The following is a 55,884-nucleotide window of genomic DNA, read 5'->3' as shown; positions in this document are numbered from 1 at the left end:
CGTGGCCGAGCGGTTCGACGCGATCCTGCACATGGCGTCCCCGGCCAGCCCGACCGACTTCGAGAAGCTTCCGGTGGAGATCCTCCGGGTCGGCTCGGTGGCCACGCTGGCCCTGCTGGAGCGGGCCACCGCCGACGGCGCGCGGTTCCTGATGGCCTCCACCTCCGAGGCGTACGGGGACCCGAAGGAGCACCCGCAGCGCGAGACCTACTGGGGCAACGTCAACCCGATCGGCATCCGGAGCGTCTACGACGAGGCGAAGCGCTTCTCCGAGGCGGCCGCCATGGCCTACCACCGCAGCCGGGGCACGGACACCGCGATCGTGCGGATCTTCAACACGTACGGCCCGCGGATGCGTCCGGACGACGGCCGGGCCATCCCGACCTTCATCTCCCAGGCGCTGCGCGGCGAGCCGATCACGGTGCACGGCACCGGCGACCAGACCCGGTCCATCTGTTACGTCGACGACCTGGTGCGGGGCATCCTGCTGCTGCTCGACTCGACGCAGACCGGCCCGATCAACTGCGGCACCGAGCACGAGATGTCCATGCGGCAACTGGCTGAGACGATCGTGTCACTCACCGGAAGCAGTTCCGAGGTGAGCTACATCACGCGGGCCTCGGACGACCCGGAGAAGCGCCGCCCCGACCTGACGCTCGCCCGCGAGCTGCTGGGATACGAGCCGACCGTGACGCCCGAAGACGGCCTCGGACGCACGATCGCGTACTTCCGCGAGCGGCTAGGGTACTGAGCCCGGCTGTCCGCCGGCTGTAAGCCGTGCGCGCCTGAGGGCGGTGGTGGACCGACCGACCTACCCTCGGTTACATGTCAGCGACCTCGTCTGCCGGCGCTCCCCTCCCTCGCCCCCTGCACCGGGGCGCGGGCCGCGCCCAGGTTCCCGGCTCCGGCCGGGGCGCCACCGCGCGCGCCCGCAACACCGAAACCCGCTGGTACCCGTCGTACGACGAGGCACCCCGCTCGGGTGGGCCCGGCGGACCGGGCGGGCCGGGCGGCCCCGGTGGGCCGGGTGGCGGCTCCGGCGGGCCCGGCCGCCGGCCCCGTCCGCGCTGGGGGCGCATCGGCCTGGTGGCCGGCGTGGCGGTGCTGGTGCTGGCGTTGCTCGGCGGCGTCGGCGCCTGGTTCTACGCCCGCAACCTCAACGACGACCTGGCCCGTACCGACCCGTTCTCGGAGATCACCGGGGGCCGGCCGGCCAAGCCTGTCGACGGCGCGTTCAACATCCTGCTCGTGGGCAGTGACTCGCGGGACCCGGACGCACCGGTCGACGGCGCCGGCAAGTGGCGCGCGGACACGCTGATCGTCATGCACATCCCGGCCGACCACAAGAGCGCCTACCTGGTCTCCGTGCCGCGTGACCTGTACGTGCCGATCCCGGAGAAGGCGAGCGCCTCCTGCGACTCCGGGTCACGCAACAAGATCAACGCGGCGTTCGCGTTCGGCGGGCTGCCGCTCGCGGTGAAGACCGTCGAGTGCTTCACCGACGTACGGATCGACCACGTCATGGCCATCGACTTCGCCGGCTTCAAGGACGTCACCGACGCGCTGGGCGGGGTCGACCTCAAGGTGGAACGGACCGTCACCTCGATCCACAAGCCGTACCGGACGTTCACCAAGGGCGTGAACCACATGACCGGCGCCGAGGCGCTGGACTGGGTCCGGCAGCGCAAGCAGTTCCCGGACGGCGACTTCGCCCGGATGCGCCACCAGCAGGAGTTCCTGAAGGCGCTGATGGACAAGGCGGCGAGCACCGGCACGCTGACCAACCCGAAGAAGCTGAACGACTTCCTCAAGGCGGTCACCGCCGCCGTCACGGTCGACCAGGGATTCTCGTTGACCGACATGGCGGTTCAGTTCCGCAGCCTGCGCGGCGAGAACCTGACGTTCGTCACCAGCCCGAACCTGGGCGGGCAGACCGTCGACGGCCAGTCGGTGGTGGTCTCCGACCGGGAGAAGGCGCTGGCGATGTACCAGGCGATCGTCGGGGACAAGATGGCCGACTGGGTGAAGGCCAACCAGAAGGGTTCGGCCGACAGCGCAGGCGGCTGACGGCACCGGAGGGCGACCACCGACCGGGTTCTCGCCCTCGCCCGTTCGGACACATCTCGGGGACATCGGCCGGGATTGACGGGATTACCCGTCTCAGGAGGTCGCGAGAACGGGAACAGGTACGTAAAGTGGTGCCGCCCCCGATCACCGAGCTGGAGCACGAATGTCGGTCCAGACCAGTCGTCGCCCGCACTCACCGGCACCCGGTTCATCCGGGCGGGTTCCTCCGGTCATCCCCACGCAGCCCGGCCCCGGTGGCCGCGGCCCGGGCGGTGGCGGGAAGAAGAAGCGCACCAAGCGCAAGGACCCGCTCTGGGCGAAGCTCACGCTCGCGTTCGGCGCCGTCCTGATGGTGACCAGCGGCGTGGCGATCGTCGGCAGCAAGGCCGTGATCGGCCAGGCGACAAGCAACATCGCGCAGCGGAACCTGCTCGGCGACGCGGGCAAGACGGACGCCGAGGGCGGCGCGAGTCTGGAGGGCCCGATCGACATGCTGCTGCTCGGCGTGGACGCCCGGGCCCGCTGGTCCGCCGACGACGTCCGCTCGGACTCGATCATCATCCTGCACATCCCGGCCAGCCACGACCAGGCCTACCTGATCTCGATCCCCCGGGACACCGAGGCGCACATCCCGGCGTCCGAGAAGGCCGGCTGGAAGGGCGGCACCGACAAGATCAACGCCGCCTTCCAGGTCGGCGCCCGCAACGGCGGCGGCTGGGAGGGCGGCGCCCAGATGATGGCCCGGACCATCAAGGGGATGACCGGGATCAGCTTCGACGGCGCCGCGATCATCAACTTCGGCGGCTTCAAGAACGTCATCGACGCGATCGGCACGGTGCGGATCTGCGTGACCGAAGAGGTCTCCTCGCTGCACATGTCGATGGTCGACGGCAAGCCGATGTGGAACGCGGACGCCAAGAAGACCGGCAAGACGATGCGGCCCGTGACCTACAAGAAGGGCTGCCAGGAGATGGAGGGCTGGCAGGCGCTGGACTACTCCCGGCAGCGCAAGACCCTCCGCAACGGCGACTACGACCGTCAGCAGAACCAGCAGCAGCTGATCAAGGCGATGGCGAAGAAGGCGTCCCAGAACGGAACGCTGAGCAACCCGCTCAAGCTGAACGCGCTGATCAAGGCCGCCGGAAAGGCCTTCGTCCTGGACACCGGCGGCACCTCGATCGACGACTTCATCTTCACCATGAAGGGCGTGACCGGCAACGACCTCGTCACGCTCCGCACCAACGGTGGCACCTTCAACGGCAACGGGAACAACCGCGAGGCCCTCAACGAGCTCAGCATGGACATGTTCCAGGCGGTCAAGGACGACAAGCTCGCCGAGTTCGTGGTCAACAACCCGAGCGTCCTCTCCACCCGGAAATGACGGAAGCCGGCCGCGGCCGGCCGATCCCCCCGTAGCCTGACGTGAGCGGGTCTCATGTCGACGCCACGGGGGGATCGTCACGTCCAGGCCAGCACGGAACCGACGCGGGCGGGGTCGACCGGCCCGCTGGCCCCGGCTCCTGCTCGGCGCCGGGCTCGCCCTGGTCCTGCTCGCCGCGCTCGGCGTCGCCGGGCTGCACTGGCTCACCCACCGGTACGACCGCACGGTGGCCAAGGAGCAGTTGCTCGACCCGAGCGCCCGGAAGAAGCGGACGCAACTGGACGAGCCGCTCAACTACCTGCTGATCGGCTCCGACCACCGACCCGGTGCGAACCCGGACGACCAGCGCTCGGACACCATCCTGATCGTGCACGTGCCGGCCGGGATGCGGCAGGCGTACCTGATCTCCGTGCCCCGCGACCTGCTGGTGGCCATCCCGGCGGCGCCCGGTTTCCCCGGCGGTCAGGACAAGGTCAACGCCGCGTACGAGCACGGCGGCGGTGGCTCCGGCGGCGCCCGGCTGCTCAGCGCCACCCTCACCCGGCTCACCGGCGTCCGCTTCGACGGCGCCGCGCTCGTCGACTTCTCCGGCTTCACCCGGGTGATCGACCAGCTCGGCGGCATCCGCATGTGCGTGGACACGCCGGTGCGCTCGATCCACACGAAGACCCAGTTCGACAGCGGTTGCCAGCAGATGGACGGGGCCCGGACGCTGGACTACGTGCGGCAGCGCTACGACCTGCCGAACGGCGACTACGACCGGCAGCGGCACCAGCAGCAGATGCTGCGGGCGGTGCTGGACCGGGCCGGCGAGACGCACCTGCGCGGCGACCCGGTGAAGCTGGACCGGGTGCTGCGCGCGGTCGGCGGGGCGCTGACCGTCGACACCAACGGCGTACCCCTGGACGAACTTGTCTTCGCGCTGCGCGCGCTGCCGGCGGACGCCCTGCGCGGCGTGCGGCTGCCCTCCTACCCGCAGACCATCGACGGCGTGTCGTACGTGGTGCTGGACACCGGCGGCGGCGACCTCTTCACCGCGGTGCGGGACGCCCGGATGCCGGCGTGGGCCGGCGCGAACCCCCGCTGGGTCAACCGGCTCTGAGCCGCGCGGGCGACTAGGCTTTCCCCGTGTTCGGAGCCCAACTTCCCAGCGTGCCCGCGTCGGCCGTGCCCGACGACGTCTACCTGCTCGACGTCCGCGAGGACGACGAGTGGGCCGCCGGCCACGCGCCGGCCGCCCACCACCTGCCGATGACCGAGCTGCCGGCCCGGCTCGCCGAGGTGCCCGACGACCGCGAGGTGGCGGTGATCTGCCGCTCCGGTGGCCGCTCCGGGCAGGTGGTCGGCTACCTGCTGCGCAACGGGTGGGACCAGGTCCGCAACGTCGAGGGCGGAATGGGCGACTGGGCCGCCGCCGGCCGGCCCGTGGTCACCGACGACGGGCAGCCGGGCCGGGTCGTCTGAGGCACGTCCCGGCCATGACCGATCCCCTGGTCTTCGCCCACCGCGGCTCGTCGTACGACCTGCCGGAGCACACCCTGGCGGCCTACCTGCGCGCGCTGGACGAGGGCGCGGACGGGCTGGAGTGCGACGTCCGGCTGACCCGCGACGGGCACCTGGTCTGCGTGCACGACCGCCGGCTGGACCGGACCAGCAACGGTCACGGCCTGGTCAGCGCGCGGACGCTCGCCGAGCTGGAGGCGCTCGACTTCGGCTCCTGGCACCCGGCCGCCGGGGCCGCCCGACTCGACGAGTCGCACACCCGGCTGCTCACGCTGGAGCGGCTGCTCGACGCGGTGCTGGCCGCCGGGCGGCCGGTCCGGTTGCTGATCGAGACGAAGCATCCGTCGCGCTACCGGGGCGACGTCGAGCGCCGGCTGGTCGGCCTGCTGCGCCGGTACGGCCTCGCCGCGCCCGGCCCAAACGACCCGGTCCGGGTGACCGTGATGTCCTTCTCGCCGCTTGCCGTACGCCGGATCCACGAACTGGCGCCGGCGCTGCCCACGGTGCTGCTGCTGGAGGTGCTGCCGCGCCTGCTGCGACTGGGCCGGCTGCCCTTCGGCTGCCGGATCGCCGGCCCCGGGGTGGAGCTGGTCCGGGCCCGACCAGGGCTGGTGCCCGCGCTGCGGGCCGCCGGGCACTCGGTCTACGTCTGGACCGTGAACGAACCCGCGGACGTGGAACTCGTGCTGGCCGCCGGGGTGGACGGGGTGATCACCGACCGGCCCGCCCGCATGTTGAGCCGGTTGGGCCGGTGAGTCCCGTCGATCCGCCCGGTGGGCGGTCGACCGGCCGGGGGTGTCACCGGGGCGGACGGCGCGGCACACTCGGGACATGCCGGAGCGAACCGACTACCCCGCCCTCATCGCCGGCCACACCAGCGTGATCAAGATGATCAACTCCGGTGAGTCCGGCCTCTCCGTGCTCAACCGCCTGCTCCGCGAGGTCGAGCCGACGGTCGGCGCGGCGGGCCTGGTCTTCGTCGAGTTCACCCCGGCCGGCGGGCGGGTGATCGCGGCGACCGGCAGCGCCGAGTTCGTCATCGGCCGGCCGTTGCCGGCCACCGACCCGGCCACCGTCTGCCTCCTGGCCGGCCCTCCGGTGCGCGAGGTCCGGGTGGACGCGATCCCGGGCGCGCTGGCCGACGAGGTCGCCGGTCGCGGCCTGCGCCGGATGATCGTGGCGCGCGCCGAGATCGCCGGGCTCACCGTCGGCAGCCTGCACGCCCTCTATCCGGCCGGCGAGCCGCTGGACGCCTCGCAGCGCGCCGTCGTCGGCTACGTGGCCGCCTGCATCGCGCACATGTACGGCGACCAGACCGGCCTGCCGGTGCACGGCGACGGCCCGGTCGTGGCGGCGCTCGCCGACGGGCTGGCGGTGGTGGACCGCGACCACCGGGTCCGGCTCTGGAACCCGGCCGCCGCCCAGGTGACCGGCTGTGCGGCGGCCGAGGCGCTGAGCCGGCCGCTGCCGTTTCCGCTGCCCCCGTCCGGGCAGGTGCTGGATCACCGGCTCCCGGACGGCCGCTGGCTGCGGATCACCTCCGGCGAGCTGCCCGGCCCGAACGCGCTGCGGGTGGTGACCTTCCGCGACATCACCGACCAGCAGCGCCGCGATCACGACCGGGATCTCTTCGTGGCGGTGACCAGCCACGAGCTGCGCACCCCGGTCACCGTGATCAAGGGGTACGCGGACACGCTCACCGACCACTGGGAGTCGCTCAGCGACGGCGACCGGCGGCAGGCCGCCCGGATCATCGGCCAGCGCGCCAACGAACTGGCCCGGCTGGTCGACCGGCTGCTCACCGCCGCCACCGAGAGCCGCCCCGGCGGGGAACCGGCCGCCCCGTTCGACCTGGTGGACGCGCTGCGGGCGGCGGTGGTGGACCTGCCGGCCGACCTGCGGCACCGGATCGTGCTCGACCTGCCGACCGACCTGCCGAAGGCGCTCGGCGACCGGCACAGCCTGGCCACCGTGCTCACCGAGCTGGGCACCAACGCCGGGAAGTACTCGCTTCCGGACACGCCGATCGAGATCGGCGCCGACGCGAACGAGCGCACCGTCTCGTTCCGGGTCGCCGACCGGGGCATCGGCATCCGGCCGGAACACGTGGAACGGGCCTTCGACCGGTTCTGGCAGGGCGAGTCCGGCGACCGCCGGCGCTACCCGGGCGCCGGGCTGGGTCTCTATCTCGTCCGGCAGATCGTTGAACAGCAGAACGGGTGGGTATCCCTCCGACCGAGGACCGGCGGGGGTACGGTCGCGGAGGTGCGGCTGCCCCGGGGGTGAACCGGGTCTCCACGGGTGGAAGGGACGACGTGTCGACGCGACCGGCCGAACGTTCGTGGTGCGTGGTGGTGCCCCACCACGTGACCGGCGCGCGCGTGGCGCGGCACCGGCTGGCCGACGAGCTGACCGGCCTCGTACCCCCGGCCCTGCTGGCCGACCTGGTGGCGGTCCTCGCCGAACTGGTCGGCAACGCGGTCCGACATGCCGAGTCGCTGCCCGGCGGCGTGGTCCGGGTGGCCTGGCGGCTGCGCGCCACCGACCAGGGGCCGAGCGTCCAGCTCCGGGTCACCGACGGCGGCGCCGGTGCCGGCCCGCGGCTCCGGGTCGCCTCCCCGGACGCGGTCGACGGGCGTGGCCTGCACATCGTGGCCGGGCTCTCCAGCCGGTGGGGCGTCGAGCGGGACGGTCTGGGCCAGAGCGTCTGGGCGGAGTTCGACCCGGCCCGGTCGCACCGGCCCGACCTGGTCGCCGCCGGCTGACCGGACGGACAGGCGGGTCCTGGCCCCGGGGACCCCGCCCGGCCTCTAGGCTGTCTCGCCGTGAGCAAGCGTCGAAAGAACCAGCGGGCCGAAGCCACCCCGAAGCGGGAGAAGGTGCGCGACGTCTTCGTGCCCCGCCCGTTCGAGGGCCTCGTCGACGAGCCGGAGTGGATCGCCCTGCGTGAGCTGGTGCCGGCCGCGTCCGCGCCGCTGCGGCTGACCCCGGAACTGGTCGAGGAGTACGGCGACCGGCCGGTCGTCCTGGCCACCGTCCTGCCGATGGCCGCCCCGGCGGTGGCGAAGCCGGACGGGCAGGTCCTCGTCGGCCTGCAACGGCACCAGCAGTCCGGCGACGTCTCCCGGGACCTGGCCGACGCGCTGCTCTGCGCGCTGCGCACCGAGCCGGGCAAGCAGGTGAGCGTGCCGCCGCTGCCCGGCCCCGGCCCTCGCCTCCAGGACATCCTGGTCGACGGTCCGCTGGAGATCAGCATGCACGACGGGTTCGACTTCTGGCTCGACCCGGGCGCGGCCGACGACCCGACCGTGCAGGCGTCCCTGGAGCGGGCCAACGCGGCGATCTACCCGACGGTGAAGCTGGACGCGGCCCGGGCGGCGTACTGGTGCCAGGTGCCGGAGAAGGCCCACGTGCGCTGGGTGCTGCCGGACGACGAGGACGCCGCGCTGGACGCCCTGTCCCGGCTCGGCGCGGCCGGGACGCTGACCCTCGGCGACGACACGAAGTTCGCCGGCATGTTCCGGGCGCACGGCCGCCTGACGCCGGTGTGGGACCTGCCGGAGGACACTCCGGCCGCCGAGTGGGAGGGCCCGGTCGCCGAGTTCGCCAAGCGCTACGCCGAGGCGCTGGGGGATCGGGAGCCGCTGGACGCGGCGGGCCGGCGCGCCCGCCAGGGACTGCTCGGCCGTCAGCTCACCCTGCGCTGAGCACCCTTGGGTAAGGAGGGGCCCCCTGTTAACGCCTGCGCGTGAGAGGGGGCCCCTTCTCTACCGGAGGCGTTAAGAAGGGGCCCCGCCTTTCTCGCGGACCAGGGGGCAGGACATGCAGCGGGGGCCGCCGCGGCCGGAGCCCAGCTCCGAGCCGGCGATGGCGATCACCTCGATGCCGGCCCGCTCCAACTGCGCGTTGGTCTCCACGTTGCGCTCGTAGCCCACGCAGAGACGCGGCGCGAGGGCGAGCGTGTTGTTGCCGTCGTCCCACTGCTCGCGCTCGGCGGTGACCGGGTCCAGGCCGGTGTCGATCACCCGGAGCTGGTCGAGGTCCATCGCGTCGGCGGCGGCCCGCAGGAACGGGGCCGGGCCGTCGACCCGCGGCTCGCCGTCCGCGCCGGCCACGACGGTGTACGCGGACAGCTCGCTGGCGATGTTCGGATACATCAGCACGGCGTCCACGTCGACCATCGTGCAGACGGTGTCCAGGTGCATGGTGGCGCGTTCCTGGGCGATCGGCACCACCAGGATGGTGTGCGCCAGCCCGGCGGCGAAGACCTGCCGGGCCAGCCGCTCGGCGCCGGCCGGGGTGGTGCGCTCGCCGACGCCGACGGCGAGCACGCCCGGCGCGAGCAGCAGCACGTCGCCGCCCTCCAGGTGCTCCAGCTCCGGGTGGTAGACGAACTCGGTGCCGACGAAGCGCGGGTGGTAGCGGTAGATCGCGTCGGTCAGCGTGGTCTCCCGCCGCCGCGCCGGCATGGCCAGGCTGGTGACGCCGACCCGGTCGCCGATCCACACCGACGAGTCGCGGGTGAAGAGCAGATTGGGCAGCGGGTCGATGACGAAGTCGTGCCGGTCCATCAGCGTCCAGACCAGACCGCCCGGCCGCTCTGCGCCGATCCGCAGCTCCTCGTGCGCGAGACCGGCGATGAACACGTCCGCCAGGGCGGCCGGATCGAGGTACGCGAGGTGGTCGGCGACCCGGGCGCGCAGGGTGTCGCCGAGGCGGCGGGACCGCAGCACCTGCTCGGTCAGCTCGGTCCGGGCGTCCGGCACGGCGAGCGTCTCGGCCAGCAGGTCGGCCAGGTAGAGCACCTCGACGCCGCGCGAGCGGAGGGCCGCCGCGAACGCGTCGTGCTCCTCCTGCGCGCGTCCCACCCATGGGATAGCGTCGAAGAGCAGGGAGTCGTTGTTGCGTGGGGTGAGGCGGGCGAGTTCCGGTCCCGGGCGGTGCAGCAGCACCGTGCCGAGTCGGGCCACTTCGCTGTCCACGTAGTGCGTCACCCCCGCAGCCTAGGGCAGGCTTCCGCACCATCCGGAAAAGAAGTGTGAATGAATATGGCATTCATCCACACTCATTCCGGCGGTCCAACTTGCCGAGACCCCGGGTGTGCAACGTAGGGTAGTGGAGACATAACTTCGAGAGACCTTTTGCCGGAGGTCGCGATGACTGTCTTTCCCGCTCGTCGGGCCGTACCGAGCCGGGCACTGCCGCCCCGCGCGGCGCATCCCCGGGTCGAGGCCACGTCGGTGCTCGAACCGGCCCGACCGTCTCCCCTGGAGTGGGCCCGCCGTCGGCGGGCCGACCGGGGCGCCCGCCGGTTGGAGGCCGCCGGGGCCCGCGCCCTCGGGCAGCTCGACCACCTCGGTCCCGCCTGGCACGTCATCGAGTGGCCCCGGACGGACCCGGCCGACGCGCTGTTCGACCACGCCGAGGACGATCGCGCCGGGTTCCTCGCGATCGGGCCGAGCGGGCTCTTCGCGGTCACCATCGCCGACCACGGCCGGGCCCGGGTGCTGGTCGCCGGCGACGTCGTGCAGATCAACGGCAAGCGTCCGCCCTACGTGGCCGAGGCACGCCGCGACGCCAAGCGGGCCAGCAAGGCGCTCTCCGACGCGGTCGGCCTGCCGATCCCGGTGACGCCGGTGCTGACCTTCGTCGGCTCCGGCGTCATCAGCGTCTACGGCCTGCCGAAGGACTGCCTCATGGCCACCCACCGGGAGCTGGACCGGCTGCTCGTGGCCGCCGGCAACCGGATCACCCCGGCCACCGCCGAGAAGCTGTCCCGGGTCGCCCAGGCGCCGTCGACGTGGCTGAACGGCACTTACCGTCCATCCGCCGACTACCGGTGGTATGACGAGGGCCGAACGGCCGCTGACAAGCGGGCCGCCCGGCGGTAACGTCTCCGACGACGCCACGCGGTCCACGACACCGCCCCCGACCGGTTCGTCGGTCCGCGTCGTCGCTGGCCGCCCGACCCCCCGGGGCTCCCGCCGCACCGACGCACGTCCCCGGCCACCGGGCCGCCCGACCCTCGGGCGGCGGCGGAGACCGGGAAACGCAGCGCGGCCGGAAGGTCGCCGTGCCGACCGGCTAGCGTGGACGGACCGTCGGTGTACATAGGAGGCGCGGTGGCCCACGTCGAGCTCTCACTCTCGGAAGTGTTCGCGTCCCCGACCCAGACACCCACCGAGCAGGAGACCGACAACTTCACGCAGTGGTCCGGGACGGTCTCCCGGGCCGCCGAGCCGTGCCTGCTGATCGACGCCGACACCACAGTGGTGGCCATCTCCTCGTCCGGCTGCGACCTGCTCTGCCTCGGCGCGCCGGAGGACGTGATCGGCCTGCCGCTGCTCGAGGGCGGCCTGCGCCTGGTCGACTTCACCGCCAGCCCGAGCGAGCTGACCGAGCAGGAGACCGACAAGATCCCCCCGCTGCTCGCGCTGCTCTCCGGCCGGCTCGCCCGAGGGCTGCTCCGGGTGCAGGGGCCCGGCTCCGACGCCGGCACCACGGTGGACGCGATCTCCACCCCGGTGCTCACCGGGTCCGCTGTCGCCGGCTCGCTGACCTTCTTCTCCGTGCTCTGAGGCGGCCCGGGCATCGGGTCGAGCACCCGGCTTCACCCGAACGGATGGGCCTCCTACGATGGGCTCGGCCCCCGGGCCATGACGACGCCCGTCGATGTCGAGGACTGCATCGTGCCCCGCACCCCGCCCCGGACGGCGACGCTGCTCGCGCTGCTCCTGCTCACCGCCTGCGGCCAGCCGCCCGAGCTGCGTGAGCCGCCCGCCGGCACCGGCGGCCCGCGTCCCACGGCGTCGGTCGCGCCGTCCGGCGCGACCCCGACCGCGCCGGCCACCCCGAGCGCGCCGGCCGTCCCGTCCGCGCCCACCGCCCCGGCACCCGACCCGGCCGCCACGCCCTGCCGGGGCGCCCCGTCCGGGAGCCGGATCGTCACCCTGCTGCGCGGCTCCGCCGGCGTGCTCCCCCGGAACGTGCGGGTGACGCTCCGGACCGGGCCGCTCTGCGCCGAGGGCTGGCACTACACCGTGCTGGCGGTCGCCGGACACGAGGAACTCCAGGTGGTCACCCGGGGCCGCACGCCCACCCTGGTCACCGCCGGCACGGACGTCTGCGGCGTCGAGGTGCGGGCCACCGCGCCGGCGGGCATCCGCACCCTGGCCTGCGACGGCATCCCGGGTGCGTAGGCTGGTCGCCATGCCGGGAACACCGCCCACCCGCTTCGTCTACCTCGGCCCCGAGGGCACCTTCGCCGAACAGGCGCTCCGGACCGTGCCGGCCGCCGAACGCGGCGACCGCACACCGGCCCGCAGCGTGGGCGAGGCGCTCGACGCCGTACGGGCCGGGGAGGCCGACGCCGCCCTGGTGCCGCTGGAGAACTCCATCGGTGGCGCGGTCGGGGTGACGCTCGACGAACTGGCCGAGGGCGACCCGCTGGTGATCACGCGGGAGGTGGTCCTGCCGGTGGAGTTCGTGCTCGCCGGCCGGTCCGGTATCTCGCCGGCCTCGGTGCGCAGCGTCGCGGCCCACCCGCAGGCGTCCACCCAGTGCCGCGGCTGGCTCCGCGACCACCTGCCCGACGCCACAGTGGTCGACGTGCTCTCCAACGGCGCCGCCGCGGCCGGCGCGGCGAACGGCGAGTACGACGCCGCCGTCTGCGCCCCGATCGGCGCCACCCGGCACCGGCTGACCGTCTTCGCCGACAAGATCGCCGATCACCCCGACGCGGTGACCCGGTTCGCGCTGGTGTCCCGCCCCGGGCCGCCCCCGCCGCCGACCGGCGACGACCTCACCTCGCTGGCGGTCTACATCGCGCACGACCGGGTGGGTGCGCTGCTGTCCGTGCTCATGGAACTGGCCGTACGCGGGGTGAACCTGACCCGGATCGAGTCCCGCCCGACCGGCGAGGCGCTCGGACGGTACGTGTTCTTCCTGGACTGCACCGGGCACGTCGCCGACGTACGCCTCGGCGAGGCGCTGCGCGGCCTGCGCCGGGTCTGCGCCGACGTGCGCTTCCTCGGGTCGTACCCCCGGCACCGCTGGAGCCCGGCGGCGAGCGACCGGCCGACGCCCGCGCCGGCCGGTCTCTCCGACGCCGACTGGGCGGACGCGGCGGCCTGGCTGGCCCGGCTGCGCGCCGGCGAGCTGAGCTGACCGGGCCGGGTGTGCCCCCCCAGGGACGCACCCGGCCCGGGCGGTCACTGGAGCAGGCCGCCGAGCAGGCCACCCTGCTGTTGCTGCTGGGCGCCGCTGCCGGCCACCGGCGGCTCCTCGGAGGGCTGCACCACGACGAAGCCCTGACCGGCGAAGCTCATCGTGAACGCCTCGCCGGTGCTGCGGCCGAGCAGCGTGCCGAGGCCGAGCTGCTCGGCCCGGTGGTAGCCGGTCTGCAGGTTGGCCGACCAGCAGACCGCGGCCTGCGGGTCGACGTACGTCGGCGCGTCCACGTTCAGCACCACCGGGGTGCCCTTGGTGGTGACGGCGATCCGGCCGTGCCCGGTGAAGACGCAGTTGAACAGGCCGGCGGAGGACGCCATGCCCATGCCGCTGACCATCTTGATGTCGTACTGGAGGCTGGAGTCGAAGGCGAGCACGCTGGAGCCGTTGATGGACAGGGCGTCGCCGGGCTCCAAGTCGATGATGTGCACGTCCTTGGCGGCCTCGGCGAGGAAGACGTCGCCCCGGCCGGAGAGCTTCATCAGCGGCACGCCCTCGCCGGTGAGCCGCTGCTTGATGAACTTGCCGATGCCGCCGGAGCCGAGGGCCTGGAACTGAACCTGGCCCTGGTAGGCGACCATCGACCCGACACGGGCCATCGCCTCGCCGTTCAGCTCGATCTTCAGCATCTTGGAGTTCTGCAGCCGCATGCCCGGCTGCTGGGACTCCTTCTCGAGGTTCGCCGCGGAGAACAGCTCGCTGCGCATGGGTTTCCTCCTGCATCGGGATGTGCCTGCACCGGAGGTTAGGGGACGGGCGCAACCGCAGGGATCGGCCGAGCGGGGGGCCGGCCGGGACCCGGTCAGCCCCAGCCGAGGGCGTGCAGGCGCTCGTCGTCGATGCCGAAGTGGTGGGCGATCTCGTGCACCACGGTCACCGCGACCTCGTCGACGACGTCGTCGTCGGTGTCGCAGATCGCCAGGATCGGGTTCCGGTAGATCAGGATGCGGTCGGGCAGCACGCCGGCGTAGTCCCAGCCCCGCGTGGTGAGCGCGTGCCCCTCGTAGAGTCCGAGCAGGTTCTCGCCGGGCGGCGGATCGTCCTCGACCAGGATGACCACGTTGCTCATCAGCCCGAGCAGTTCCTCGGGCACCTCGTCGAGCGCCTCGCCGACCAGTTCCTCGAACCGGTCCCGGCTCATCTCCACGGCCACGCCGCCCGGTCACTCCCTCACGATCGGCACGCGGCACGGCGAGGGCGCCCGCAGGGCACCCCCGCCGTGTCGGACGTGGTCAGGCCAGGCGGGCGGTAAGCGTGATCTCCGCGCCCGGGGAGAGCAGCCGGGAGATCGGGCAGCCCTCCTTGGCCGCCTCGGCCAGCTTGGTGAAGCCGGCCTCGTCGAGACCGGGGGCCTGGCCGACGGTCTCCAGGTCGATGCGGGTCACCGTCATGCCGGCGTCGGTCTTGTCGAAGTGCACCTTGGCGGTCGTCTCCACCGACGTGCCGGTGACGCCCGAGTCGGCGAGCTGCTTGGAGAGGGCCATCGAGAAGCAGCTCGCGTGCGCGGCGCCGATCAGCTCCTCGGGGTTCGTGCCCTCACCCTCCTCGAAGCGCGACTTGAAGGAGTAGTTGCCGGACAGGCCGCCCTTGCCGGTGCGGACGGTGCCCGAGCCCTCGGCGAGGTCGCCCTGCCAACGAGCGGAAGCGGTACGGATAGGCATGGCACCGACGCTAACCGAAAGCGGGCCGCCCCGCACCGCCCGGCCGGATCGCGCTCCCGGTGACCGGGTGCCGGTTGTGCCATGATTCGACGCAGGCCCGTCGACGCCGAAGGGTGGCCGATGTCGCAGGATCTCCCGATTCCCAGGCAGGACAACCGCTCCGACGGCACCACGGTGGTGGAGTGGGGCGACACCGACGCCGAGGCGACCCCGTCCGGGCGGGTGGGCCGGTCGCTGGCCGGACTGGGCCGCGACCACCGCCTGCCGCCGGTGCTCGCCGGGCTCGGCGCGGTCGCCGTGCTCGCCTCGCTGATCGGCGAGTGGCTGGTGATCACCGTGCCGAACGAGGGCGAGGACGGGAACACCACGTTCCGGTTGCCCAGCGGCGTCGCCGAGATCGGCGGCTTCGGCGCCGCGTACCTCGTGGGTCTGCTCGGCCTGTCGGTCGCCGTGGCGCTGGCGTTGCGCGGCGCCCCGGCGGTGCGTCAGCACGCCCGGATCGCCGGGCTGGGCCTCGCGGCGACCCTGCTCGGCGTGCTGGTCGCGGCCGCTGCCTCCCTCCAGCAGCTCGCCCGGCGCGTCCTGTTCTTCCCGACCGAGCAGCGCCTCCAGGTGGAGCACGGCCGTGGCCTGGTCACCGCGTTCGTCGCCGTCGCGCTGCTGGCGGCCACGCTGCACCTGGCCGGGCGGGTCGGGGACCGCGCCACCGACGACCGGGCGGACGCCGACGCGGCGCCGGACGACGGGGAACCGGACGACCGGCGCGCCCGACGTCGGCGGAGCCGGGACGACGAGATGCCGGCGGGCCCGGCCGACCTCACGGTGGAGCCGACGGTGCCGTTCGCCGGCCCGGAACGCTCCCGCTGAGCGGGCCGGCTCCCGTTCGCCGGCCACCGGATCGCCGCCTCGGATTCGTGGCCGATTCGCCGGAATGCCATGGTCGGCCCCGGTCGCGCGAGATACGGTTGCCTGCCCACCGTCCGGTGGCCGCGGCATCGAGGACCTGGTCGGCCGGCGTGACGGTGGCGGGCGAAGGAGGAACCATGACCCGCCCGGGCCTGCCCAAGCTGATCGCCACCGACCTCGACGGCACGCTCGTCCGCAGCGACGACACCGTCTCCGCGTACACCCACGGGGTGCTGGACCGGGTGCGGGCGGCCGGGATCCCGGTCGTCGGCGCGACCGGGCGCGGACCACGACTGGCCGAGCTGAGCCGCAACGACATCCGCGCCGCCGACTTCCTGGTGATGGCCGGTGGCGGGTGGGTGGTCGACCAGAGCGACCCGGCCGGCCCGCTGGTGCTGCGCGACGAGCGCCTGCGCGGTGAGGTGCTCGCCGGCATCCTCGCCGACCTGGAGGCCGCCGTCGGCCCGCTCACCGTCATGGTGGAGGCGTCCGGCGAGCACGATGCGCCGCTCTGGGGCGACTACCACCCGAGCTGGCCCTACCCGGACCGGTTCGAGGCGCGCAGCCGGGCCGACTGTCTCTCCTGCGACGTGGTCAAGGCGTTCGCCCGGACCGAGGACCACCACGTCGACGAGCTGCTCGCCGCCGCCCGCCGGATCGTGTCGCCGGAGGTGGCCACGCTCACCCAGGCCGGGCTCGGCTTCGTCGAGATCTGCCCGCCCGGGGTCGACAAGGCCACCGGGCTGAGTGTGGTCGCCGAACGGCTCGGCGTGGACCCCGCCGACGTGCTGGTCTTCGGCGACCAGCCGAACGACCTGCCGATGTTCGGCTGGGCCGGCTGGTCCCGGGTGGCGGTGGCGAACGCCCACCCGGAGCTGCGCGCCGCCGCCGACGAGATCACCCTGCGCAACGACGACGACGGCGTCGCCGTCTACCTGGACCGACTACTCTCCCGGTGATGGGAGAGCCACCTCGACTCGTCGCTACCGACATCGACGGCACGCTGCTGGCCGACGACCGGAGGCTCAGCCCGCGTACCGCGGGGGTGCTGGCCCGGATCACCGCCGGGGGCACGCCGGTCGTGCTGGTCACCGGCCGTCCGATCCGCTGGCTCCAGCTCGTGTACGACCAGCTCGACGCCCCGCTGCCGGCGATCTGCGCCAACGGGGCGGTGGTGTACGACCCGATCGCCGACGAGGTGCTGCGCGCCGACCCGCTCGCCCCGGAGCTGCTGGGCGAGGTGGCCCGCCGGCTGCGGGCCGAGGTGCCCGGGGTGAGCTTCGCCGTGGAGATCGTGGACAGCCGGCAGATGCGGCACGAGGCGCACTATCCGCTGCGCTGGGACGCCGACGCGGACGCCATCCGGGCCGTCGAGTCGCCGGAGGAACTGCTCGCCGCGCCTGCGGTGAAACTGCTGGTCCGGGCCGGTGAGCAGGATCCGGACGTGTTCGTCCGGGTGGTGGCCGGCGCGCTGGAGGGGCTGGCCGAGGCGACCCACTCGTCGTACAGCGGGCTGATCGAGATCTCCGCCGCCGGCGTGACCAAGGCGGCCGGTCTGGCCTGGTTCGCCGCCCGGCTGGGCATCGACGAACGGGACGTGCTCGCCTTCGGTGACATGCCGAACGACGTGCCGATGCTGACCTGGGCCGGTCGGGCGGTGGCGGTGGCCAACGCCCACCCGGCGGTGCGGGAGATCGCGGACGAGGTCACCGCGGCGAACACCGAGGACGGCGTGGCCGCGTACCTGGAGAAGGTCTTCGGGCTGGACTGACGGTGCGGGCCGGGGCACGTCGCGCGCCCCGGCCCGCGCGGGTCACAGGTACTGACCGGGGGCGTGGCCCTCGGTGCCGCCCGGTATCCCCGGCATGCCCGGGACCATCCCGGCCGGGCCGCTGGGGAGCGCCTGGCGGCCGGAGCGCATCTGCTCCAGCTGGACGCGGGCGGCCATCTGCTGGGCGACCAACGCCGCCTGGATGCCGTGGAACAGCCCCTCCAGCCAGCCGACCAGCTGGGCGTGGGCGATGCGCAGCTCGCCCTCGCTGGGCGCCTGCTGCTCGGTGAACGGCAGCGAGATCCGCTCCAGCTCCTCGCGCAGCTCGGGGGCGAGCCCCTCCTTCAGCTCGACGATCGAGCGCTCGTGGATCTCGCGCATCCGGTGCCGGCTGGCGTCGTCCAGCGGGGCGGCCTTCACCTCCTCCAGCAGCTGCTTGATCATGCTGCCGATCCGCATCACCTTGGCCGGCTGCTCGACCAGGCGGGTCGGGTCCTCGGCCGCGCCCTCCTCGGTCTGCACCGTGCCGACCGGTCGGCCGTCCGGCCCGACCACCACCACGGTGCCCGGGATGCCATCGTTGCCCTGTTCGCCGTCGTGTCCGCCGGAGTGTGCTTCGGTCATGGCACCCATCTTTACCCACCCCGACCACGCACACGCGCCCAGGACCGGACCGGCTACCGTCCCCGCATGCCCAGCGACCCCCGCGACGTGCTGACCCGACCGGCGCCGCCGCCGGACGCCACAGTCGCCTACGGCGACCACCCGGACCAGTGCGCCGACCTGCGCCGCCCGTCCGGCGAGGGACCCGCCCGGCCGCTGGTCGTGGTGGTGCACGGCGGATTCTGGCGGGCGGAGTACGACCGCGCCCACACCGGCCCGATGGCGGCCGCGCTGGCCGCGCTCGGTCATCCGGTGGCCCAGCTCGAATACCGCCGGACCGGTCCGCCGGGCCACGGCCGGCCGGACCCGCTCACCGACGTGCTCGCCGGGGTCGCGGCCCTGCCGGGGCTGGCCGCCGCCGCGCTGCCCGGCCGGGTGGCGCCGGTCCCGCCGGTGCTGGTCGGTCACTCGGCCGGCGGGCAGCTGGCGCTGTACGCCGCCGCGCACGCCCCGGACTCCGTCGCCGGGGTGCTCGCGCTGGCGCCGGTCGCGGACCTCGCCGAGGCGTACCGGCTGGACCTGGACGGCGGGGCGGTGGCCGCGCTGCTCGGTGGTGGCCCGGCCGACGTACCGGACCGGTACGCGGACGCGGATCCATCGGCATTGGTGCCGGTTCGGGTACGCACGGTAGTCGTGCACGGCACCCTCGACCAGCAGGTTCCGGTGTCCACGAGCCGCTCCTGGGTGGCCGCCGACCGCGCCGCCGGAGGCGGTGCCACGCTGGTTGAGCTGCCGGAATGCGAGCACTTCGGGCTGATCGCGCCGGATTCGGCCGCCTGGCCCCGGGTTGTCGAGGCGTTGCGGTCCCTTCACGATGATCTTCAGGGCATTGACGCAGCGTCGCCGACCAGGTAGAACGCCGAAGGGGTGTGCACCATGGCCACCCCGGCGGGAAGGAAGTTCGGTGGCACAGATGAACCGCAGGCGGGCCCTGCAACTGCTGGCCGCGCTCGGCACCACCGGACTCGTGGCCGGTTGCGGCTCCGGGGACGACACCGAGGAGGCCGCGTCCGGCAGCCCGATCAAGATCGGGTTGATCGTGCCCGGCAGCGGCCCGAACAAGGCCATCGGCGACGAGATCACCAACGGCTTCCAGCTCTTCCTCAGCACCCACGGTCAGCAGCTCGGCGGGCACCCGGTCACGGTGGTGCAGGCCGAGGAGGGCGACAGCGCCGCGACCGGCAAGGCCGCCGTCGACCGGCTGCTGAAGGAGGGCGTGCTCGCGCTCACCGGCGTGGTCAGTCCGGCCGTCATGACCGGCATCCGGAACGTCGTGGAGGAGGCCCGGGTGCCCCTGATCGGCTCCAACGCCTCGCCCGCGACGCTCCAGGGCGTCGTCTACATCTGGCGCACCTCGTACGTGCTGGACGAGCCGGGCTTCGCGCTCGGCGAACACCTGCGCCAGACCCTCGACCCGTCCAGCCGGATCGCCATCTTCGGCGCCCAGGGGCAGGGCAGCCAGGACGTCGTCGCCGGGCTGCGTCGCGGCTACGAGAAGGGCCGCCGGCTCACCGAGGACCCGATCTACACCCCCGACTACGCCAACCCCGGCAAGAGCGCCTACGCCGGGCCGATCCGCAAGGCGCTGGCCCGCAAACCGGACGCGGTCTTCTGCCACTACAGCGGCTCGCAGGCGGTGCAGTTCATCAAGCAGCTCTACGACGAGGGCTACCGGGGCCCGATCTACGCGCCCGGATTCCTCACCGAGGGCACCGTCCTCGAGCAGCTCGACGACGGCGAGAAGGGCCGGGACCGGAGGCTGATCGAGGAGTACGGCATCGAGACCGCGCTGAACTACTCGGCCGACCTGAACAACACGCCGAACCGGGTCTTCGCCTCCGCCTACCGCAAGACGTTCAACACCTCGCCGACCACGTACGCGATGGCCTCGTACGACGCCGCGCAGGTGCTGGACAAGGCGATCCGGCTGGTCGGCGGCGACCCGTCCCCGACGCAGCTCAACCTGGCGCTCGGCAAGATCGGCCAGATCGACAGCCCGCGCGGGCCCTGGCAGTTCAACCAGCCGCGTACCCCGCAGCAGAAGTGGTACCTGCGCAAGGTGCAGCTGGACGGCCGGATGCTCTCCAACGTGGTGACCAACGAGCTGGCCACGCTCGGCTGACGCGACGAGGGGCGGCCTCCCCGCCGGGAGACCGCCCCTCGGGCACGTCCGACGTCAGTGCCGCAGCTCGGCGATGCAGCACTTCACGCTGCCGCCGCCCTTCTTCAGCTCGGCCAGCTCCACCGGCACCGGTTGGTAACCGGCCGCCTTCAGGGTGCCGGCCAGCCGGGTGGCCTCGCTGTTCAGCACCACGTTGAGCCCGTCGCTGACCAGGTTCAGGCCGAACGCCAGGGCATCCTCGTCGTCCGCGACGACCGCGTCCGGGAAGAGCTGGTGCAGGACCCGCTGGCTGGCCGCCGAGAAGGCACCCGGGTAGTAGACGACGTTCCCGTCGTCGATCGAGGCGAGCGCCACGTCCAGGTGGTAGAAGCGCGGGTCGACCAGGCGCAGCGAGACCACCGGTCGGCCGAGCGCCTCCTGCGCCTCGGCGTGCGCGGCCAACTCGGTGCGGAAGCCGTGACCGGCGAGGATCAGCCCGCCGTGCGCCTCCGGCAGGTACGCGAAGTCGCCCTCCCCCTCGTTCGTCTCGCTCGGCGCGATGAAGTGCCAGCCCTGCGCCTCGTAGAACGCCCGGTGCGCGGTGGCCTCGCCGACCCGCTGCTCGTGCTTGAAGCGGGCGCCGTAGACCGTGCCGTCGACCACGAAGGCGCCGTTGGCCGCGAAGACCATGTCCGGCAGGCCCGCCTCGGGGGTGAGCGTGTGCACGTCGTGGCCGAGCCCGAGCAGCGTCTCGCGCAGCCGGTCCCACTGCTTGACCGCCAGGTCGGCGTCGACCGCCGTGGTCACGTCCATCCACGGGTTGATCGCGTACTCGACCGCGAAGTGCTCGGGGGAGCACATGAGATATGTCCGCTTTCGCGGGACTCGCTGCTGGTTCACGGTCACCAAGAGTAGGTACGGTAGAACTTTGGTAACAGCCACAACCGTTGCTTCCCAGAGGCGGAACGTTGCAGATAGACGCGGTCGACCAGCGAATCATTGCGTTGCTCGTGGCGGACGCTCGCGCCTCCTACGCGGACATCGGCACCCGGGTGTCACTCTCCGCCCCCGCCGTCAAGCGCCGGGTGGACCGGCTGCGCGCGGCCGGGGTGATCCGCGGCTTCACCGCCGTCGTCGACCCGGCCGCCGTCGGATGGACCACCGAGGCGTTCGTCGAACTGTTCTGCGCCGGCCGGACCACCCCGGCGCAGATCGGCGTCGCCGCCCGCCGGCACCCCGAGGTGGTCGGCGCCTACACCGTCTCCGGCGAGGCCGACGCGCTGGTGCACCTGCGCGCCGCCGACATCTCCCACCTGGAGGAGGCGCTGGAACGGCTGCGCGCCGAACCGTTCGTCACCTCCTCCCGCAGCACCATCGTGCTGTCCCGGCTGGTCGAGTCACCCGGCGTCGGGCCGTCCCACGCGGGTTGACCTGAACCCCGCTTCACATCGTTGACTGAGCGCAGGCGGAAGATTCCGGGAGGCGCGATGCGTGCGGTGTGGCTACGGAGGTTCGGCGGACCGGAGGTGCTGGTCCCGGGGCCGGCGCCCGACCCGACGCCCGGGCCGGGTCAGGTCCTCGTCGAGGTGGCGCACGCGAACATCACGTTCGTCGAGACGATGTTCCGGGCGACCGGCTTCGGCCCGTTCGCCGGCGACCTGCCGCTGATCCCCGGCAACGGCGTCGGCGGCACGATCACCTCGGTCGGCCCCGGCGTCGACCCGACGCTCGTCGGCCAACTCGTGGTCACCGGCACCGGCGGCACCGGCGGGTACGCCGAGCGCGTCGTCGTCGACCGGGACGCGCCGATCCCCGTACCCCCGGGGTTGCCGCTCGATCAGGCGGTGGCGGTGCTCGCCGACGGCCGGACCGCCCTCATGCTCACCCGGTCGGCGGACCTACGGGCCGGCGACCGGGTCCTGGTGCTGGCCGCCGCCGGCGGCGTCGGCACCCTGCTGGTGCAGCTCGTCGGGCGGGCCGGCGCCACCGTGGTGGCCGCCGCCGGCGGCCCCGAGAAGACCGTCGTGCTCCGCAGCGCGATGCTCGACGTGGTCGTCGACTACCGGGAGCCGGGCTGGGCGGACCGGGTCCGGGCCGCCGTCGACGCCGTCGACGTGGTCCTCGACGGGGTCGGCGGCACGCTCGCCCGCGAGGCGTTCGACCTGCTCGACCCCGGTGGCCGGATGATCAGCTACGGGTTGGCCAGCGGCGCCTGGGCGGACGTGCCGGCGGACGCCGCCGCCGACCGCGCGGTGACACTGCTGCGGCCCCGCCCCCGACCGGACGAGCTGCGCGCACTCACCGAGGAGGCGCTCGCGATGGCCGCGGCCGGCCGGCTCCGGCCGCTGATCGCCCAACGTTTCCCGCTGGAGCGGGCCGCCGACGCGCACGCCGCCATGGAAGCCCGCTCCACCGTCGGCAAGACCCTGCTCGACGTGCGCTGACTCAGAGGTACATGCCGGTGCGGTGCTCCTGCGCCCGCGCCGGCTTGTCGCCCTCACCGAAGAACCGCTTGCCGCCGAACTCGCCGTGCAACCGGTCGTCCAGCTCGTCGGCGAGACCGGTCATCACCTGCACGGCCAGCATCAGGTGGGTGGCCTGGAAGTTCCGGCCGAAGACCGGGATCGACGCCCAGACCGTGTCGTCGGCGCAGTAGAGCCGCCCGATCGGCATCCGGTTGGTCAACTCGGACAGCTTCACGTAGAGCCGCTCGGTCGGCTCGACCTCGGTCAGCACCGGCGAGAAGACGTCGACCAGCGGCGGATTGTCCCGCACCCGGACGAAGACCATGGCGGAACCGGCCCGGATGTTGATGTCGCCGTCGGAGTCGACCTGCACCTGGTCGGAGTCGGACTTCAACATCGTCGAGACGACCGTGCGAACCCGCTCCTCCAGGGCCAGCACGTCGTTCTCGCCCGCCTGTGCCGCCGCCGCGGCGGCCAACGCCTCGTCCAGGTCGGCCTCCACGTCGAACTCCGGACCGACGCAGCGAGCGGTGCCGAGCGGCTCCACCGGCAGCGGCTCGCCGTCGGCGTCGTGCACCAGGTAGACCAGGAACGCGGGATGCGGAGCGCCGTAGACGTCACGCAGCGTCCGGGACAGCACGGCGGACAACCGGGTCGCGTCGTCGACGCCGCAGTCCAGGCCGAACTGGTCACCGGAGCCCGGCACCACCCCCGGCGGCGACCAGCCCAGCGCCACCATGTCCGCCACCGCCGCCCGGTCCAGCCGGTAGTGTGGCGTTGCCGACCGCCCGGGCCGACAGGCCACCCTCCGCACCGGCGTCCGCGCTGACCGAGTAGACGGCGTCCCCGGTCCCGGAGGCCGTCGGGTCGAGCGTCACCTCCAGGTGCCCGCCGGCGGGCAGCTCGCGCAGCCGGTCGGCCAGGGCCCGGGCGAACTCTCGCCAGGCCTCGGTCACCTTGGCCCGCAGGTCGGCCGTGGTCGGCTCGTCCAGCAGGATCGACTCGTGCTGCTCCGGCGCACCGCCGGAAGGCTGGTCGACCGGCGCCGAGGGGTGGTCTGCCGTCATGATCGCCTCCGTCCGTTCCCGCCACCCTACCCAGGGACACGTCCGGCCGGCCGCGCTACTTCGCGTCGGTGGTCCCGTCCAGCTCCACCGGCCACGAGCCCGCGAGAGCGCTGATCCGGGCGGCCGCCGCCGCCGGATCCGCGCCGCGCCCCACGGCCACCCCCAGGAGGTACGCGCTGACCGGCGCGCCCGGCCGGAGCACCTGGTGCGCCACGTCCCGGGCCACGTCGAGCACCGCCGACACCGGCACCTCCGACGGATCCAGGTCCAGCTCGGCGCAGGCCGCGGTGAGCCAGTCGTCCATCACCGTCATGTCGTCCACTCCTCGGCCCGGCGTACGTCCTCGTCAGTGTCGCAGTCGAACCAGGGCGGCGCCCCGGCACCGGACCAGGCGACCTCCCGGACCGTGGTGGCGGCCAGCAGCCCGCGTACCGGGGCCCCGTCGACCGTGCCGCCCCGACTCGCCGCCAGCCGGTCGAGGGCGGTGCGCAGCGCCGGCAGGCGCCAGACGCCGCAGAGTTGCTGCCGGCGGCCGTCGCCGTCCACGTAGCAGGCCAGCCCGTCGACCGACCCGTCGAGCGCGTGCCGCAACTCGGCCACCGCCGCGGCGGTGAGCAGCGGCAGGTCGGCGGCGAGCAGGGCGACCGTGGGCGGGTCGGAGCGCAGCTGGGCCAGCCCCGCCGCGGTCGCGGCCACCGGGCCACCGCCGGGCGGATCCTCCCGGGTCACCCGCACGCCCGCCGGCACCGGGCCGGGCGGACCGACCACGACCCGTTCACTCGCGTCGGCCACCGCCGCCAGCACCCGGTGCAGCATCGGCCGGCCGCCGACCGGACGGGCGGGCTTGTCCATCCCACCCATCCGCCGGGCCGCGCCGCCGGCGAGCAGCACCGCCGCGTACCCGGTCACCGCCTCACCCTACCCAGGCTCCCCACCGGGCACGCGGGTCGACGCCTTTGATCAACTCCAGTCCGCCGAGGTGGTGGGATCCCGGAGCGATTGACGTAGCCACCTCGCCGTACTGGTGTCGATCATGGGGCCCGGCCGGAGCGCGGGCTCGGCAGCCGTGCGAGACCGGAAACGCGCAGGTGCGGGAGCGTGGCGGGGTGGGAGCTGGAGGTGCGGGCGGGGTGGGTGCGGGAGAGGATGGCGGGATGGGACGGGCGACAGACCGGCGAGGCGTGCTGCGGATCGACCTCGGGGCGACGGGTGACCGTGGGGCCCGGGTTCGGCGGCAGGACACCCTGGCCGTCGAGGAGCCGCTGGAGATCCGGGTCGGGCCGGCCGGCCCCGGCCGCCGCCGGCCGCTCGCGGTGACCATGCGCACCCCCGGCGACGACCTGGACCTGGCGATCGGCTTCCTGCTCACCGAGGGGCTGATCAGGTCGGCGGAGGACGTGCACACCGCGCAGCTGTGCGCCGGCGCGGACACCCCCAACACCTACAACGTGGTCGACGTGGTGCTCTCCCCCGGTGTGCCCGAGCCGGAGACCGACCCGGCGCGCAACTTCTACACCACCAGCTCGTGCGGGGTGTGCGGCAAGGCGAGCATCGAATCCGTGCGCACCCGCTCCCGGTTCGCCGTGCGGGAGGACCCCCTCGAGGTCACCGCCGAACTGCTGGCCGGGCTGCCCGACCGGCTCCGCGCCGCGCAACGCGCCTTCGACCGCACCGGCGGCCTGCACGCGGCCGGGCTCTTCAGCGCCGACGGTGAGCTGCTGGTGCTGCGCGAGGACGTCGGCCGGCACAACGCCGTGGACAAGGTGATCGGCTGGGCCGCCCGGGCGGACCGGCTGCCGCTGGCCGGCCACGTGCTGCTCGTCTCCGGCCGGGCCAGTTTCGAACTCACCCAGAAGGCGTGGATGGCCGGCGTGCCGCTGCTGGCGGCGGTCTCGGCACCCAGCACGCTCGCCGCCGAACTGGCCGAGGAGGCCGGGATGACGCTGGTCGGCTTCCTGCGCCACCCGACCATGAACGTCTACACCGGTGCGCAGCGCGTGACTGCCTGACCCGGGGCGGCCCTCCCGACCGACGGCGGCCCTCCCGACCGACGGCGGCGGCACCGTGCGGCTGGCCGGCAGGCCGGCCGCCGAGCGGGACGATGGACGCCGGCTCGGCGGTGCGGATCGGCTGAGCCGTCGGCCGCCGGCTCAACGGGGCGGGCGACGCCGCCGGCGGCGCAGCACGGCTCCGCCGACGTTCGCCGGCCAGCCGTCCAGCTCGGACGGGGGCACCCCACGGCGGAGCGCGTCGTCGAGGAGCACCGCGAGCGGATATTCGGGGTGGGCGGTGAGCACCCGCTCCAGGGCGACGGCGGCCAGCGCGCCGTGCCCGGCCCGCCAGGCGGCGAACGAGAGCAGCGTGCCGGGCGCCGCGCTCAGGTCCGGCTCGGCGCGGCGGAAGACGTCGGTCCAGAGACTGATGTCGGCGTCCCGGCCGTCGGTGCGGGACCAGGCGTGGTCGCGAACCGCGACATGGGTCAGGAGCACGGTCAGCCAGGCCACCTCGTCGTCGTCGAGCCGCTCGCCGCGCCGCTGCCGGCGGAACGCGGCCCGTACCGCCGCCGTGCCGGCCGAGCGCAGGGCCCGAGCCTCCCCGCGCCGGCCACCGGCCGGCCCACCGCCGGAGGAAGCGCCACCGGGCTCGCCCTCACCCCCGGCACCGCCCACCGGATCACCGCCCGCCGCGGCACGGCCCGCCGGCTCACCGCCCGCCGGCTCACGGCCCGGCGCGGCACCGCCCGGCGCGGCACCGCCCGGCTGGTGGCCCTCGACCGCAGCACCGCCGGGTGGGAGGCCGCCGGTGAGGGCGGCCAGCCGATGTCGCGCCCGCCCGGTGGCCCGACGCATGGCCAGTCGGACCGGCCCGTCGAACGGCGACACCTGCGCGGCCAGCGCCGCGCGGTCGGGCAGAGCGACCTGACCGGCGAAGACGGCTGCCGCGCTGACCTGGCTGGCGACCGGGTCGTACGGCGTGCCGTCGGCCGGGCAGCAGGCCGGTTCGCCGCATAGGTAGGACCACCAGCGGCCGTCGGTCACCCGGAGCGCGTCGAGGACGACCAGACCCGCGTCGTCCAGCGCCTCACCGACCGCGTCCACGGCACCGGTGACCCGGGCGGCCGGGCCGTAGCCGATGACGGTCGCGGCGTCGGCGTCCTGCCGCACCACCACCTGCGCCAGGTGCCGGGCGGCCGGACCGGGGTCGGCGCCCGGTTCGGGCAGGTCGCCCCGGGCGGCGAAGACCACTCGCCGGCCCCGCACCGCGACCACCACGACGCTGTCGGCGGGATGGAAGCCGAGCAGGTAGGGCACCGCGACGACGAGGTCGCCCGGCGAGCGGACGGAGAGGCGGGGGCGCTCGGTCGAGTTCATGTCGGGAGCGTGCGTGCCGGCCGGTCGCCACGGGAGGCCCTGTGGACGACACGCGGTCCGTCCACAGGCACGCTGCGTATCGGTCCAGCTGAACGTCGACCGCCGGCGATCGGGGTACGACACGGCCCACGGATGTCCCAGGCGGGGACTACCTTGCGGTCATGGACCTGGCGTACCTGCGGGCACACCCGGCGCACCTGCCGACCTTCCTGACCCACCAGCGGATCCGGGAGACACCGGTCGCCGGTGGCGACATCTGCACCGCGTCCCGGCTCACCCTGGACGACGGGCACTCCGTCTTCACCAAGAGCTGGCCGGAACGGGCGGCGCGCCCGGTGCCCGACGACTTCTTCGCCACCGAGGCGGCCGGCCTGCGGTGGCTGCGCGAGGCCGACGCGGTGCCGGTGCCCGACGTGCTGGTCGCGCTGCCGGAGCTGCTGGCGCTCGACTGGATCGAGCCGGGCGAACCGGAGCCGGAGGCGGCGGAGGCGTTCGGCCGCGGGCTGGCCGCGCTGCACCGGGCCGGCGCGCCCGCGTTCGGCGCGGAGTGGCCCGGGTTCATCGGCGCCCTGCCGCAGGACAACACCCCCGACGCGGGCCCGTGGTCGAGCTGGTTCGCCAGGTGCCGACTGCTGCCGCACCTGCGGGCCTCGGTCGACCGGGGCGCGCTCACCGGGGCCACGGCGGCACTGGTCCAGCAGGTGGTCGACCGGGTGGGCGAGTTCGGCGGCGACGAGCCGCCGTCGCGGCTGCACGGCGATCTCTGGCCCGGCAACCTGCTCTGGGGCGCCGACGGCCGGGTCTGGCTGGTCGACCCGGCGGCGCACGGCGGCCACCGCGAGACCGACCTCGCCCAGCTCGCGCTCTTCGGCGGCCCGCCGCACCTGGACCGGATCATGGCCGCCTACCGGGAGGCCTGGCCGTTGGCCGACGGCTGGCGCGAACGGGTGCCGGTGCACCAGCTGCACCTGCTGCTGGTGCACACCGCGCTCTTCGGCGAGACGTACGCGGAGGCCGTGTCCTCCGCCGCACGGGCCGCGCTCCGGGCCCTCGGACGCGCTACGGTCGACGGATGACCGCCTCCCGGACGACGGCCGACGGGGTTCTCGCCGACCGGTACGGTCGCGTCGCCCGGGACCTTCGGGTCTCGCTGACCGACAAGTGCAACCTGCGCTGCACCTACTGCATGCCGGCCGAGGGTCTGCCCTGGCTGGCCGGTCCGCAGCTGCTCACCGACGACGAGATCGTGCGCCTGGTCGGCGTCGCGGTGCGGCTCCTCGGCGTCACCGAGGTCCGTTTCACCGGTGGCGAGCCGCTCATCCGGCCCGGGCTGCCCGGCATCGTGGCGGCCGTGGCCGCGCTGTCGCCCCGGCCGCGCATCTCGCTGACCACCAACGGCATCGGCCTGGCCCGCCTCGCGCCGGCGCTGCGGTCGGCCGGGCTGGACCGGGTGAACGTCTCGCTGGACACGCTCGACCGGGAGCGGTTCGCCGCGTTGACCCGCCGGGACCGGCACCATGACGTGCTCGCCGGGTTGGCCGGCGCGGCCACCGCCGGGCTGACCCCGGTGAAGATCAACGCGGTGCTGATGCGCGGCGTCAACGACGACGAGGCGCCGGAACTGCTCCGGTTCGCCCTGGCGCACGGCTACGAGCTGCGGTTCATCGAGCAGATGCCGCTGGACGCGCAGCACGGCTGGGACCGGTCGACCATGGTCACCGCCGACGAGATCCTGGCCGCCCTGCACGCCGAGTTCGCGTTGCGGCCCGATCCGGCCGAGCGGGGTGCCGCACCGGCCGAGACCTGGCTGGTGGACGAGGGGCCGGCCCGGGTCGGGGTGATCGCCAGCGTGACCCGGCCGTTCTGCGGCGACTGCGACCGCACCCGGCTCACCGCCGACGGCCAGGTGCGCAACTGCCTCTTCGCCACCGACGAGTCCGACCTGCGGGCCGCGTTGCGGGCCGGCGCCGACGACGAGGAACTGGCCCGTCGTTGGCGCGCCGCCATGTGGGGCAAGCGCGCCGGGCACGGCATCGACGACCCGTCCTTCCTGCAGCCCGTCCGGCCGATGTCCGCGATCGGAGGATGACTGTGGAGTTGACCGTCCGCTACTTCGCCGGGGCGCGCGCCGCCGCCGGCCGCGCCGAGGAGACCGCATCCGCCGGCCGGTCGTTGGACGAACTCCTCGACGACCTGGCCGCGCGGCACGGAGAGCGACTGGCGATAGTGCTGAAGGCGGCGAGTTTCCTGGTCGACGGCGTGGCCTGTCATGATCGTCGGGCACTGTTGCCGGCCGGGGTGACGGTGGACGTGCTGCCACCCTTCGCGGGCGGCTGAGGGAGGCCGACGTGCTGGCGATGGCGACATTCGTGGGTTTCGTCGTGCTCGTCATCGGCTTGATCCACTTCTACCTGTGGAAGCGGATGGTCCGGGACACCACCCGTCCCGGCCCCTGGCGCCGGGGCGGGGCCGTGCTGGCGATCCTGCTCGCGCTGCTGGTGCCGGCGACCATGGCCGGCACCCAGAACGGGTTCTACTGGCTGGCCTGGCCGGGCTACCTCTGGCTGGCCCTGATGTTCTACCTGCTGGTGCTGCTGCTGGTGCTCGAGGTGCCGGCGGCGGTGGTCCGGCTGGCCCTGCGCCGCCGCGCCCGGTCCGCCACGATCGCGGGGCCGCAGGCGGAGCCGGCGCTGGTCGGCGCCGGCAACTCCGCCGACCCCCCTGCCGACCTCGTCGAGACGCCGCCGCCCGCCCAGGCCGGCGGCATGCCATCCGGCGATGCCGGCGGCACGGCCCCCGACGCCGGTGACAGGTCGCCGCGCCGAGACGTCGGCGGCACGCCGCCGAGCGGGCCGGCCGGCAGTGCCGCACCAGCGGACCACGACCCGTCCCGCCGGCTGCTGCTCGCGCGCGGCGCGGCGATCTTCGCCGGGCTCACGGCCGCCGGCGTGACCGGGTACGGCGTCCGCACCGCGATGGGGCCGCCCCGGCTGGACCGGGTCCGGATCCCGCTGGCCAAGCTGCCCCGGAGCATGGACGGGCTGCGGATCGCGACCGTCTCCGACATCCACCTCGGGCCGTTGCGCGGCCGGGCGCACACCGAACGCATCGTCGCGATGATCAATCGTCTGGACGCCGACCTGGTGGCGGTGGTCGGCGACCTGGTGGACGGCTCGGTGGCCGAGTTGGGCGCGGCGGCGGAGCCGCTGCGTGACCTGCGCTCCCGGTACGGCAGCTTCTTCGTGACCGGCAACCACGAGTACTACTCCGGGGTCGAGGAGTGGGTCCGCGAGGTGGACCGGCTGGGCCTGCGTGTGCTGCAGAACGAGCGGCAGGAGATCCGGGCTCGGGGCGGGGTGCTCGACCTGGCCGGCGTCAACGACGTGACCGCCGACGGCACCGGTCTGGCCGCGCCGGCCGACTACGCCGCCGCGCTCGGCGACCGCGACCCGAGCCGCCCGGTGGTGCTGCTGGCCCACCAGCCGGTGGCCGCGCACGAGGCGGCGAAGTTCGGCGTCGACCTCCAGCTCTCCGGGCACACCCACGGCGGCCAGATGGTGCCGTTCAACCTGGCGGTGAAGCTCCAGCAGCCGGTGGTCTCCGGTCTGGGCGAGGTGGACGGCACCAAGGTCTACGTGACGAACGGGGCCGGCTTCTGGGGTCCGCCGGTGCGGGTCGGCGCTCCGCCGCAGGTGACGTTGGTGGAGCTGCGCGCCCCATAGCGTGTGGAAGCCGCCGCGTCCAGCACCGCATTGCTCAGCTCACGCGTACGCGTGGCGGCGGGCGGGTAGGCAAGCGGACGTGACAGGATGCGGCGTGCCTCCGTTCAGCGCCGCACCCCCCGGTGGCCTCCCGCCCTACGTCGCGGATCTGCACATCCACTCGAAATACTCGCGCGCGTGCAGCCGCGACCTGACCCTGCCGAACCTCGGCTGGTGGGCCCGGCGCAAGGGCATCGCGGTGCTCGGCACCGGCGACTTCACCCACCCCGCCTGGTACGACCACCTGCGGGAGACGCTGCACCCGGCCGAGCCGGGCCTCCACCGGCTGTCGCCGGAGGCGGAACGGGACATCGCCCGGCGGCTCCCGCCCCGGTTGGCCAGCGAGGCGGAGGCGGACCCGGTCCGGTTCATGCTGAGCGTGGAGATCTCCACCATCTACAAGCGCGACGACCGGACCCGCAAGGTGCACCACCTGATCTACCTGCCGGACCTGGACGCGGTGGGCCGCTTCAACGCCGCGCTGGGCCGGATCGGCAACCTCGGCTCGGACGGCCGGCCGATCCTCGGGCTGGACTCCCGCGACCTGCTGGAGATCACCCTGGAGGCCAGCGCCGACGGCTACCTGGTGCCGGCGCACATCTGGACGCCATGGTTCTCCGCGCTCGGCTCGAAGTCCGGCTTCGACGCGATCGCCGACTGCTACGCAGACCTGGCCGAGCACATCTTCGCGGTGGAGACCGGGCTCTCCTCCGACCCGGAGATGAACTGGCGGGTCGGCAGCCTGGACCGCTACCAGTTGGTGTCGAACTCGGACGCCCACTCGCCGCCGGCGCTGGGCCGGGAGGCGACCGTCCTCACCGCGGACCGCGACTACTTCGCGATCCGCGAGGCGCTGCGCACCGGGGACGGGCTGGCCGGCACCGTCGAGTTCTTCCCGGAGGAGGGCAAGTACCACGCCGACGGGCACCGGCTCTGCGGGGTGAACTGGTCGCCGGAACGCACCCGCGAGGCGGGCGGGCGCTGCCCGGAGTGCGGCAAGCAGCTGACCGTCGGGGTGCTCAGCCGGGTGGAGGCGCTGGCCGACCGGCCGGCGGGGCACCGGCCGGCGCACGCCCGCGAGGTGGCCCACCTGGTGCCGCTGGCCGAGATCCTGGGTGAGCTGAACCGGGTGGGCGCGCGGTCGAAGAAGGTCGCGGGCAAGCTCAACGAGCTGGTCGCGGCGCTCGGCCCGGAGTTGGAGATCCTGACCCGTACCCCGGTGGAGGAGATCGGCCGCGTCGGCGGCGAGCTGCTCGCGGAGGGCATCGCCCGGCTGCGCCGCGGCGAGGTGCGTCGGGTGCCGGGTTACGACGGTGAGTACGGGGTGATCACGCTGTTCGATCCGGCGGAACTGGGCGCCTCGGCCGGCGGTGGGCAGGACGCGCTCTTCGACGTACCCGTGCCCGCGCAGCGGCGGCCCGCGGAGTCGCCGCCGAAGCCGAAGGCCAGGCGCCCGGCGGAGGCGCGACCGGAGCCGAAGCGCAAGCCGACGGTGCCCCCGCTGGCGCCACCGCCCTCCCCGCACGAGCCGTTCGAGCCGATGCTCGCCGGCATGGAGGAGGTCGGCACCGGCCTGCTGGACCGGCTGGACGCGATGCAGCGGGTGGCGGCGTCGGCGCCGGGCGGCCCGCTGTTGATCGTGGCCGGTCCGGGCACCGGCAAGACCCGGACGCTGACCCACCGGATCGCCTACCTGTGCGCCGAGTTGAACGTCTTCCCGGACCAGTGCCTGGCGATCACGTTCACCCGCCGGGCGGCCGAGGAGTTGCGGCACCGCCTGGACGGACTGCTCGGGCCGGTCGCCGAGGACGTCACGGTGGGCACGTTCCACGCGCTCGGCCTGACCGTGCTGCGGGAGAACGCGGCGGCGGCCGGGTTGCCGGCGGACTTCCGGATCGCCGACGACGCCGACCGGTCGGCGGCCCGCGCCGAGGCCGGCGACGACGACGAGCGGTACGTCGCGCTGCTGCGCAAGCGGGACCTGGTCGACCTGGACGAGCTGCTCACCCTGCCGGTGACGCTGTTGAAGGGCGACCGGAAACTGGTCCGGGACTACCGGGAACGGTGGAAGTGGATCTTCGTCGACGAGTACCAGGACGTCGACGCTGTCCAGTACGAACTGCTGCGGCTGCTCAGCCCGCCCGACGGCAACCTGTGCGCGATCGGCGACCCGGACCAGGCGATCTACTCGTTCCGGGGCGCGGACGTCGGCTACTTCCTGCGCTTCTCGCAGGACTTCACCGACGCGCGACTGGTCCGGCTGAACCGCAACTACCGCTCCTCCGCGCCGATCCTGGCCGCCGCCGTGCAGGCGATCGCGCCGTCGTCGCTGGTCCGGGGCCGCCGCCTCGACCCGGCCCGACTCGACCCGGAGGCGGCGCTGGTCGGCCGGTACGCCGCGACCACTGTCGCCGACGAGGCCGACTTCGTGGCCCGCACCGTCGACGAGCTGGTCGGCGGCCTGTCCCACCGGTCGCTCGACTCGGGCCGGATCGACGGGCGGGCGACAGCGCTCTCCTTCTCCGACATCGCCGTGCTCTATCGCACCGACTCCCAGGCCGCGCCGATCGTGGACGCGTTGACCCGGGCGAACATCCCGGTGCAGAAGCGCTCGCACGACCGGCTGCGCGACCGCCCCGGCGTCACCGCGATCGCCCGCGAGCTGCGCCACGCCGGCCTCGACGGCACCCTGACCGCCCGGGTGCGCGAGGCCGGTCAGGTCCTGGCGGAGCGCTTCGCGGTGCCGACGCTCGACGGCTCCGGCGCGGTACGCCCCGAGGACGTCCGCACGGCCGTGGACCTGCTCACGCCGCTGGCCCGGCGCTGCGGCGACGACCTGGGGTCCTTCCTCAACCAGCTCGCGACCGGGGCGGAGGTGGACGCGCTCGACCCGCGCGCCGAGGCGGTCACGCTGCTCACCCTGCACGCGGCAAAGGGCCTGGAGTTCCCGGTGGTGTTCCTGGTCGGGGCCGAGGACGGCTTGTTGCCGCTGCGCTGGCCCGGCACCGAGCCGGACGAGGACGCGGTGGCCGAGGAGCGGCGGCTCTTCTTCGTCGGGCTGACCCGGGCGCAGGACCGGCTCTACGTCAGCCACACCGCCCGGCGGGCCCGGCACGGAACGGAACGGGAGACCCGCCCGACGCCGTTCCTCGACGTGATCGACCCGGCCCTGTTCGACCGGCTCGGCGCAGCCGAGCCGCGCCGGCCCCGCGACCACCAACTCCGCTTGATGTGAAAGGCGGGGCCCCCTCTTAACGCCTCCGGTAGAGAAGGGGCCCCTTCTCACAGCCGCATCCCGGCAACGCGCCGGGCGAGCGCGGCGGGCTGCGTGCGGGCGTTCAGGTGAGCACGGCGGCGAGCCAGGCGCCGGCGAGGATCGCCGGGCCGAACGGCAGCGGCGTGTCCCGGCGGATCCGGCCGGCGGCGAGCAGGGCGAGGACCGCCACGCCGGCGAGCACGTGCGGGAGGAGCAGCCCGAGCCGGAGCGCCGGCCAGCCGAGCCAGCCCAGCGGGAGCCCGAGAGCGGCGGCGAGCTTCACGTCGCCGAAGCCGAGTCGGGCACCCGGCAGCAGCGCGAGCAGCAGGTATCCGCCCAGCGACAGGCCGGCGCCGGCGAGGGCGGTCGCCGCGCGGCCCGGCTCGCCGACGACCAGGGCCGTTCCGACGAGGCCGGGCCCGCCACCGAGCGCCACCGCGCCGACCAGCGGGTCGGGCAGTCGCAGGGCGACCAGGTCGGTGACCGCGAGCACCAGGCCGGCCGCCGCGATCAGCAGGAGGACCGGTAGCGCAGGGTCGGCGCCGCGCGTGCCGGCCAGCCCGCCGAACACCACGGCACCGGCCACGGCCATGCCGCCAGGGAGCGCCGCCAGGCCGAACCCGGCACCAGCGCCGGCGGGCGGCAGGCCGACAGCACCGCCGGGGCGCGAGCCGACCGCACCACCGGGAGACCGGCCGAGGGCACCGCCGGACAGCACGGAGGCGCGGTCGCGCGGCCTGGCGACGAGGCAGCGGCCGAGCGGCACCGCGACCAGGCCGGCGAGCGCACCGAGGAGCGCCGCCCCCGCCACCGCCGCCGTCGACACGGGCCGGGACGCTACCGCCCGGCCGGTCCCCGGGCCGCCCCGTTCCCGGCTGGCGGCGCGGTCCGGCGCGGACGTTCGGTGCTCACCACCACCGCCACGCCGGCCACGATCACCGCGCCGCCGAGCAGCACCTGCGCGGTGACCGGTTCGGCGACGAGCAGGGCGCCGAGCGCCACCGCGACCGCCGGGTTCACGTACGCGTACGTGGAGACCAGGGAGATCGGCGCGTGGGCGAGCAACCAGACGTACGCCGTGAAGGCCACGAGCGAGCCGGCCACCATCAGGTACGCCAGCGCCACCCAGGACCGTCCGGTCACCTCGGCGGGGTCGAAGTCGCGCAGCTCGCCACGGACGGCCGCGATCGCGGCGAGCGCCACCGCGCCGGCCACCATCTCGTAGACGGTCGCCACGAACGGATCGGCCGGCATCCGGATCCGGCCGGACAGGTAGGAGCCGACCGACCAGCTGACCGCGCCCGCGACGACGGTCAGCGCGCCGGCCAGCGGCACCCCGTCCACGCCGTCGCGGGGCAGCACGAGCAGGACGAGACCGACGAAGCCGAGCGCCACGCCGGCGAAGGTCCACGGCCGGGGCCGGTCCCCGCCCACGGTGCGCAGCACCACGACCAGGAGCGGAACGGTGGCGACCAGCAGCGCGGCGACGCCGGAGGGCATTGCGTCGCCGGGTGGGCCGGACTCGGCGACCACCACCAGCCCGTTGCCGCCGGCCAGCAGCAGCACGCCGACCAGCGCCGCCGAGCCGAGGCGTCGGGCCGGCACGCGCAGCGAACCGGGCCCGCGCCGCAGCCGCAGCACCAGCGCGAGCACCGCCGCGGCGGCGGCGAACCGCATCGCGGCGGAGGTGAGCGGCGGCAGGGACTCGACCGCGACCCGGATGCCCAGGTAGGTCGAGCCCCAGAACAGGTAGACCAGGGCCAGTGCGGTCCAGATCAGGGCGGTACGGGCCGGCGGCGGCGGAGATCCGGTGGCGTCCGTCGCACTCGTGGGGCGTGAGCTCATCGGTGGACCACGCTACGGTGACCACGGCGTCGGCGTCGCCCCTTCGGTGGCCGGCCTCTCAGCACTGGCGTACGCAGGAGGCGTTCATGTCGAACTTCGGACCACCGGGCGGCGGCGCACCCGAGCCGTGGGGAGCGCGCCGCCCTGACGACGGCTACGCCCCCGACCCGCACCAGGGCCCGGGGCCGGGCGGACCGCAGTACGGCGGCCCACCGCAGCAGTACGGGCCGCCCCAGCAGTACGGGCCGGCGCCGGAGTGGACCGACGCCCCGCCGCAGCAGGGCTACCCGGCCGCCCCCGGGTACGCGCCCGGACAACCGGCGTACGACGCCGGGCAACCGCCGTACCAGGCGGGGCCACCCGGGTACGACGCCGGGCAGCAGCAGTACCCGCCGTACGCCGGGGGTCAGCCGCCGTATGCGGGCGGTCCGCCGCCGTACCTCGCCGGGCCGGCGCCCTACGACGAGCCGACGCCGCCGAAGCGGGGTCGGGGCCCGCTGCTGGTGGTGGTGATCGTGCTGGCCGTGCTGCTGCTGGGTGGCGCCGGAGCATACTGGCTGCTCGGCCGCGACGAGGAGAGCCCGACGGCCGGGACGACGGCCGCCACCGCGCCGGCCGCGGACCCGACGGCGGCGGCGCCGAGCGAGGCGGCGGAGGCGACGCCCACGGCGCCGGCCCCGGCCTCGTCCACCGATCCGCGTTTCGTCAAGGCGGGGCAGTGTGTGGCCAACCAGGCCGGCAGCGGCCAGCCGAAGCTGGTGATCGCCGACTGCGCGCCGAAGACGTACGAGGTGCTGCGCCGGGTCGACGGCGCGACCAGCGGCAAGAAGGACGCCGAGGCGAAGTGCGGCAAGGTGACCGGCTACACCGACTGGTACTTCTTCGACAGCGAGCTGGACACGCTCGACTTCGTGCTCTGCCTGAAGCGGCGGTGAGAAGGCGGTAGCCGAAACTAGGGCTGTCTAGCATCCACGCTAGACAGCCCTAGTTTTGTCTCGACGCCGACACGCGGTAGCCACCTCTACGCACGTCTAGCCTGGTCGCTAGACAAGCCGATACTGTGCGATTCGTGGATCCCGTCCGCAACCCGTACGCCCCGGGCGCCGGTCAGCGCCCGCCCGAACTCGCCGGGCGGGGGCGGGAGCTGGACGTCTTCGACGTGGTGCTGGAGCGCATCGCCCGCGGCCGGCCCGAGCGCAGCCTGATGCTCACCGGGCTGCGCGGAGTCGGCAAGACGGTCCTGCTCAACACGCTGCGCTCGGAGGCGATCAACCACCTCTGGGGGACCGGCAAGATCGAGGCCCGGCCGGACCAGTCGTTGCGCCGGCCGATCGCCGCCGCACTGCACATGGCGGTCCGCGAGCTGGCTCCGCGCCACCGCGCGCCGGACCGCATCGACGCCTTCCTCGGCGTGCTCAAGGCGTTCGCGCAGCGGTCCGCACCGACCGGTCGGGGTGGCACGGCCCCGAAGCTGCGCGACCGGTGGCAGCCCGGCATCGACGTGCCGGCCAGCAGCGGCCGGGCCGACTCCGGCGACATCGAGATCGACCTGGTCGAGCTGCTCAGCGACGCGGCGGCGGTCGCCACCGACGTGGGCACCGGCATCGCGATCTTCATCGACGAGATGCAGGACGTCGGCGCCGAGGACGTCTCCGCGCTCTGCGCCGCGTGCCACGAGCTGTCCCAGCTCGGTGCGCCGCTGATCGTGGTGGGCGCCGGCCTGCCGCACCTGCCGGCCGTGCTCAGCGCCGCCAAGTCGTACTCCGAGCGGCTCTACCGCTACCAGCGGATCGACCGGCTGGACCGGATCGCCGCCGACCAGGCGCTCTGCGCGCCGGCCGAGCGGGAGGAGGTCGAGTACGAGCAGAAGGCGCTCGACCTGCTCTACGAGAAGTCCGGCGGCTACCCCTACTTCGTTCAGGCGTACGGAAAGGCCACCTGGGACCATGCGCCCCGCTCGCCGATCACGGCGGCGGACGTCCGGGTCGCCGCGCCGGAGGCGGAGGCGGAACTGGCGGTGGGCTTCTTCGGCTCCCGGTTCGAGCGGGCCACCCCCGCCGAACGCGAGTACATGCGCGCCATGGCCACGTTGGCGCTGGTGGACGGCGAGGAGGGCGCGCGGGACGACATGGACGCCGCGGTGCCCACCGCCGAGATCGCGCGGGCGCTCGGCCGCAAGCCGGCCAGCCTCTCCCCGGCCCGGGACGCGCTGATCAAGAAGGGCCTGATCTACTCCGGTGAGCGGGGGACGGTCGCGTTCACCGTGCCGCACTTCGGCCGCTACCTGCGCACCCAGCCGGCCTGACGGCAGGTCAGACCCGCGACCAGGGCGGTGGGAAGACCACCTCACCGGCCGGGGGCGGCGGTTCCTCGCCGGTGGACGGTGGCAGCACCAGCGCCTGCCACGGCTCCCCCAGCCCGGACCACGGGCTGGTCAGCTCCAGCCGGTCCGCCGGCCCGAAGCCGAACCGCCGGTAGTACGCCGGATCGCCCAGCACCACCACCAGCCGCTCGCCCAACTCGGTGGCGGCGTCGAGCGCCGCCTGCACCACCGCGGCGCCGTGCCCGACGCGTTGCCGGTGCGGTGCCACCGCCACCGGTCCGAGCACCAGCGCCGGCCAGCCGCCGCCGTCGGTGCGTACCCGCACCCGGCTGAGCAGCGCGAAGCCGACCACCTCGCCGCCGTACTCGGCGACCATGGCCAGTTCCGGGATCCACGCGGCGCTGTGCCGCAACTCCTCGACCAGGCCCACCTCGGGCGGGGTGGCCACGTCGGGTCGGGCGAACGCGGCGGCGAGCACCCGGGCCACCGGTGCCTCGTCCGCCGGGCCCTCCGGGCGTAGTCGCAGCGTCGTCACCCGCGCGACCTTACCGAACACGACGGGTCCATCAGCGACGGTCGCTGAAATCGATGCCGGACGGACGTCGATACCTTTCGTGTGTTGCAGGGGTGACGAGGCCCGGGACGGGGTAAGACTGGAACCATGAAGCCCGTGCGCTCCCTCGCCCGAGTCATGTTGAGCGGCATCTTCGTGGTCAGCGGCGCCCGCAACCTGCGCAATCCGGAACGGCTGGTGCCCGCCGCGAAGCCGGTCACCGACAAGGTCACCCCGCTGATCCAGAACCTGCACCCGCGCATCCCGACCGACACCGAGACGCTGATCCGGGCCAACGCGGCGACGCAGCTGGTCGGCGGCCTGATGTTGGCCACCGGCCGGTTCAGCCGCCCGGCCGCGCTCGTGCTCGCCGGCACGCTGCTGCCGACGACCGCCGCCGGCCATCCCTTCTGGAACAACGACGACCCGGCCGCGCGCAACAACAACCAGATCCACTTCCTGAAGAACCTCGGCCTGCTCGGCGGGCTCCTTCTCGCCGCCGCGGACACCGAGGGCAGGCCGGGGCTGCGCTGGCGCGCCGGTCACCGGATCGACCACTCCCGCCGGTCGGTCAAGCGCGCGGTCCGCACCGCCCGCCGGGAGGCGAAGATCGCCGTACGCTCTGCGGCGACCGCGCGCCGAATGCCCGGCTGACCCGCACCTGCACGGCCCACCACCCCCCGCAAGGCACCAATCACCTGAACCGTCCGAGACCCGTTAACGCGGCGGAAATGTCGCAAACACGTGTGGGATCGGACACGGTCGCGTAACGCGGGAGGCAGCATCGTGAGGCGCCGTTCTAGGCTCCGTTCTGGACCTGGACGGGCACGACGATCTTGGTACGGGGGTGGCCACGCCATGCCGACGACAGTCGGTAGACGGACCAACCGCCTCGCCCCGGCCCCCCGCGTCGTCCTCGGCGTCGACCAACGGATCGCGGTGCGCATCGGCATCGTGGCCGCCGTGTCGTACGCGGCCTGGCTCGCCATCGGCGCCTTCGGCCGGCCGTACAACTTCTTCGACATGAAGATCTACCACGGCGCCGTGGTGTGGTGGGCGAGCGGCAACGAGCTGTACGACTTCGTCGCCCCCTCGACGACCCTCGGTTTCACCTACCCGCCCTTCGCCGGCCTGGTGATGCTGCCCATGTCCTGGCTGCCGGTGGACGGTGCCGGGTTCGTCAACGCACTGGCCAGCATCGGCGCGCTCGCCGTGGTGCTGGCGGCGTTGCTGCGTCCCATCGTGGACCGGCTCGGCTGGTCGCTCTGGTTCACCGTCGGCATCGCCACCCCGCTCGCCGTGGCGATCGAGCCGTCCCGGGAGACGCTCGGCTACGGCCAGGTCAACCTGCTGCTCTTCGCGTTGATCATGACGGATCTCGTCGGTCTGCGCTGGCGGGCCAAGCGCGGCACCCACCACGAGACCGCCGAGACGCCGCTGGCCCGCTTCCTCTTCAGCGGCGCCTGGGCGGGGGTCGGCATCGGTCTCGCCACCGCCGTGAAGCTCACCCCGGCGCTGTTCATCGCTTACCTGATGCTCACCCGGCAGTGGCGTGCCGCGTGGATCGCGGTCGCCACGGCGGTCGGCGTCACGCTCGCGACGTTCGGCGCGGTCGGCGCGGAGTCCCGCACCTACTTCACCGACGTGCTGTGGCAGACCGAGCGGGTCGGTGCCGCCGACATGACCGCCAACCAGTCCCTCGCCGGTCTGCTGGCCCGGCTCTACGACTCGATCGAGACGCCCGGGCTGCTCTGGCTCGCCTTCTCGGTGCTGATGCTGGCGCTGGGCCTGTCCCGGGCGATCAGCGCCCGCGGCGACGGCGACGAGCTGACCGCGTTCACGCTGGTCGGGCTCACCGCCAACGTGATCAGCCCGATCTCGTGGTCGCATCACCTGGTCTGGGTGATCCCGGCGATCGTGGTGCTGGCCGACGCCGCGGTGCGCCGCCGCGACGCCAGCCGGGGCCTGCCGCTGCGCGGCACCGTGTCGCCCGCGACGAACGGCGTGCCCACGTTGCGCCCGCCGATCTGGTATCCCACGCTGACCGGGTTCCGGCACGCGGCCGGTGCGCTCGGGCTCTATCTGCTGTTCCTGATCTCACCGATCTGGCCGTACGAGCACCAGCTCCCCGAGGTGTCCCACTACCAGGACGGCCTGTTCGGCGCGCTGATGGAGAACTCCCTGGCCATCGCGCTGATCGTGCTGGTCGCCGCGCTGCCCTGGCGGCCCGGCGCCGAACCGGCGTTCTATTCCGACCGGCTGGCCCGCACCGCCCAGCTCGCCGCCCGCCGCTGAGCGGCGGCCCCGCTCAGGGGCAGTTCACCCACTCCTCGGAGCCGTCGTCGAAGACCTGCCGCTTCCAGATCGGCAGCCGCGCCTTGACCTCGTCGACCAGCCGCGCGCAGGCCGCGAACGCCGCCGCCCGGTGCGCGGTGCTGACCGCCGCGACCAGCGCCACGTCGCCGATCTCCAGCGGGCCGATGCGGTGCGACACCGCCACCGCGTGGACCGCCGGGTCGGCGGCGATCTCGGCCGCGACCTCGCGCAGCACCGCCTCGGCGCTGGGGTGGCCCTCGTATTCCAGCCGGGTGACCGCCCGCCCGTGGTCGTGGTCGCGGACCACGCCCTGGAAGGAGACCACCGCGCCGGCCCGGCGGTCGGCGACCGCCGCCTCGTGCGCGGCCAGGTCGAGCGGCCGGTCGGTGACCGCGCCGAGCACCACACGCGTTTCCATGGTCATTGACGCTCTCCCGGGGCCAGGGGCAGGGGTACGAGCGGCACCCGGTCGCCCACCGCGCCGCTGGTGCCGGGACGGATCACCGCGAAGCCGTCCGCGCCGGCCAGGCCACGCAGCATCGCCGAGCCGACGTGCCGCACCGGGTGCGCGGTGCCGGCGACCCGGTCCCAGCGGGCCAGCGCGAGGTGGGTGTGATCGCCGCGCCCCGGAACCGGCTCGGCCAGGGTGACCTGCGGCAGCACCGGCATCGGCCGGCCGGTGAGACCGGCCAGCAGCGGGGCGACCAGGGAGACCAGGGCCACCACGGCGGACTGCGGGTTGCCCGGCAGGCCGGCCACGAAGCGCACCCGGCCGTCGCCGTCGACCAGCCGGGCAAGCAGCATCGGGAAGCCGGGGCGCACCGCCACGGTGTTGACCACGTAGTCGGCGCCGAGCGCCTCCAGCGTCGGGTGCAGGTGGTCGACCGGACCGTGCATGGTGCCGCCGGTGGTGCAGACCAGGTCGGCGTTGGCGAGCGCGCCGCGCAGCGCCGCGACGTGCGCGGGCAGGGTGTCGGCGACCGGCCCGACCACGTCGCCGGCCCGCACCTGGCAGCCGTAGCGGCGCAGCCAGGCCGGCACCGAGGGGCCGAGCGCGTCACGCACCCGGCCGGCGCCCGGCGCACCCGAGGTGAGCAGTTCGTCGCCGAAGACCAGCAGCGCGGCCCGGGGCGCGCGGCGGACCCGCAGGGTGTCGTGCCCGCAGGAGGCGGCCAGGCCGATCACCGCCGGATCCACCGGCGTGCCGGCGGGCAACAACTCCTCACCGAGGTGCGCCTCCTCGCCGGGCTCGCGCCACTCCGGCTGCGACCGTGGTGTGCCGGCCACCCGGCCGTCCGCCGCCCGGGTCGACTCCTCGATCCGCAGGATCGCGGTCGTGCCGGCGGGGACCATCGCACCCGTGGCGATCTCGACGGTGGTGCCGTCGGCCGCCAGCGGGGAGGCGGTGTGCCCGGCGAGCACCCGGCCGACCACCTGCCACGGGCCGGCCCCGCGCACCGCCCAGCCGTCCACGCTGGAGGTGGGGAACGCCGGCAGGTCGGTGCGCGTGGTCAGCGGCTCGACCAGGGTGTGCCCGTCGGTGTCGGCCAGTGGCCGGGCGACCGCGGGGAGCGCGGCGGAGAGCCCGACCGCGTACACCCGGGAGCGGGCCTCTTCCCACCCGGCCGGCGGGGGCGTGCCCACCTCGGCCGCGGCGGCTTCGGTTTCCGTGCTCATCCGGCGAGCCTAACGCCGGTGCACGCCGTCCGCGGGCTCAGTGGTCGCCGCCGCGAAGCTGGTCGACCGCGTGCCGCAGGATCGGCCCGAGCACGGCCAGCCCGTCCCGCGCCCCGCCGCGCGAGCCCGGCAGGTTGACCACGAGCATCCGGCCGGTGACCCCGGCCCGGCCCCGGGAGAGCGCGGCGGTGGGCACCGCGCCGCGGCTGTGTGCCCGAATCGCCTCGGCGATGCCCGGGATCTCGTAGTCGAGCAGCGCGCCGGTCACCTCGGGGGTGCGATCGGTCGGGCTGATGCCGGTGCCGCCACTGGTCAGCACCACGTCGACCCCCTCGTCCCGGGCGGTGCGCAGGGCGTCACCGACCGGGTCGCCGTCGGGCACCACCACCGGCGCGTCGACCGTGCAGCCCAACTCCCGCAGGCCGGCGACGAGCAGCGGGCCGCTGGTGTCCTCGTAGACCCCGGCGGCAGCGCGGTTGGAGGCCACGACCACCCGGGCGCGGATCACGGCCGGTCCTCCGGCCGGACCCACTCACCGGTCTTTCCGCCGGACTTGCGGAGCACCCGGACCGCGTCCACCGACGCGGCCGGGTCGACGGCCTTCACCATGTCGACCAGGGCGAGCCCGGCGACGGCCACCGCGGTCAGCGCCTCCATCTCCACGCCGGTGCGGTCGGCCGTCCGCGCGGTGGCGGTGATCTCCACGGTGTCGGCGGTGAGTTGCAGGTCGACCGCGACGCCGTGCAGGGCGATGGGGTGGCAGAGCGGGATCAGGTCGGGGGTGCGCTTGGCCCCCATGATCCCGGCGAGCCGCCCGACCGCGAGCGCGTCACCCTTGGGCAGACCGTCGCGGCGCAGCAGGTCGACCACCTCGGCGGTGGTGCGGAGCCGGCCGGCCGCGATCGCGAGCCGGCCGGAGACCGGCTTGGCGGAGACGTCGACCATCCGGGCCGCGCCGGCCGGATCGACGTGGGTGAGCTGCGCGGGTTCGGTCACGGTCCGACCCTATCCGCCGGGTACGACGACCGGGGCGGCGCTGACCAATTCGGACCGAACACACCGGTCGACCCGGCCTTTCAGAGTCGGCCAACGGGTAGGGAATTTGCACCGATTCCGGCCACGTCGCCGAATCTTCTCGGCGCCTACCTCACCCCTACCGGGGCCTGCCTTCGGGGTACCTTCCCCTGAATCGGAGCCGAAGCCGACTGAAGTGCGGATGAGATGTGGCCGGGTTGCGGTGAGACTGATGAAGCGCTCCGGCAGAGCAGGTGGCGGAGGTCGCGGTCCGCAATGGACTCGGCACGGAAAGGAAAGGAGTAGACGCGCTCCGCACACTTCTGCAAACGGAAAGTTGCGAAAAGCCAACCTATTCGCGCATATTGCATATAGTTACATATTTGCCTTCTAAACGCCATGTTCCTGACCTAATCTCTTTTTCGTCAGAAGATGCGCCGGAGAATATCGGGCGCCGATGATCGAAGGAGGCAGGAACATGCGTGGGACCGACTGGAACTGAAGGCTGAACCAGCATCACAGGGCGTCCGAGGTAGGCTCTTGCCACAGCCGGCGCAGCACCTGGGAGCGGCGTGAACTCTTCCCAGCGACGCGAGATCGAGACCGACAGGCGGCTACGGCTGCTGGTCGGTCTCGTCGTCGTGGCGGCTGCGGTGGTGGTGCTGACCTCACTTCCCGGCGCACTCGTCGACGCGCTTCCCACCTCCGCCTACGACGTCGCCATCCTGGTGATGCTGACGTTCATGATCACGGCCGGCACCCTGGTGAAGGCCCGCATCCGGATTCGATCCACCACCCAGTCCATCAGTTGGAACGAGACCGCCATCGTCGTCGGCGCCGCGGTCATCCCGTTGCCCTGGGTGGTGCTGTGCACCGTGGTCGGCATCGCGTTCGCCTCGCTCCAACTGCCCCCGATCAAGATCGCATTCGGCATCGGCAAGAACGTCCTGGTGGCCTACGGCGCGGGTCTCACCCTCACGCTCCTGCACTGGACGTGGCCCCCGCCCCACCCGCTGGAGATGCTCGCGCCGCTCGGCATCGCCTATCTGGCCGTCGCGGTCATCGACGACCTGCTCGCCATCCCGGTCATCGCGCTCGCCTCCGGCACCCGGGTACGTCGACAGTTCCTCACCAATCTCGACCTGCGCATAGCGGGCTTCGTGGTGCGCTTCGTGGTCGCCGTGTGCACCCTGGCGATCCTGTCGATCGACCCCCGCCTGCTGCTCGCCGTGCCACCCCTGGTGCTCAGCCTGCACCTGGCCTACTCCACCCGGATCCGCACCCGCACCGAGCAGCAGGCCTGGCAGCGGCTCGCCCGCGCCACCGACGCGCTCAACGTCGTCGACCTCGACCAGGTGCTGACCACCGCCGTCACCGAGGCCGCCGAACTCTTCTCCGCCGACGAGGTGGAGATCGAGCTGCGTGAGGGCGGACGGACCGTACGCGGCGGCACGGCCGGCATCGCCTACGACGGGACCGCGCCGCAGCCCAGCGAGACCGACGGCCGGATCGTGCCCGTCTCGCTGGAAGGACACGACCGCACCGGGAACATCGGCGAGCTGCGGCTCCGCTTCGCCGGGCCGGTCGAGCTGTCCGAACGCGAGCAGTACACCCTGCGTACCTTCGCCTCCGCCCTGTGCACCGCGGTCCGCAACGCCCAGGCGTACGCCGAACTCGCCCGCATCGCCGACGACCACGCCTACGCCGCCACCCACGACGCCCTCACCGGCCTGTCCAACCGCCGCCACCTGCTGGACGAGGGCACCGCCCAGCTCACCACCCGGCACGCCGAGGGCGTCACCGCCCTGGTGCTGATCGACCTCAACCACTTCAAAGAGGTCAACGACACGCTCGGGCACGGCGCCGGCGACCAGGTGCTCATCCAGGTCGCCGGGCGACTGCGCGACGCGGCCCGCCCCGACGACCTGGTCGCCCGGCTCGGCGGCGACGAGTTCGCCGTGCTCCTGCGCGGCCTGCCCGCCCCGGCGGTCGCCGCGCACCGCGCCGAGACCCTGCTCGCCGCCCTGCACGACCCGCTCGACCTGGACGGCATGCGGATCAGCGTGGAAGCCAGCGGAGGCATCGCCGCGGCCCCCGCCACCGGCGGGATGGCCGAACTGCTCCGCCGCGCCGACGTAGCCATGTACCAGGCCAAACGCGCCGGCCAGCGGACCGCCACCTACGCGGCGACCCGCGACACCGCCGACCTGAACCGGCTCACCCTCGGCGGGGAACTGCCCCGGGCCGTCGCCGACCACGAGTTCACCGTCAACTTCCAGCCCATCGTCGACCTGGGCAGCGGCCAGGTCGTCGGCGCCGAGGCGCTGGCCCGCTGGCACCACCCCACCCACGGGCTGATCGACCCGCTGCGCTTCCTCGAAGCGGTGGAACGCTCCGGGCTGCTGCCCGCGTTCGCCGAAGCAATCCTCGACCAGGCGCTGATCGCCGCCGGGTCCTGGCACGACGCCGGCTTCGACCTGCCCGTCTCGGTGAACGTGTCACCCCGCAGCCTCCTCGACGCCCGCTTCCCCGGCGCCGTGCTGGCCCGGCTGCGCGCCCACGACCTGCCGCCGGACCGGCTCGTGCTGGAACTCACCGAGACGCTCACCCTCAGCCAGCTCGACGTGGTCGACCGGGTGCTCAGCCGGCTCCGCGACTCCGGGGTCCGGCTGGCCCTCGACGACTTCGGCACCGGCTACTCGTCGCTCTCGCTGCTCTCCCGCATCCCGGTCCACGAACTCAAGATCGACCGCAGTTTCGTCACCGCCATGGAAACCTCCCCCGAGGCCGCCGCCGTCATCCGCTCCACCCTCGACCTGGGCCGCAGCCTCGACCTCACCGTGGTCGCCGAGGGGGTGGAGAGCGAACCGCAACGCCGCGCGCTCTGGGAACTGGGCTGCGCCGCCGGCCAGGGCCACCTGTTCGCCCGGCCCCTGCCCGCCGGCGCGCTGCTCGCCGCCCTGCACCGCGGTGCCGGCGGCCGGCCCGGCGCCCTCGCCCGGCCCCTGCACGACGCCGGCGCGGTCATCCGCCTGCCCGGCCGCCGCGCCGGCGGCGCCCGCAACCGCCCCAACCCACCCGCCGCCACCGACGCCCGGCACCCCTGACCGCCCGGCCCGACCGGACCGGGCCACCTCCCCGGTCTGCCAGACTGGCCCGCGTGACCGCCCACGCCGACCCGGCCAGCCCCGCCACCCGCCGCTGGTCGGCGCTCGACACCGCCGCCGGCGGGCTCGCTCTCGACCTGACCCTCTACGCCGCCGCCACCGTCTTCGCCGCGATCACCGCCGCCACCTCCACGCTGCCACCGCACCGCGCGTGGGGAGCGGTCGCCACCATCGGGTACGCCCTCGCCACGCTCGCCGCGACCACCCAGCTCCTCGCCCGCCGCCGCGACCCCGGCACACCGCTGGCCGGGGTGCCCGCCCGCTGGGCCGTCACCGGCCTCACCTGGGCCACCAGCGCGCTGCTGCCGGTCGTCACGCAGAGCGTCCAACGGGCCGCCGGGCGCGCCGACCGTGCCCAGGAGGAGGTGGTCGTGGTCGAACACGCCGGCATCCGCCTCGCCGAACACGGCACCCCCTACCTCGGGCCGGACGCGATCGCCGCCCTGCCGCCCGGGGAGCAGCTCCTCGGCTACACCCCCTACCAACCGGGCATGGCGCTGTTCGGGCTGCCCCGGGCCGCGACCGACGCCTGGTGGACCGACGCCCGCGTCTGGTTCGCGGTGGCCACCGCGCTCGCCCTCGCCGCCCTGGTCACCACGCTGCGCACCACCACCGGCCCGGACTCGCCCCGCCGCGACGCCGCGCTGCTGCGCGCCGTCCAGGCCGCCACCGTCCTGCCCGTCTCCGCGCTCACGCTCGCCACCGGCGGCGACGACCTGCCCGTACTCGCGCTCTGCCTGCTCGCCCTCGCCCTCGCCGCCGCCGGCCGGCCCGGCCGCGCCGGCCTCGCCGTCGGCGCCGCCGGCGCCCTGAAACTCTTCGCCCTGCCGGTCGCGATCGTGCTGATCTGCTGGGCCGCCACCCGACGGGCCGGCACCCGCACCGCGCTGGGCGCGCTCGGCCTGCCCGTCCTCGCCCTGCTCCCGGTGCTGCTCGTCGACTCCGACGCCCTGGTCGAGAACGTGCTGCGCTTCCCCCTCGGCCACGGCCTGGTCACCAGCCCCGCCCAGTCCCCGTTCCCCGGCCACCTGATCGCCGAGACGCTCCCCGCCGGCCGGGTGGTCGCCGCCGCGCTGCTCGTCGCGGTCGGCGTGGCGATCGCCGTCCGGCTGCTGCGCCGCCCGCCCCGCACGGCCGCCACCGCCGCCGCCCTCTGCGGGTACGGGCTGCTCGCCGCGATCCTGCTGATGCCCTCCACCCGCTTCGGCTACCTGCTCTACCCGGTCGCCCTGCTCCTGCTCGCCCCGGCGCTGGCGCTCGCCGAATCCCCGGCCCGGGACACCGGCCGGCCGACATTCCCGCCAACCGCCCGGCGCGAGGCGGCGGAAAGGCGTACACCTGAGGCATGACCACCTACCGCGACCGGGCGGAGGCCGGACGGGACCTCGCCGAGCACCTCACCGACCTCGCCGGCCGACCCGACGTCATCGTCCTCGGTCTGGTCCGGGGTGGCGTACCCGTCGCCCGGGTGGTCGCCGACCGCCTCAACGCCCCCCTCGACGTGCTGGTCGTCCGCAAGCTCGGCGTGCCCTGGGCGCCCGAGGTGGCCTACGGGGCGCTCGGCCCCGGCGGCGTTCAGGTCCTCAACGACGTGGTCGCCGACCGGATCAGCGAGAACGACCGCGCCCAGGTCCGCCGCCGCGAACAGGCCGAACTGGAACGCCGCGAACAGCGCTACCGCGACGGTCGTCCGCCCCTGGACCTGACCGGCCGCACCGCAGTCGTCGTCGACGACGGGCTCGCCACCGGCGCCACCGCCCGCGCCGCCGTCCAGGTCGCCCGTCACCTCGGCGCCGCCCGCGTGCTGGTCGCCGTCCCGGTCGGCTCCCCGCAGGCGTACGAGATGCTCGCCGCCACCGCCGACACGGTGGTGAGCAGCCAACTCCCGCCCGACTTCGCCGCCGTGGGCGCCTACTACGACGACTTCCACGAGGTCTCCGACGACGAGGTGACGCACGCGCTGACCGCCACCGCGTGAAATCACCCGGTACCGTCGATGGCATGCAGCTCATCTGTCCCAAATGCCGTGCCGAGATGCGCCAGTACGAGCGCAGCGGAGTGATCATCGACCAGTGCGGCGAATGCCGCGGCATCTTCCTCGACCGGGGCGAACTCGAGAAGCTGTTCGACGCCGAGGCGAACTGGAACCGGCAGCACGGCGGCACCCCGCAGGCCGCGCCCGCCGGAGCCGGCTACCCGCCGCCGCCGCCTCCACCGCCCGCCGCCGCCCCGCACCAGCCCGGTTACGGCGCCGTCCCCCCGCCCCCGCCTCCGCCGCCGCCCGGCCACGGCTATGCACAGCCCGCGTACGGCCACGGGCAGCAGCAGCACTACGGCTACCACGGTCACTACCGCAAGAAGAAGAAGCACGGCTTCCTCGGCGAACTGTTCGACTGAGGTGTAAGGAGGGGCCCCTTGTTAACGCCTGGACGATAGCAGGGGCCCCCTCCTACCCATGCCGACCGGCGCGCGCCGTGGCAGGCTGCCCCCATGAGCCCGATCCGGCAGCACGAGGCGCTGGCCCAGGCGTACGACGGCATCACCGCCGTCGTCACCCCGCTCGACGACGCCGGCCTGCAACGAGCCACCCGCTGCCAGGGCTGGCTCGTCGCCGACCTGCTCTTCCACGTGCTCTGCGACGCCCAGCGCGCGCTCGTGGCCCTGGCCAGCCCGGTGCCCGGCCCCGCCGACGTGGACGACGTGAGCTACTGGCGGGCGTTCACCCCCGGCGGTGACGACGAGGCCGACGCCAAGCACGCGTGGTGGGCCCGCCGCTCGGCCGCCGCCTTCGACCGGCCCACCGGCCTGGTCCGGATCTGGTCCGACACCGCCCCGGCCGCCGCCCGCGCGGCCGCCGCCGCGGACCCCGACGGGTACGTGACCACCCAGGGGCACGTGCTGCGCGTACCCGATCTGCTCGCCACCCTGACCACCGAGGCGGTCGTGCACCACCTCGACCTGGTGGTGGACCTGCCGGACGCGCCGCGGCCGGCGGCGGCCCCGACCCGGGTGGCGGTGACCACGATGGACGGGCTGCTGCCCGACGAGGCGGTGCGCCCGGCCGGGTGGGACGACCACGAATATCTGCTCAAGGCCACCGGACGGGTGCCGCTGACCGACCGGGACCGGTTCGAGCTGGGCGAGGCGGCGGGCTGGTTCCCGCTGCTCGGCTGACCCTCCTTGATCATCGGAGCGGCGGGCGGGCGGTCCAGCCGATGAAGCGGTCGAACAGCTCCTGCGGTTCCGGGTTCTGCTTCAGCAGGTCGGCGGTGGCGTCGAACAGGCAGGTCGCCATGTAGATCGACAGGGCGACGCGGTCGCGCCGGTAGTCCATCAGCAGCAACAGGCGGGCTGGCTGGCAGGGCCAGGGGCTCGCGCAGGCCCGGCAGAGCCAACGCGGTCGCATCGGCGTGTGCGGCCGGATGGCCCGGCGACCGCGATCGGGTACGGGAGAGGCCTTCGGCGCGCTCATCCCTCGATCGTGCTCGCGTTGTTAGCGATCGTCAACCCCTATCGCTGTTATCGACCGTCGAAAAATCGGCGGTACCTACCGTCAAGACGTGATCGAGTTCGTGGGAATCGCCGAGATCCGAGACATGCTCGGCGGCGTCTCGCGCGCCCGCGCGTCGGTGGTCGCCTCCCGGCGCGACTTCCCGGCCCCGTATCAGGTGCTCAAGATGGGCCAGATCTGGCGGAAGTCGGACGTCGAGAAGTGGGTCCGGGAGCACCGACCGGAACTGTCGTCCGACTGAGCCGCCGATCATGGGGTTGTGGCACCTCCGATATCGGCCGCAACCCGACATACCAGGGCGCCACAACTCCTAGATCGACGCGATCGTCAGAGATCTTGGAGCGAGACGGGCACTCAGACGATGGCCATGTCCACGAAGCGCGACAGGTGCAACTGGGCCGCGACCGTCACCGTGTCGGTAGGCCCATTTCGGTGCTTGGCGATGATGAAGTCGGCCTCTCCGGCCCGCGGCGACTCCTTGTCGTAGTAGTCGTCACGGTGCAAAAGGATAACAACGTCCGCATCCTGCTCAATAGAGCCAGATTCACGCAAATCGGACAACTGGGGTCGCTTGTCCGTGCGCTGCTCAGGGCCACGGTTTAGCTGACTCACCGCGATCACCGGGCACTCGACCTCCTTGGCCAGCAGCTTCAGGCCACGGGAGAGGTCGGCGACCTCCTGCTGCCGGCTCTCGGTGCGCTTCGGCGAGGTCATCAGCTGGAGATAGTCGACCACGATCAGCTTCAGGTCGTGCCTCTGCTTCAACCGGCGCGCCTTCGCCCGGATCTCCATCAGGTTCATGCTCGGCGTGTCGTCGACGAAGAGCGGGGCCTCGCTGATCTCGCCCATGCAGCGGGCCAGCTTGGTCCAGTCGTCGTCGGAGAGCTGCCCGCTGCGTAGCACGTGCAGCGGCACCCGCGCCTCGGCCGAGAGCAGTCGCATGACGATCTCGACCTTGCTCATCTCCAGCGAGAAGATCGCCGCGGCCTGGTTGGCGCGAATGGCTGCGTTCCGGGCGAAGTCCATGCTGGCCGTGCTGTTGTGGGTCGGGATCATCGAACGGCCGGCAAGATACAAGTGGTCGTCGTTGTCTACGGTCACGCAACGAACTGGGACACTCGGGGTGGGCCGCACATCCACGATGTATCGCTGCCCGGTGCGGACGGTGCTGTTGGATCGCCGGCGCTGGCGGTGCAGGTCCCGCTTTCGCCCCAACCTGAACACCTCGTCCGTGGTCGTGAAATTGAGGTTGTATGCCACCGACGACTCCGGTGTCCGCCCTTTAACCGGCTTGCGTGAGATGGAGCACCGGTACCCGAGGCTGACGATCAGTTCCCGGACTTCCTCGGCGAGACGGGCCGACGTGCTCGTGAACTGGACGTTTCCGCTGCTGGTGACGGTGCCGTCTGTGTCGAGTAGACCTGCGAGCAGCGCCCGCCGCTGGGCCTCGGATGCGCGCAGGTACGCCGCAGGAATGTGCTTGTTCCCGAGGACGCCTGCGGTCCGCAGCAACGCCGTAAACGAGCCTTGTGTAGACCTGCATGCCTGGCAGAGACGCGACGGGGCCGACGCGTACGTGAACGGGGTGCCGCAGGAATAGCAGTGCCCTCGGTCGGCTCCTTTGACCAGCCCTCTCGACTTGCCACCACACGACCGACCGCACGCCCAAACCCCCGGGCCTCGCGGCGTGAACCGAGTGCCACAGACGATGCAGTCCCGGTCTGGCACTGACGGGAGCTTCGGGGTTTTGATGCCGTAATGGAACCGGGCGGCCGTCGGCTGTACCGCGTAGCCGTCTGCCTCGATGAACGACACGATCTCCGGGTCAGCCGTTGTGAAGGAGGCGCCTGCGGTGGTTCCGTCACCCAACCACGCGCCAAGCGTGTACGGCGCGACTGGTAGGTCCCGGGGTGGGAGGGTGAGCGGACTGGCATTGCCAACGGCGTGGTTGAACCGCCCATCGGTGGGATGCCGCAGCGTGGCCGCGATGTGCGCCGTGGTCACCGCGCCGTCATGCTTCGCGGTCGTCTCGGCGTTCATCCGCCGGCTTACCCGGTCGTGCAGCGTCGCGAGCAGCGCGTGAGCGGAGTAGGCGTCGATGCTGCGGCGCCACGGCTTGCCATGTCGCGTGTACTCCCGCGTGACCTTGCCGGCCCTCCCGACCTGGGCCGCGACAACGTGCAGGACGCTCCGAAACTGGTCGCCAGCGATCTCGACTGCGTCACCGTACGTGATGAGCCGATCGGGAAGCGCAATGAAGGCTTGGTGGGTAGCTGCGGTAGCAGTCCGCGCAGCCTCACTCCACTGGTAAGTCGGTCGGATCTCCGCACGCTGGCGACGTGAAGCGCGGGTAGTCGTCTTCCACAGGTGCTCGGCGTCCGCCACGATGACCGAGCCGTCGGAAAACTCGACCTCGTAGCAGGGGCGATCATGCATCACTTCGAACGCGTTGGTGATGGTGGTCGGTCGCCCATCCGCGCCGAGAAGCTGATCACCGACTCTGACCTCACCCATCGTTGTCCACCCGGTGGGCGTAGGTAGCGGCGTGTCCAACGCCAGCGCCTTTCCGAGACCCGGTCGGCCGGCCACGATGATCAATTGACCCGCGTGCAGGCCGTTGAGCAGGCGGTCGAGGTCGGTGAAGCCGGTCGGCACGCCGGTCATCATGCCGCCCTGGGCACCGACCGCCTCGATCTCGTCCAGCGTCGGCTGGAGCATGTCGGCCAGGATCGCGAAGTCCTCGCTGACCCGCTTCTCGGTGATCTCGTAGACGGCCTGCTGGGCGAGGTCGACGATGTCGTCCACGTCGCGGCTGCCGCTCGGGCCGGTGCCGTAGCCGAGCTGCACGATCCGGGTGCCGGCCTCGACCAGCCGGCGGAGCACGGCCCGCTCGCCGACGATGCGGGCGTAGTAGGCCGCGTTGGCGGCGGTGGGCACGCTGGCGATCAGCGTGTGCAGGTAGGGCGCGCCGCCGACGCGGGCGAGGTCGCCGGAGTCGGCCAGCGCCGCCGCCACGGTGATCGGGTCGGCGGGCTCACCGCGACCGTAGATGTCGAGGATCGCGTCGAAGACGGTGGCGTGCACCGGGCGGTAGAAGTCGTTGGTCTTGAGGATCTCCACGACGTCCGCGATGGCGTCCTTGGAGAGCAGCATGCCGCCGAGGACGCACTGCTCGGCGGCGACGTCCTGGGGTGGGGTCTTCTCGAAGGACGCGTCCCGGCGCGGCGGCTCGGACGGTTGTCCCCCGGTGCGTTCCGCGCGCGTCTCGTCGGTGACCGACACGGGTCCCCCCTTGCTGCGTCGGATCGAGTCCAGCTCTATCGCCGGGGTATGACAACTTCCGCCGACCCTCCGGTCGATCGGGGGTCATCGCCCGGCGGTCGCTGGCCACGATACGGAACCCGAGGTCAGCCACCAACAGGGCCGGTGGACGAGCCTCGGGACAACCTGTGGACGCGGAGGGCCCGGCATGTGCGCAGGGTGTGCACAGGGTGTGGAAAAGTGATGGGGAATTCCGGGCCTATCGCTCCTGACCTGGGCTTTTCCCATCCCCACCCTGTGGACGGAAGATTTCAGGTCGAGCCTTGTCGCCGTTCGTCCCGTACTATCGCTGCGAACGGCTGCACCTTGACAGCGGATTGCACTTTCGGGTTGAGGAGAAGGGTCACGCTCCGGCCGTGAGACACCGGGACTGGGCAGGCGGGGAGGACACCCCGCGCGTGCGCCGGCCGAGCGGTTCCTGGGACACCTCCGCCGGTCCGCGTGCGGTCGACTCGTACGCGCCGGAGCGCCACCGCACTCCGAGCCGCCGACGGGCGATCGAGCGTGGCCAGGACGAGCCGGTGGACGCCTACCTGCCGCGATGGGCGGTCGAGTCGGGGATCAGCCGGGCCGACGGCGGTGGTCGGCACGCCGCGCCCGACGACGACGAGGACGTCGAGGTCGAGTCGCCGTCCTCGGGTGGCGGCCGGCGGGCCGACGTCGGGTGGCGCCGCGACGACGACCGACGTGAAATGCGGGCCATCGGCGCCGCGCCGGTGTCGGATCACACTGCCGAGTGGACCCTGGACGCACCGCAGGAGCGGGGGTACGTCGGGAGCCGGCGGGCCGAGGGTGAGGACGAGCCGGTGTCGGGCACGGTCCCGCGCAGCCGGCCCCGCCGGGCGGCGACCCGCAAGCCGGAGGTGACCTGGTCGGGGCTGCCTGAGGAAGCGAGCCCGGGTGGTGACACCGGCGGGTGGGAGGCGGAGCGGCCGACGCGGCGGAGCCGGCGGTCGACGTCGAGTTCGTCCTGGCCGCCACCCGTGGTCGATCCGTGGGAGCGGGGGCGGGCGGTCGACCCGGCGCCCGTGGAGCAGCCGGCGGTCGACCCGTGGGACGCGTCGGGCGTGCAGGAGTGGGGTCGGGGCGCCACCGGGACGAGGTGGGAGCGCTCGGAGGACCGGTGGGACCGGACGGAGCACACCGGCCAGTGGGACCGGTTCACCGACACCGGTCACCTCGACCGGGTGCGCGACACCGGCGACCGCTACCCGGCGGTGGACCCGTGGGACCGTACGGCGCCGCCGGTCCGGGAGGGCTGGGCGTCGCCGGAGCAGATGGAGGAGTTCTGGTCGGGCACCCGCCTGGCGGGTGACGACCCGCGCTGGATGGAGACGCCGACGTCGGCGCCTCGGTCGCCGATGGTCGCGTACCCCGCTCCGCGTCCCCGGGCCGCGCCTCGTCGCCGGCCGGCGGAGCCGGTCGGGGCGGGCGGGTCCGCGTTGCGGCGGGGGATGGACACGATCGGCGGCGGTCCGTGGGGCCGGCGGCTCGAGGACGACCTGCTGGACCCGGATCCGGGTGGCCCGCTGCGACCGTTGGTCTACACGGCGGCCTGCTACCTGGTGCCGGCGGTGCTGCTCTTCCTCGGTCTGGTGTTCCTGGACGGGCAGGCGCCGCCGGGGTGCGTGACCGACATCAGCGGCGGCGGCTGCGACTCGCCGCGGGCGCACGCGTTCGCGTCGTTGTCGGCGGCGGCGCCGCGGTTCGGGCTGGCGTTGGTGAGCAGCCTGGTGGTGGCCGTGCTGCTGCGTCAGGTCGGGACGACGTGGCGGTCGGCGACGGTGGCGCTGGCGGCGGCCGTGGTGGGTGGCGGGTTGTCCACGGTGGTGATCAGCGCGGTGACCGGCCAGGCGATCGGCTGACGTGCGGAAGCGGAGAAGGGCCCGCACCGGTTGTTCGGTGCGGGCCCTTCCGTCGTGCGGTGGGTGTCAGCCCTTGACCACGTTCAGGTC

Annotated in this window: 57 protein-coding genes and 1 pseudogene (2 of these 58 cut by a window edge); 37 read left to right on the top strand and 21 right to left on the bottom strand. The window is 73.6% G+C overall.

Annotated features, from left to right (window positions below):
* The 9 genes from O7598_RS30395 to O7598_RS30355 all read left to right on the top strand — a co-directional run.
* A protein-coding gene (locus tag O7598_RS30395; RefSeq protein ID WP_269694591.1) for an NAD-dependent epimerase/dehydratase family protein crosses the window boundary here: on the top strand, positions 1-751 show its 3' portion. It extends 230 nt beyond the left edge of the window; 751 of the gene's 981 nt are visible here — the last part of the coding sequence; its start codon lies beyond the left edge, outside the window; its stop codon occupies positions 749-751.
* Between the two features lie 74 nt (positions 752-825).
* Positions 826-2,067, top strand: coding sequence for an LCP family protein (locus tag O7598_RS30390; protein ID WP_269694589.1), 1,242 nt, complete (start codon positions 826-828; stop codon positions 2,065-2,067).
* Positions 2,068-2,230: 163 nt separating this feature from the next.
* Entirely contained in the window at positions 2,231-3,448 is a 1,218-nt protein-coding gene (locus O7598_RS30385) for an LCP family protein (RefSeq protein ID WP_269694588.1), read from the top strand.
* A 226-nt stretch (positions 3,449-3,674) separates the two neighbouring features.
* Entirely contained in the window at positions 3,675-4,550 is an 876-nt protein-coding gene (locus O7598_RS30380; protein ID WP_442929906.1) for an LCP family protein, read from the top strand.
* 26 nt (positions 4,551-4,576) lie between these two features.
* The gene (locus O7598_RS30375; protein ID WP_181570919.1) at positions 4,577-4,912 is read left to right on the top strand and encodes a rhodanese-like domain-containing protein; all 336 of its coding nucleotides are present in this window, start codon (positions 4,577-4,579) and stop codon (positions 4,910-4,912) included.
* Positions 4,913-4,926: 14 nt separating this feature from the next.
* Complete coding sequence (locus tag O7598_RS30370; protein ID WP_269694586.1) at positions 4,927-5,706, top strand: glycerophosphodiester phosphodiesterase; 780 nt, start codon at positions 4,927-4,929, stop codon at positions 5,704-5,706.
* Positions 5,707-5,782: 76 nt separating this feature from the next.
* Positions 5,783-7,237, top strand: coding sequence for a sensor histidine kinase (locus tag O7598_RS30365; protein ID WP_269694585.1), 1,455 nt, complete (start codon positions 5,783-5,785; stop codon positions 7,235-7,237).
* A gap of 62 nt (positions 7,238-7,299) precedes the next feature.
* A complete protein-coding gene (locus O7598_RS30360) occupies positions 7,300-7,716 on the top strand; it encodes an ATP-binding protein (protein ID WP_269695038.1) in 417 nt (138 codons plus the stop codon).
* 60 nt (positions 7,717-7,776) lie between these two features.
* Complete coding sequence (locus O7598_RS30355; protein WP_269694584.1) at positions 7,777-8,658, top strand: DUF5926 family protein; 882 nt, start codon at positions 7,777-7,779, stop codon at positions 8,656-8,658.
* Positions 8,659-8,730: 72 nt separating this feature from the next.
* Here O7598_RS30355 and O7598_RS30350 read toward each other — a convergent pair whose 3' ends face one another.
* On the bottom strand, positions 8,731-9,945 hold the full coding sequence (locus O7598_RS30350; protein WP_269694583.1) for an arginine deiminase: 1,215 nt from the start codon (positions 9,943-9,945) through the stop codon (positions 8,731-8,733).
* Between the two features lie 162 nt (positions 9,946-10,107).
* Between O7598_RS30350 and O7598_RS30345 the strand changes: the two genes are divergently transcribed.
* The 4 genes from O7598_RS30345 to pheA all read left to right on the top strand — a co-directional run bounded on the left by O7598_RS30345 (position 10,108) and on the right by pheA (position 13,117).
* Entirely contained in the window at positions 10,108-10,842 is a 735-nt protein-coding gene (locus O7598_RS30345; RefSeq protein ID WP_091062373.1) for a hypothetical protein, read from the top strand.
* Between the two features lie 231 nt (positions 10,843-11,073).
* Positions 11,074-11,529: a hypothetical protein gene (locus tag O7598_RS30340; protein ID WP_269694582.1), complete on the top strand. Its 456-nt coding sequence runs from the start codon at positions 11,074-11,076 to the stop codon at positions 11,527-11,529.
* 78 nt (positions 11,530-11,607) lie between these two features.
* Positions 11,608-12,150, top strand: a complete 543-nt coding sequence (locus O7598_RS30335) for a hypothetical protein (protein WP_269694581.1) — start codon at positions 11,608-11,610, stop codon at positions 12,148-12,150.
* A 10-nt stretch (positions 12,151-12,160) separates the two neighbouring features.
* Positions 12,161-13,117, top strand: a complete 957-nt coding sequence (gene pheA / locus O7598_RS30330; protein ID WP_269694580.1) for a prephenate dehydratase — start codon at positions 12,161-12,163, stop codon at positions 13,115-13,117.
* 44 nt (positions 13,118-13,161) lie between these two features.
* Here the strand turns inward: pheA and O7598_RS30325 are convergent, their stop codons facing one another.
* The 3 genes from O7598_RS30325 to O7598_RS30315 form a co-directional block, all read right to left on the bottom strand.
* Positions 13,162-13,887, bottom strand: coding sequence for an AIM24 family protein (locus O7598_RS30325; RefSeq protein ID WP_269694579.1), 726 nt, complete (start codon positions 13,885-13,887; stop codon positions 13,162-13,164).
* Positions 13,888-13,982: 95 nt separating this feature from the next.
* The gene (locus tag O7598_RS30320; protein ID WP_175441320.1) at positions 13,983-14,327 is read right to left on the bottom strand and encodes a metallopeptidase family protein; all 345 of its coding nucleotides are present in this window, start codon (positions 14,325-14,327) and stop codon (positions 13,983-13,985) included.
* Positions 14,328-14,412: 85 nt separating this feature from the next.
* Positions 14,413-14,841 carry an OsmC family protein gene (locus O7598_RS30315; RefSeq protein ID WP_269694578.1) on the bottom strand — a complete coding sequence of 143 codons (429 nt, stop codon included), beginning with the start codon at positions 14,839-14,841 and terminating at the stop codon, positions 14,413-14,415.
* A gap of 120 nt (positions 14,842-14,961) precedes the next feature.
* On the opposite strand from O7598_RS30315, the gene O7598_RS30310 reads away from it, so the two are divergent.
* From O7598_RS30310 to O7598_RS30300, 3 genes are all read left to right on the top strand, one after another.
* Positions 14,962-15,708, top strand: coding sequence for a hypothetical protein (locus O7598_RS30310; protein ID WP_269694577.1), 747 nt, complete (start codon positions 14,962-14,964; stop codon positions 15,706-15,708).
* 176 nt (positions 15,709-15,884) lie between these two features.
* Positions 15,885-16,706 carry an HAD family hydrolase gene (locus O7598_RS30305; RefSeq protein ID WP_091061744.1) on the top strand — a complete coding sequence of 274 codons (822 nt, stop codon included), beginning with the start codon at positions 15,885-15,887 and terminating at the stop codon, positions 16,704-16,706.
* Entirely contained in the window at positions 16,706-17,518 is an 813-nt protein-coding gene (locus O7598_RS30300; RefSeq protein WP_269694576.1) for an HAD family hydrolase, read from the top strand. Before O7598_RS30305 ends, O7598_RS30300 begins: the two co-directional genes overlap by 1 nt.
* A 42-nt stretch (positions 17,519-17,560) precedes the next feature.
* Here the strand turns inward: O7598_RS30300 and O7598_RS30295 are convergent, their stop codons facing one another.
* Positions 17,561-18,151 (bottom strand): bacterial proteasome activator family protein, encoded by a 591-nt coding sequence (locus O7598_RS30295; protein ID WP_091061748.1) that lies wholly within the window; start codon positions 18,149-18,151, stop codon positions 17,561-17,563.
* A gap of 57 nt (positions 18,152-18,208) precedes the next feature.
* Between O7598_RS30295 and O7598_RS30290 the strand changes: the two genes are divergently transcribed.
* Together O7598_RS30290 and O7598_RS30285 are read left to right on the top strand one after the other, a co-directional pair.
* Complete coding sequence (locus O7598_RS30290) at positions 18,209-19,036, top strand: alpha/beta hydrolase family protein (RefSeq protein ID WP_269694575.1); 828 nt, start codon at positions 18,209-18,211, stop codon at positions 19,034-19,036.
* Positions 19,037-19,085: 49 nt separating this feature from the next.
* Positions 19,086-20,303 (top strand): ABC transporter substrate-binding protein, encoded by a 1,218-nt coding sequence (locus O7598_RS30285; protein WP_269694574.1) that lies wholly within the window; start codon positions 19,086-19,088, stop codon positions 20,301-20,303.
* Positions 20,304-20,357: 54 nt separating this feature from the next.
* Here the strand turns inward: O7598_RS30285 and ddaH are convergent, their stop codons facing one another.
* On the bottom strand, positions 20,358-21,191 hold the full coding sequence (gene ddaH / locus O7598_RS30280) for a dimethylargininase (RefSeq protein ID WP_269694573.1): 834 nt from the start codon (positions 21,189-21,191) through the stop codon (positions 20,358-20,360).
* Between the two features lie 59 nt (positions 21,192-21,250).
* Here ddaH and O7598_RS30275 point away from each other — a divergent pair, with 59 nt between their 5' ends.
* Both O7598_RS30275 and O7598_RS30270 read left to right on the top strand, forming a co-directional pair.
* Positions 21,251-21,712 (top strand): Lrp/AsnC family transcriptional regulator, encoded by a 462-nt coding sequence (locus O7598_RS30275; protein WP_269694572.1) that lies wholly within the window; start codon positions 21,251-21,253, stop codon positions 21,710-21,712.
* A gap of 57 nt (positions 21,713-21,769) precedes the next feature.
* Positions 21,770-22,726, top strand: a complete 957-nt coding sequence (locus O7598_RS30270; protein WP_269694571.1) for a zinc-binding dehydrogenase — start codon at positions 21,770-21,772, stop codon at positions 22,724-22,726.
* Position 22,727: 1 nt separating this feature from the next.
* On the opposite strand, the gene O7598_RS31525 is transcribed toward O7598_RS30270, so the two are convergent.
* From O7598_RS31525 to mobA, 4 genes and pseudogenes are all read right to left on the bottom strand, one after another.
* A complete protein-coding gene (locus O7598_RS31525) occupies positions 22,728-23,144 on the bottom strand; it encodes a T3SS (YopN, CesT) and YbjN peptide-binding chaperone 1 (protein ID WP_442929947.1) in 417 nt (138 codons plus the stop codon).
* A gap of 249 nt (positions 23,145-23,393) precedes the next feature.
* Positions 23,394-23,814, bottom strand: a pseudogene (locus O7598_RS31520) (TY-Chap domain-containing protein); the annotation flags it as partial.
* Between the two features lie 55 nt (positions 23,815-23,869).
* The gene (locus tag O7598_RS30260) at positions 23,870-24,127 is read right to left on the bottom strand and encodes a DUF6457 domain-containing protein (RefSeq protein ID WP_269694570.1); all 258 of its coding nucleotides are present in this window, start codon (positions 24,125-24,127) and stop codon (positions 23,870-23,872) included.
* A complete protein-coding gene (gene mobA, locus O7598_RS30255) occupies positions 24,124-24,723 on the bottom strand; it encodes a molybdenum cofactor guanylyltransferase (RefSeq protein ID WP_269694569.1) in 600 nt (199 codons plus the stop codon). Before mobA ends, O7598_RS30260 begins: the two co-directional genes overlap by 4 nt.
* Before the next feature lie 245 nt (positions 24,724-24,968).
* Here mobA and fdhD point away from each other — a divergent pair, with 245 nt between their 5' ends.
* Positions 24,969-25,823, top strand: coding sequence for a formate dehydrogenase accessory sulfurtransferase FdhD (gene fdhD / locus O7598_RS30250; RefSeq protein WP_269694568.1), 855 nt, complete (start codon positions 24,969-24,971; stop codon positions 25,821-25,823).
* A gap of 141 nt (positions 25,824-25,964) precedes the next feature.
* Here the strand turns inward: fdhD and O7598_RS30245 are convergent, their stop codons facing one another.
* Positions 25,965-27,185 (bottom strand): DUF4192 domain-containing protein, encoded by a 1,221-nt coding sequence (locus O7598_RS30245; protein ID WP_269694567.1) that lies wholly within the window; start codon positions 27,183-27,185, stop codon positions 25,965-25,967.
* A gap of 161 nt (positions 27,186-27,346) precedes the next feature.
* Here O7598_RS30245 and O7598_RS30240 point away from each other — a divergent pair, with 161 nt between their 5' ends.
* The 5 genes from O7598_RS30240 (at position 27,347) to O7598_RS30220 (ending at position 34,181) form a co-directional block, all read left to right on the top strand.
* The gene (locus tag O7598_RS30240; RefSeq protein WP_269694566.1) at positions 27,347-28,261 is read left to right on the top strand and encodes a fructosamine kinase family protein; all 915 of its coding nucleotides are present in this window, start codon (positions 27,347-27,349) and stop codon (positions 28,259-28,261) included.
* Complete coding sequence (gene moaA / locus O7598_RS30235) at positions 28,258-29,274, top strand: GTP 3',8-cyclase MoaA (RefSeq protein WP_269694565.1); 1,017 nt, start codon at positions 28,258-28,260, stop codon at positions 29,272-29,274. The genes O7598_RS30240 and moaA overlap by 4 nt, the downstream gene beginning before the upstream one ends.
* On the top strand, positions 29,271-29,522 hold the full coding sequence (locus O7598_RS30230; protein ID WP_269694564.1) for a MoaD/ThiS family protein: 252 nt from the start codon (positions 29,271-29,273) through the stop codon (positions 29,520-29,522). The genes moaA and O7598_RS30230 overlap by 4 nt, the downstream gene beginning before the upstream one ends.
* Before the next feature lie 11 nt (positions 29,523-29,533).
* Positions 29,534-30,907: a metallophosphoesterase gene (locus tag O7598_RS30225; protein WP_269694563.1), complete on the top strand. Its 1,374-nt coding sequence runs from the start codon at positions 29,534-29,536 to the stop codon at positions 30,905-30,907.
* Between the two features lie 94 nt (positions 30,908-31,001).
* Positions 31,002-34,181, top strand: coding sequence for a UvrD-helicase domain-containing protein (locus tag O7598_RS30220; RefSeq protein ID WP_269694562.1), 3,180 nt, complete (start codon positions 31,002-31,004; stop codon positions 34,179-34,181).
* A 103-nt stretch (positions 34,182-34,284) separates the two neighbouring features.
* Here O7598_RS30220 and O7598_RS30215 read toward each other — a convergent pair whose 3' ends face one another.
* Both O7598_RS30215 and O7598_RS30210 read right to left on the bottom strand, forming a co-directional pair.
* Complete coding sequence (locus O7598_RS30215) at positions 34,285-35,028, bottom strand: prepilin peptidase (RefSeq protein WP_269694561.1); 744 nt, start codon at positions 35,026-35,028, stop codon at positions 34,285-34,287.
* A gap of 11 nt (positions 35,029-35,039) precedes the next feature.
* Positions 35,040-36,047, bottom strand: a complete 1,008-nt coding sequence (locus tag O7598_RS30210; protein WP_269694560.1) for an EamA family transporter — start codon at positions 36,045-36,047, stop codon at positions 35,040-35,042.
* An 86-nt stretch (positions 36,048-36,133) separates the two neighbouring features.
* Here O7598_RS30210 and O7598_RS30205 point away from each other — a divergent pair, with 86 nt between their 5' ends.
* The gene (locus O7598_RS30205) at positions 36,134-36,982 is read left to right on the top strand and encodes an LppU/SCO3897 family protein (RefSeq protein WP_269694559.1); all 849 of its coding nucleotides are present in this window, start codon (positions 36,134-36,136) and stop codon (positions 36,980-36,982) included.
* 134 nt (positions 36,983-37,116) lie between these two features.
* Positions 37,117-38,352 (top strand): ATP-binding protein, encoded by a 1,236-nt coding sequence (locus tag O7598_RS30200; RefSeq protein WP_269694558.1) that lies wholly within the window; start codon positions 37,117-37,119, stop codon positions 38,350-38,352.
* Positions 38,353-38,359: 7 nt separating this feature from the next.
* On the opposite strand, the gene O7598_RS30195 is transcribed toward O7598_RS30200, so the two are convergent.
* Positions 38,360-38,905 carry a GNAT family N-acetyltransferase gene (locus tag O7598_RS30195; RefSeq protein ID WP_269694557.1) on the bottom strand — a complete coding sequence of 182 codons (546 nt, stop codon included), beginning with the start codon at positions 38,903-38,905 and terminating at the stop codon, positions 38,360-38,362.
* 126 nt (positions 38,906-39,031) lie between these two features.
* On the opposite strand from O7598_RS30195, the gene O7598_RS30190 reads away from it, so the two are divergent.
* Positions 39,032-39,577: a DoxX family protein gene (locus O7598_RS30190; RefSeq protein ID WP_269694556.1), complete on the top strand. Its 546-nt coding sequence runs from the start codon at positions 39,032-39,034 to the stop codon at positions 39,575-39,577.
* A 204-nt stretch (positions 39,578-39,781) separates the two neighbouring features.
* Positions 39,782-41,218: a glycosyltransferase 87 family protein gene (locus O7598_RS30185; protein ID WP_269694555.1), complete on the top strand. Its 1,437-nt coding sequence runs from the start codon at positions 39,782-39,784 to the stop codon at positions 41,216-41,218.
* Between the two features lie 13 nt (positions 41,219-41,231).
* Here O7598_RS30185 and O7598_RS30180 read toward each other — a convergent pair whose 3' ends face one another.
* Genes O7598_RS30180 through moaC form a run of 4 tightly spaced genes read right to left on the bottom strand, consistent with a single transcriptional unit; the run spans position 41,232 to position 43,912 of the window.
* Entirely contained in the window at positions 41,232-41,663 is a 432-nt protein-coding gene (locus tag O7598_RS30180; RefSeq protein ID WP_269694554.1) for a molybdenum cofactor biosynthesis protein MoaE, read from the bottom strand.
* Positions 41,660-42,916 (bottom strand): molybdopterin molybdotransferase MoeA, encoded by a 1,257-nt coding sequence (locus tag O7598_RS30175; protein ID WP_269694553.1) that lies wholly within the window; start codon positions 42,914-42,916, stop codon positions 41,660-41,662. The genes O7598_RS30180 and O7598_RS30175 overlap by 4 nt, the downstream gene beginning before the upstream one ends.
* A gap of 37 nt (positions 42,917-42,953) precedes the next feature.
* On the bottom strand, positions 42,954-43,424 hold the full coding sequence (locus O7598_RS30170) for a MogA/MoaB family molybdenum cofactor biosynthesis protein (protein WP_269694552.1): 471 nt from the start codon (positions 43,422-43,424) through the stop codon (positions 42,954-42,956).
* Positions 43,421-43,912 (bottom strand): cyclic pyranopterin monophosphate synthase MoaC, encoded by a 492-nt coding sequence (moaC, locus tag O7598_RS30165; RefSeq protein WP_269694551.1) that lies wholly within the window; start codon positions 43,910-43,912, stop codon positions 43,421-43,423. Before moaC ends, O7598_RS30170 begins: the two co-directional genes overlap by 4 nt.
* Positions 43,913-44,502: 590 nt before the next feature.
* Here moaC and O7598_RS30160 point away from each other — a divergent pair.
* From O7598_RS30160 to O7598_RS30140, 5 genes are all read left to right on the top strand, one after another.
* Positions 44,503-47,037: a putative bifunctional diguanylate cyclase/phosphodiesterase gene (locus O7598_RS30160; RefSeq protein WP_269694550.1), complete on the top strand. Its 2,535-nt coding sequence runs from the start codon at positions 44,503-44,505 to the stop codon at positions 47,035-47,037.
* A gap of 53 nt (positions 47,038-47,090) precedes the next feature.
* Complete coding sequence (locus O7598_RS30155) at positions 47,091-48,446, top strand: glycosyltransferase 87 family protein (protein ID WP_269694549.1); 1,356 nt, start codon at positions 47,091-47,093, stop codon at positions 48,444-48,446.
* On the top strand, positions 48,443-49,075 hold the full coding sequence (locus O7598_RS30150) for a phosphoribosyltransferase (RefSeq protein ID WP_269694548.1): 633 nt from the start codon (positions 48,443-48,445) through the stop codon (positions 49,073-49,075). The genes O7598_RS30155 and O7598_RS30150 overlap by 4 nt, the downstream gene beginning before the upstream one ends.
* 23 nt (positions 49,076-49,098) lie before the next feature.
* Positions 49,099-49,494 (top strand): TFIIB-type zinc ribbon-containing protein, encoded by a 396-nt coding sequence (locus tag O7598_RS30145; RefSeq protein WP_269694547.1) that lies wholly within the window; start codon positions 49,099-49,101, stop codon positions 49,492-49,494.
* 93 nt (positions 49,495-49,587) lie between these two features.
* Complete coding sequence (locus O7598_RS30140; RefSeq protein WP_269694546.1) at positions 49,588-50,271, top strand: maleylpyruvate isomerase N-terminal domain-containing protein; 684 nt, start codon at positions 49,588-49,590, stop codon at positions 50,269-50,271.
* 10 nt (positions 50,272-50,281) lie between these two features.
* Here O7598_RS30140 and O7598_RS30135 read toward each other — a convergent pair whose 3' ends face one another.
* Entirely contained in the window at positions 50,282-50,569 is a 288-nt protein-coding gene (locus O7598_RS30135) for a hypothetical protein (protein WP_269694545.1), read from the bottom strand.
* Positions 50,570-50,657: 88 nt separating this feature from the next.
* On the opposite strand from O7598_RS30135, the gene O7598_RS30130 reads away from it, so the two are divergent.
* Positions 50,658-50,849, top strand: coding sequence for a hypothetical protein (locus tag O7598_RS30130; RefSeq protein ID WP_332367397.1), 192 nt, complete (start codon positions 50,658-50,660; stop codon positions 50,847-50,849).
* Between the two features lie 113 nt (positions 50,850-50,962).
* Here O7598_RS30130 and dnaB read toward each other — a convergent pair whose 3' ends face one another.
* Positions 50,963-53,890 carry a replicative DNA helicase gene (gene dnaB / locus O7598_RS30125; RefSeq protein ID WP_269694544.1) on the bottom strand — a complete coding sequence of 976 codons (2,928 nt, stop codon included), beginning with the start codon at positions 53,888-53,890 and terminating at the stop codon, positions 50,963-50,965.
* 395 nt (positions 53,891-54,285) lie between these two features.
* Here dnaB and O7598_RS30120 point away from each other — a divergent pair, with 395 nt between their 5' ends.
* On the top strand, positions 54,286-55,794 hold the full coding sequence (locus tag O7598_RS30120) for a hypothetical protein (protein WP_269694543.1): 1,509 nt from the start codon (positions 54,286-54,288) through the stop codon (positions 55,792-55,794).
* 66 nt (positions 55,795-55,860) lie between these two features.
* On the opposite strand, the gene rplI is transcribed toward O7598_RS30120, so the two are convergent.
* Positions 55,861-55,884, bottom strand: partial view of a 50S ribosomal protein L9 gene (gene rplI, locus O7598_RS30115; protein ID WP_091061823.1) — the final stretch only. 423 nt of this gene lie beyond the right edge of the window; the window shows 24 of its 447 coding nt (coding positions 424-447); its start codon lies off the right edge, out of view; it ends in the stop codon at positions 55,861-55,863.

Origin of the sequence: Micromonospora sp. WMMC241 (assembly GCF_027460165.1) — a bacterium.
Classification (GTDB): Bacteria; Actinomycetota; Actinomycetes; order Mycobacteriales; family Micromonosporaceae; genus Micromonospora; species Micromonospora humi.
The sequence above is the reverse complement of the archived record's forward strand: the minus strand, read 5'-3'. Positions and strand labels throughout refer to the sequence as shown.

What these genes read in the sequence shown, in the direction of transcription:
- O7598_RS30385 (WP_269694588.1), top strand. Translation starts at nt 2,231, where the DNA reads ATGTCGGTCCAGACCAGTCGTCGCCCGCACTCACCGGCACCCGGTTCA.
- O7598_RS30300 (WP_269694576.1), top strand. Translation starts at nt 16,706, where the DNA reads ATGGGAGAGCCACCTCGACTCGTCGCTACCGACATCGACGGCACGCTG.
- O7598_RS30245 (WP_269694567.1), bottom strand. Translation starts at nt 27,185, where the DNA reads ATGAACTCGACCGAGCGCCCCCGCCTCTCCGTCCGCTCGCCGGGCGAC.
- O7598_RS30140 (WP_269694546.1), top strand. Translation starts at nt 49,588, where the DNA reads ATGAGCCCGATCCGGCAGCACGAGGCGCTGGCCCAGGCGTACGACGGC.
- O7598_RS30260 (WP_269694570.1), bottom strand. Translation starts at nt 24,127, where the DNA reads ATGACGGTGATGGACGACTGGCTCACCGCGGCCTGCGCCGAGCTGGAC.
- O7598_RS30365 (WP_269694585.1), top strand. Translation starts at nt 5,783, where the DNA reads ATGCCGGAGCGAACCGACTACCCCGCCCTCATCGCCGGCCACACCAGC.
- O7598_RS30345 (WP_091062373.1), top strand. Translation starts at nt 10,108, where the DNA reads ATGACTGTCTTTCCCGCTCGTCGGGCCGTACCGAGCCGGGCACTGCCG.
- O7598_RS30185 (WP_269694555.1), top strand. Translation starts at nt 39,782, where the DNA reads ATGCCGACGACAGTCGGTAGACGGACCAACCGCCTCGCCCCGGCCCCC.
- O7598_RS30315 (WP_269694578.1), bottom strand. Translation starts at nt 14,841, where the DNA reads ATGCCTATCCGTACCGCTTCCGCTCGTTGGCAGGGCGACCTCGCCGAG.
- O7598_RS30295 (WP_091061748.1), bottom strand. Translation starts at nt 18,151, where the DNA reads ATGGGTGCCATGACCGAAGCACACTCCGGCGGACACGACGGCGAACAG.
- moaA (WP_269694565.1), top strand. Translation starts at nt 28,258, where the DNA reads ATGACCGCCTCCCGGACGACGGCCGACGGGGTTCTCGCCGACCGGTAC.
- O7598_RS30290 (WP_269694575.1), top strand. Translation starts at nt 18,209, where the DNA reads ATGCCCAGCGACCCCCGCGACGTGCTGACCCGACCGGCGCCGCCGCCG.
- O7598_RS30175 (WP_269694553.1), bottom strand. Translation starts at nt 42,916, where the DNA reads ATGAGCACGGAAACCGAAGCCGCCGCGGCCGAGGTGGGCACGCCCCCG.
- O7598_RS30270 (WP_269694571.1), top strand. Translation starts at nt 21,770, where the DNA reads ATGCGTGCGGTGTGGCTACGGAGGTTCGGCGGACCGGAGGTGCTGGTC.
- O7598_RS30335 (WP_269694581.1), top strand. Translation starts at nt 11,608, where the DNA reads ATGACGACGCCCGTCGATGTCGAGGACTGCATCGTGCCCCGCACCCCG.
- O7598_RS30230 (WP_269694564.1), top strand. Translation starts at nt 29,271, where the DNA reads ATGACTGTGGAGTTGACCGTCCGCTACTTCGCCGGGGCGCGCGCCGCC.
- O7598_RS30150 (WP_269694548.1), top strand. Translation starts at nt 48,443, where the DNA reads ATGACCACCTACCGCGACCGGGCGGAGGCCGGACGGGACCTCGCCGAG.
- O7598_RS31525 (WP_442929947.1), bottom strand. Translation starts at nt 23,144, where the DNA reads ATGTTGAAGTCCGACTCCGACCAGGTGCAGGTCGACTCCGACGGCGAC.
- fdhD (WP_269694568.1), top strand. Translation starts at nt 24,969, where the DNA reads ATGGGACGGGCGACAGACCGGCGAGGCGTGCTGCGGATCGACCTCGGG.
- O7598_RS30310 (WP_269694577.1), top strand. Translation starts at nt 14,962, where the DNA reads ATGTCGCAGGATCTCCCGATTCCCAGGCAGGACAACCGCTCCGACGGC.
- O7598_RS30305 (WP_091061744.1), top strand. Translation starts at nt 15,885, where the DNA reads ATGACCCGCCCGGGCCTGCCCAAGCTGATCGCCACCGACCTCGACGGC.
- O7598_RS30325 (WP_269694579.1), bottom strand. Translation starts at nt 13,887, where the DNA reads ATGCGCAGCGAGCTGTTCTCCGCGGCGAACCTCGAGAAGGAGTCCCAG.
- O7598_RS30180 (WP_269694554.1), bottom strand. Translation starts at nt 41,663, where the DNA reads ATGACCATGGAAACGCGTGTGGTGCTCGGCGCGGTCACCGACCGGCCG.
- O7598_RS30190 (WP_269694556.1), top strand. Translation starts at nt 39,032, where the DNA reads ATGAAGCCCGTGCGCTCCCTCGCCCGAGTCATGTTGAGCGGCATCTTC.
- O7598_RS30210 (WP_269694560.1), bottom strand. Translation starts at nt 36,047, where the DNA reads ATGAGCTCACGCCCCACGAGTGCGACGGACGCCACCGGATCTCCGCCG.
- O7598_RS30135 (WP_269694545.1), bottom strand. Translation starts at nt 50,569, where the DNA reads ATGAGCGCGCCGAAGGCCTCTCCCGTACCCGATCGCGGTCGCCGGGCC.
- O7598_RS30205 (WP_269694559.1), top strand. Translation starts at nt 36,134, where the DNA reads ATGTCGAACTTCGGACCACCGGGCGGCGGCGCACCCGAGCCGTGGGGA.
- O7598_RS30240 (WP_269694566.1), top strand. Translation starts at nt 27,347, where the DNA reads ATGGACCTGGCGTACCTGCGGGCACACCCGGCGCACCTGCCGACCTTC.
- pheA (WP_269694580.1), top strand. Translation starts at nt 12,161, where the DNA reads ATGCCGGGAACACCGCCCACCCGCTTCGTCTACCTCGGCCCCGAGGGC.
- O7598_RS30390 (WP_269694589.1), top strand. Translation starts at nt 826, where the DNA reads ATGTCAGCGACCTCGTCTGCCGGCGCTCCCCTCCCTCGCCCCCTGCAC.
- O7598_RS30145 (WP_269694547.1), top strand. Translation starts at nt 49,099, where the DNA reads ATGCAGCTCATCTGTCCCAAATGCCGTGCCGAGATGCGCCAGTACGAG.
- O7598_RS30370 (WP_269694586.1), top strand. Translation starts at nt 4,927, where the DNA reads ATGACCGATCCCCTGGTCTTCGCCCACCGCGGCTCGTCGTACGACCTG.